The organism is Leclercia sp. 29361 (assembly GCF_011290365.1).
GTDB classification, from domain to species: Bacteria; Pseudomonadota; Gammaproteobacteria; order Enterobacterales; family Enterobacteriaceae; genus Enterobacter; species Enterobacter tamurae.
The window spans coordinates 2,122,282-2,178,867 of sequence record NZ_CP049786.1 but is presented as its reverse complement, the minus strand read 5'-3'; the positions used below and the strand labels follow the sequence as shown (position 1 = coordinate 2,178,867).

At 57.7% G+C, this 56,586-nt stretch carries 54 protein-coding genes (2 of these 54 cut by a window edge); 35 read left to right on the top strand and 19 right to left on the bottom strand.

Annotated elements, in window-relative coordinates; genetic code table 11:
* Window positions 1–133, top strand: the final stretch of a protein-coding gene (gene osmV / locus G7090_RS10405) for an osmoprotectant ABC transporter ATP-binding protein OsmV (protein ID WP_166182337.1). Its footprint begins 1,016 nt before the window's first position; 133 of the gene's 1,149 nt are visible here — the last part of the coding sequence; its start codon lies beyond the left edge, outside the window; the stop codon is at window positions 131–133.
* A gap of 91 nt (window positions 134–224) precedes the next feature.
* A complete protein-coding gene (gene clcB / locus G7090_RS10400; RefSeq protein WP_166182336.1) occupies window positions 225–1,535 on the top strand; it encodes a voltage-gated ClC-type chloride channel ClcB in 1,311 nt (436 codons plus the stop codon).
* Here the strand turns inward: clcB and bioD are convergent.
* The 3 genes from bioD to G7090_RS10385 all read right to left on the bottom strand — a co-directional run bounded on the left by bioD (window position 1,470) and on the right by G7090_RS10385 (window position 4,538).
* Window positions 1,470–2,165, bottom strand: a complete 696-nt coding sequence (bioD, locus tag G7090_RS10395; RefSeq protein ID WP_166182335.1) for a dethiobiotin synthase — start codon at window positions 2,163–2,165, stop codon at window positions 1,470–1,472. The genes clcB and bioD overlap by 66 nt on opposite strands.
* Window positions 2,166–2,290: 125 nt before the next feature.
* Window positions 2,291–3,511 carry a sugar metabolism global transcriptional regulator Mlc gene (gene mlc, locus G7090_RS10390; protein WP_166182334.1) on the bottom strand — a complete coding sequence of 407 codons (1,221 nt, stop codon included), beginning with the start codon at window positions 3,509–3,511 and terminating at the stop codon, window positions 2,291–2,293.
* 127 nt (window positions 3,512–3,638) lie between these two features.
* Window positions 3,639–4,538: a LysR family transcriptional regulator gene (locus G7090_RS10385; protein ID WP_106993777.1), complete on the bottom strand. Its 900-nt coding sequence runs from the start codon at window positions 4,536–4,538 to the stop codon at window positions 3,639–3,641.
* 122 nt (window positions 4,539–4,660) lie between these two features.
* Between G7090_RS10385 and G7090_RS10380 the strand changes: the two genes are divergently transcribed.
* From G7090_RS10380 to G7090_RS10345, 8 genes are all read left to right on the top strand, one after another.
* The gene (locus tag G7090_RS10380) at window positions 4,661–5,911 is read left to right on the top strand and encodes an MFS transporter (RefSeq protein WP_166182333.1); all 1,251 of its coding nucleotides are present in this window, start codon (window positions 4,661–4,663) and stop codon (window positions 5,909–5,911) included.
* A 217-nt stretch (window positions 5,912–6,128) separates the two neighbouring features.
* The gene (locus G7090_RS10375; protein ID WP_166182332.1) at window positions 6,129–6,614 is read left to right on the top strand and encodes an Hcp family type VI secretion system effector; all 486 of its coding nucleotides are present in this window, start codon (window positions 6,129–6,131) and stop codon (window positions 6,612–6,614) included.
* A gap of 6 nt (window positions 6,615–6,620) precedes the next feature.
* Window positions 6,621–7,064 (top strand): STM2901 family protein, encoded by a 444-nt coding sequence (locus G7090_RS10370; protein ID WP_166182331.1) that lies wholly within the window; start codon window positions 6,621–6,623, stop codon window positions 7,062–7,064.
* The gene (locus G7090_RS10365) at window positions 7,058–7,390 is read left to right on the top strand and encodes a DUF1493 family protein (protein ID WP_166182330.1); all 333 of its coding nucleotides are present in this window, start codon (window positions 7,058–7,060) and stop codon (window positions 7,388–7,390) included. Before G7090_RS10370 ends, G7090_RS10365 begins: the two co-directional genes overlap by 7 nt.
* A 160-nt stretch (window positions 7,391–7,550) precedes the next feature.
* Window positions 7,551–9,038, top strand: coding sequence for a carboxypeptidase M32 (locus G7090_RS10360; protein WP_166182329.1), 1,488 nt, complete (start codon window positions 7,551–7,553; stop codon window positions 9,036–9,038).
* Window positions 9,039–9,198: 160 nt separating this feature from the next.
* Entirely contained in the window at window positions 9,199–9,753 is a 555-nt protein-coding gene (locus tag G7090_RS10355; protein ID WP_166182328.1) for a thioredoxin fold domain-containing protein, read from the top strand.
* Between the two features lie 167 nt (window positions 9,754–9,920).
* On the top strand, window positions 9,921–10,229 hold the full coding sequence (gene asr / locus G7090_RS10350) for an acid resistance repetitive basic protein Asr (protein ID WP_166182327.1): 309 nt from the start codon (window positions 9,921–9,923) through the stop codon (window positions 10,227–10,229).
* A 279-nt stretch (window positions 10,230–10,508) separates the two neighbouring features.
* Entirely contained in the window at window positions 10,509–11,333 is an 825-nt protein-coding gene (locus tag G7090_RS10345) for a serine protease (RefSeq protein ID WP_166182326.1), read from the top strand.
* 1 nt (window position 11,334) lies between these two features.
* Here the strand turns inward: G7090_RS10345 and G7090_RS10340 are convergent, their stop codons facing one another.
* The 3 genes from G7090_RS10340 to mdtJ form a co-directional block, all read right to left on the bottom strand.
* Window positions 11,335–13,497 carry a bifunctional diguanylate cyclase/phosphodiesterase gene (locus G7090_RS10340; protein WP_166182325.1) on the bottom strand — a complete coding sequence of 721 codons (2,163 nt, stop codon included), beginning with the start codon at window positions 13,495–13,497 and terminating at the stop codon, window positions 11,335–11,337.
* Window positions 13,498–13,582: 85 nt separating this feature from the next.
* Window positions 13,583–13,912, bottom strand: a complete 330-nt coding sequence (gene mdtI, locus G7090_RS10335; RefSeq protein WP_166182324.1) for a multidrug/spermidine efflux SMR transporter subunit MdtI — start codon at window positions 13,910–13,912, stop codon at window positions 13,583–13,585.
* Window positions 13,899–14,261 (bottom strand): multidrug/spermidine efflux SMR transporter subunit MdtJ, encoded by a 363-nt coding sequence (gene mdtJ / locus G7090_RS10330; protein ID WP_166182323.1) that lies wholly within the window; start codon window positions 14,259–14,261, stop codon window positions 13,899–13,901. Before mdtJ ends, mdtI begins: the two co-directional genes overlap by 14 nt.
* A gap of 417 nt (window positions 14,262–14,678) precedes the next feature.
* Between mdtJ and G7090_RS10325 the strand changes: the two genes are divergently transcribed.
* The gene (locus G7090_RS10325; protein WP_166182322.1) at window positions 14,679–15,716 is read left to right on the top strand and encodes an AI-2E family transporter; all 1,038 of its coding nucleotides are present in this window, start codon (window positions 14,679–14,681) and stop codon (window positions 15,714–15,716) included.
* Here G7090_RS10325 and G7090_RS10320 read toward each other — a convergent pair.
* The 3 genes from G7090_RS10320 to G7090_RS10310 form a co-directional block, all read right to left on the bottom strand.
* Complete coding sequence (locus G7090_RS10320) at window positions 15,713–16,669, bottom strand: zinc-dependent alcohol dehydrogenase family protein (protein ID WP_166182321.1); 957 nt, start codon at window positions 16,667–16,669, stop codon at window positions 15,713–15,715. The two genes, G7090_RS10325 and G7090_RS10320, sit on opposite strands and share 4 nt — an antisense overlap.
* Window positions 16,670–16,672: 3 nt before the next feature.
* Window positions 16,673–17,236 carry a DNA endonuclease SmrA gene (gene smrA, locus G7090_RS10315; protein ID WP_106993766.1) on the bottom strand — a complete coding sequence of 188 codons (564 nt, stop codon included), beginning with the start codon at window positions 17,234–17,236 and terminating at the stop codon, window positions 16,673–16,675.
* A 338-nt stretch (window positions 17,237–17,574) separates the two neighbouring features.
* Window positions 17,575–18,483, bottom strand: coding sequence for a LysR family transcriptional regulator (locus G7090_RS10310; protein ID WP_106993765.1), 909 nt, complete (start codon window positions 18,481–18,483; stop codon window positions 17,575–17,577).
* Between the two features lie 175 nt (window positions 18,484–18,658).
* Here G7090_RS10310 and G7090_RS10305 point away from each other — a divergent pair, with 175 nt between their 5' ends.
* The 6 genes from G7090_RS10305 to uspE all read left to right on the top strand — a co-directional run bounded on the left by G7090_RS10305 (window position 18,659) and on the right by uspE (window position 25,523).
* On the top strand, window positions 18,659–19,969 hold the full coding sequence (locus G7090_RS10305) for a M20 family metallo-hydrolase (protein ID WP_166182320.1): 1,311 nt from the start codon (window positions 18,659–18,661) through the stop codon (window positions 19,967–19,969).
* A complete protein-coding gene (locus G7090_RS10300) occupies window positions 19,969–21,414 on the top strand; it encodes a M20 family metallopeptidase (RefSeq protein WP_166182319.1) in 1,446 nt (481 codons plus the stop codon). The genes G7090_RS10305 and G7090_RS10300 overlap by 1 nt, the downstream gene beginning before the upstream one ends.
* 36 nt (window positions 21,415–21,450) lie before the next feature.
* The gene (gene abgT / locus G7090_RS10295; RefSeq protein ID WP_166182318.1) at window positions 21,451–22,977 is read left to right on the top strand and encodes a p-aminobenzoyl-glutamate transporter; all 1,527 of its coding nucleotides are present in this window, start codon (window positions 21,451–21,453) and stop codon (window positions 22,975–22,977) included.
* 10 nt (window positions 22,978–22,987) lie between these two features.
* A complete protein-coding gene (gene ogt / locus G7090_RS10290) occupies window positions 22,988–23,503 on the top strand; it encodes a methylated-DNA--[protein]-cysteine S-methyltransferase (protein ID WP_106993761.1) in 516 nt (171 codons plus the stop codon).
* A 182-nt stretch (window positions 23,504–23,685) separates the two neighbouring features.
* On the top strand, window positions 23,686–24,438 hold the full coding sequence (gene fnr / locus G7090_RS10285; RefSeq protein WP_032617879.1) for a fumarate/nitrate reduction transcriptional regulator Fnr: 753 nt from the start codon (window positions 23,686–23,688) through the stop codon (window positions 24,436–24,438).
* A 134-nt stretch (window positions 24,439–24,572) separates the two neighbouring features.
* A complete protein-coding gene (gene uspE / locus G7090_RS10280) occupies window positions 24,573–25,523 on the top strand; it encodes a universal stress protein UspE (RefSeq protein ID WP_166182317.1) in 951 nt (316 codons plus the stop codon).
* Window positions 25,524–25,561: 38 nt separating this feature from the next.
* Here uspE and G7090_RS10275 read toward each other — a convergent pair whose 3' ends face one another.
* The 3 genes from G7090_RS10275 to pntA all read right to left on the bottom strand — a co-directional run bounded on the left by G7090_RS10275 (window position 25,562) and on the right by pntA (window position 29,718).
* Entirely contained in the window at window positions 25,562–26,677 is a 1,116-nt protein-coding gene (locus G7090_RS10275; protein WP_166182316.1) for a mechanosensitive ion channel family protein, read from the bottom strand.
* A 112-nt stretch (window positions 26,678–26,789) separates the two neighbouring features.
* On the bottom strand, window positions 26,790–28,178 hold the full coding sequence (pntB, locus tag G7090_RS10270; protein ID WP_166182315.1) for a Re/Si-specific NAD(P)(+) transhydrogenase subunit beta: 1,389 nt from the start codon (window positions 28,176–28,178) through the stop codon (window positions 26,790–26,792).
* A 10-nt stretch (window positions 28,179–28,188) separates the two neighbouring features.
* The gene (gene pntA / locus G7090_RS10265; protein WP_166182314.1) at window positions 28,189–29,718 is read right to left on the bottom strand and encodes a Re/Si-specific NAD(P)(+) transhydrogenase subunit alpha; all 1,530 of its coding nucleotides are present in this window, start codon (window positions 29,716–29,718) and stop codon (window positions 28,189–28,191) included.
* A gap of 536 nt (window positions 29,719–30,254) precedes the next feature.
* Here pntA and ydgH point away from each other — a divergent pair.
* From ydgH to folM, 3 genes are all read left to right on the top strand, one after another.
* Window positions 30,255–31,208 (top strand): DUF1471 family protein YdgH, encoded by a 954-nt coding sequence (gene ydgH / locus G7090_RS10260; RefSeq protein ID WP_166182313.1) that lies wholly within the window; start codon window positions 30,255–30,257, stop codon window positions 31,206–31,208.
* A 186-nt stretch (window positions 31,209–31,394) separates the two neighbouring features.
* Complete coding sequence (locus G7090_RS10255; protein WP_166182312.1) at window positions 31,395–32,777, top strand: amino acid permease; 1,383 nt, start codon at window positions 31,395–31,397, stop codon at window positions 32,775–32,777.
* Between the two features lie 38 nt (window positions 32,778–32,815).
* On the top strand, window positions 32,816–33,538 hold the full coding sequence (gene folM / locus G7090_RS10250) for a dihydromonapterin reductase (RefSeq protein ID WP_106993754.1): 723 nt from the start codon (window positions 32,816–32,818) through the stop codon (window positions 33,536–33,538).
* On the opposite strand, the gene G7090_RS10245 is transcribed toward folM, so the two are convergent.
* Window positions 33,535–33,870, bottom strand: a complete 336-nt coding sequence (locus G7090_RS10245; protein ID WP_106993753.1) for a GlpM family protein — start codon at window positions 33,868–33,870, stop codon at window positions 33,535–33,537. The genes folM and G7090_RS10245 overlap by 4 nt on opposite strands.
* Before the next feature lie 128 nt (window positions 33,871–33,998).
* On the opposite strand from G7090_RS10245, the gene rstA reads away from it, so the two are divergent.
* The 6 genes from rstA (at window position 33,999) to tus (ending at window position 39,996) form a co-directional block, all read left to right on the top strand.
* Window positions 33,999–34,715 (top strand): two-component system response regulator RstA, encoded by a 717-nt coding sequence (rstA, locus tag G7090_RS10240; RefSeq protein ID WP_166182311.1) that lies wholly within the window; start codon window positions 33,999–34,001, stop codon window positions 34,713–34,715.
* Between the two features lie 96 nt (window positions 34,716–34,811).
* Entirely contained in the window at window positions 34,812–35,813 is a 1,002-nt protein-coding gene (locus tag G7090_RS10235) for an ABC transporter substrate-binding protein (RefSeq protein ID WP_166185199.1), read from the top strand.
* Window positions 35,810–36,862 (top strand): iron ABC transporter permease, encoded by a 1,053-nt coding sequence (locus tag G7090_RS10230; protein WP_242685367.1) that lies wholly within the window; start codon window positions 35,810–35,812, stop codon window positions 36,860–36,862. The genes G7090_RS10235 and G7090_RS10230 overlap by 4 nt, the downstream gene beginning before the upstream one ends.
* Window positions 36,859–37,629, top strand: coding sequence for an ABC transporter ATP-binding protein (locus tag G7090_RS10225; protein WP_166182310.1), 771 nt, complete (start codon window positions 36,859–36,861; stop codon window positions 37,627–37,629). The genes G7090_RS10230 and G7090_RS10225 overlap by 4 nt, the downstream gene beginning before the upstream one ends.
* A 65-nt stretch (window positions 37,630–37,694) precedes the next feature.
* Window positions 37,695–38,993, top strand: coding sequence for a two-component system sensor histidine kinase RstB (rstB, locus tag G7090_RS10220; RefSeq protein ID WP_106993749.1), 1,299 nt, complete (start codon window positions 37,695–37,697; stop codon window positions 38,991–38,993).
* 73 nt (window positions 38,994–39,066) lie between these two features.
* Window positions 39,067–39,996 (top strand): DNA replication terminus site-binding protein, encoded by a 930-nt coding sequence (gene tus, locus G7090_RS10215; RefSeq protein ID WP_166182309.1) that lies wholly within the window; start codon window positions 39,067–39,069, stop codon window positions 39,994–39,996.
* On the opposite strand, the gene fumC is transcribed toward tus, so the two are convergent.
* Complete coding sequence (fumC, locus tag G7090_RS10210) at window positions 39,997–41,391, bottom strand: class II fumarate hydratase (protein WP_106993747.1); 1,395 nt, start codon at window positions 41,389–41,391, stop codon at window positions 39,997–39,999. It lies immediately after the preceding gene.
* A 139-nt stretch (window positions 41,392–41,530) separates the two neighbouring features.
* Window positions 41,531–43,177, bottom strand: coding sequence for a class I fumarate hydratase FumA (gene fumA, locus G7090_RS10205; RefSeq protein ID WP_106993746.1), 1,647 nt, complete (start codon window positions 43,175–43,177; stop codon window positions 41,531–41,533).
* Window positions 43,178–43,377: 200 nt separating this feature from the next.
* Between fumA and manA the strand changes: the two genes are divergently transcribed.
* Both manA and G7090_RS10195 read left to right on the top strand, forming a co-directional pair.
* Window positions 43,378–44,550, top strand: coding sequence for a mannose-6-phosphate isomerase (gene manA / locus G7090_RS10200; RefSeq protein ID WP_166182308.1), 1,173 nt, complete (start codon window positions 43,378–43,380; stop codon window positions 44,548–44,550).
* Between the two features lie 101 nt (window positions 44,551–44,651).
* Entirely contained in the window at window positions 44,652–46,202 is a 1,551-nt protein-coding gene (locus tag G7090_RS10195) for a YdgA family protein (protein WP_106993744.1), read from the top strand.
* 39 nt (window positions 46,203–46,241) lie between these two features.
* Here the strand turns inward: G7090_RS10195 and G7090_RS10190 are convergent, their stop codons facing one another.
* Together G7090_RS10190 and G7090_RS10185 are read right to left on the bottom strand one after the other, a co-directional pair.
* Window positions 46,242–47,096, bottom strand: a complete 855-nt coding sequence (locus G7090_RS10190; protein ID WP_166182307.1) for an alpha/beta fold hydrolase — start codon at window positions 47,094–47,096, stop codon at window positions 46,242–46,244.
* 15 nt (window positions 47,097–47,111) lie between these two features.
* Window positions 47,112–48,092, bottom strand: coding sequence for an MBL fold metallo-hydrolase (locus G7090_RS10185; protein WP_166182306.1), 981 nt, complete (start codon window positions 48,090–48,092; stop codon window positions 47,112–47,114).
* A gap of 108 nt (window positions 48,093–48,200) precedes the next feature.
* Here G7090_RS10185 and G7090_RS10180 point away from each other — a divergent pair, with 108 nt between their 5' ends.
* Window positions 48,201–49,091: a LysR family transcriptional regulator gene (locus G7090_RS10180; protein ID WP_166182305.1), complete on the top strand. Its 891-nt coding sequence runs from the start codon at window positions 48,201–48,203 to the stop codon at window positions 49,089–49,091.
* Between the two features lie 8 nt (window positions 49,092–49,099).
* Here G7090_RS10180 and G7090_RS10175 read toward each other — a convergent pair whose 3' ends face one another.
* Window positions 49,100–50,128, bottom strand: coding sequence for a Mal regulon transcriptional regulator MalI (locus G7090_RS10175; protein ID WP_166182304.1), 1,029 nt, complete (start codon window positions 50,126–50,128; stop codon window positions 49,100–49,102).
* Between the two features lie 178 nt (window positions 50,129–50,306).
* On the opposite strand from G7090_RS10175, the gene malX reads away from it, so the two are divergent.
* The 3 genes from malX to add all read left to right on the top strand — a co-directional run bounded on the left by malX (window position 50,307) and on the right by add (window position 54,219).
* Window positions 50,307–51,899 carry a maltose/glucose-specific PTS transporter subunit IIBC gene (gene malX, locus G7090_RS10170; protein WP_106993739.1) on the top strand — a complete coding sequence of 531 codons (1,593 nt, stop codon included), beginning with the start codon at window positions 50,307–50,309 and terminating at the stop codon, window positions 51,897–51,899.
* A gap of 49 nt (window positions 51,900–51,948) precedes the next feature.
* Window positions 51,949–53,121, top strand: a complete 1,173-nt coding sequence (locus tag G7090_RS10165; protein ID WP_166182303.1) for a MalY/PatB family protein — start codon at window positions 51,949–51,951, stop codon at window positions 53,119–53,121.
* A 96-nt stretch (window positions 53,122–53,217) separates the two neighbouring features.
* Window positions 53,218–54,219: an adenosine deaminase gene (gene add / locus G7090_RS10160; protein WP_106993724.1), complete on the top strand. Its 1,002-nt coding sequence runs from the start codon at window positions 53,218–53,220 to the stop codon at window positions 54,217–54,219.
* Between the two features lie 33 nt (window positions 54,220–54,252).
* Here the strand turns inward: add and G7090_RS10155 are convergent, their stop codons facing one another.
* On the bottom strand, window positions 54,253–55,293 hold the full coding sequence (locus G7090_RS10155; protein WP_166182302.1) for an oxidoreductase: 1,041 nt from the start codon (window positions 55,291–55,293) through the stop codon (window positions 54,253–54,255).
* A gap of 245 nt (window positions 55,294–55,538) precedes the next feature.
* Here G7090_RS10155 and blr point away from each other — a divergent pair, with 245 nt between their 5' ends.
* From blr to G7090_RS10140, 3 genes are all read left to right on the top strand, one after another.
* Window positions 55,539–55,697 (top strand): division septum protein Blr, encoded by a 159-nt coding sequence (gene blr / locus G7090_RS10150; protein ID WP_181247264.1) that lies wholly within the window; start codon window positions 55,539–55,541, stop codon window positions 55,695–55,697.
* 200 nt (window positions 55,698–55,897) lie between these two features.
* Window positions 55,898–56,113: a transcription modulator YdgT gene (gene ydgT, locus G7090_RS10145; RefSeq protein ID WP_032617854.1), complete on the top strand. Its 216-nt coding sequence runs from the start codon at window positions 55,898–55,900 to the stop codon at window positions 56,111–56,113.
* An 83-nt stretch (window positions 56,114–56,196) separates the two neighbouring features.
* A protein-coding gene (locus G7090_RS10140; RefSeq protein WP_106993721.1) for a DUF2569 domain-containing protein crosses the window boundary here: on the top strand, window positions 56,197–56,586 show its 5' portion. It continues 51 nt past the right edge of the window; only the first 390 of its 441 coding nucleotides appear in the window; the start codon lies at window positions 56,197–56,199; the stop codon falls past the right edge of the window.

Genomic DNA, 56,586 nt, shown 5'->3' with positions numbered 1-56,586 from the left:
GAGCAACACCAGCTGGATGCCGATTGTCGATGAGGACGGGCGCTATAACGGCGAGATTTCCCAGGACTATATTGCGGAATACCTCAGCTCTGGCCGCACGCGCCGGGCGCTGAATATTTATAGCGAAAGCTAATCCTGTCAGCCGGGCTCTGCCCGGCTCTTTACGTTGCTAACCCCCCGATTTCCCCTCACAATATTGTATCTTCCCTGTTTACGCGTAACCCATGCATCGACTCCATGCTTACCCTGATATCCGCGCGATGTTTCGCAGGCTGCTGATTGCCACCGTCACCGGCGTGCTGGCAGCGCTGGCCGTGGCGCTGTTTCGTCACGCCATGTATTTGCTGGAGTGGCTGTTTCTCAGTAATGAGAGCGGCAGCCTGGTGAATGCGGCCAGCGCCCTTTCGCCCTGGCGCCGCGCACTCACCCCCGCGCTGGGCGGGCTGGCGGCCGGGCTGTTGCTATGGGGATGGCAGCGCATGACGGCGCAGCGTCCGCATGCGCCTACCGACTATATGGAAGCCCTGGAGACGGGCGACGGGCAGTTTGACTATGGTGCCAGCCTGGTGAAATCTCTGGCATCATTACTGGTGGTCGCCAGCGGTAGCGCCATTGGGCGCGAAGGGGCGATGATCCTGCTGGCCGCCCTCGCCGCCTCCTTTTTTGCCCGGCGCTTTACGCCGAAATCAGAATGGAAACTGTGGATCGCCTGCGGGGCCGCCGCCGGGATGGCCAGCGCCTACCACGCCCCCTTAGCCGGGAGCCTGTTTATTGCCGAGATCTTATTCGGCACCCTGATGCTGGCCTCGCTCGGCCCGGTGGTGATTGCCGCCGTGGTCGCCCTGCTCACCACTCGCCTGCTCAGCCCCGACGCCAGCACGCTGTATGAAGTACATTTCAGCCAAACGCTCACCGGGGTGGATTACGCCCTGATGGTCGGCATGGGCCTGCTGGCCGGCATCTGCGGCCCGGCGTTGATGTGGTTAATGGATTTCAGTCACTCCCTGTTTCTGCGCCTGCGGCTCTCGCCGCCGTGGCAGCTGGCGCTGGGTGGGCTGATCGTCGGTCTGCTGTCGCTGCTGACGCCAAAGGTGTGGGGCAATGGCTACAGCGTGGTGCAGGGGTTTCTGCTCGCGCCGCCGCTGCTGTCGGTGATTGCCGGGGTATTCATTTGCAAGCTGCTGGCCGTACTCGCCAGCAGCGGCTCGGGGGCACCGGGCGGGGTATTTACGCCCACGCTGTTTGTCGGCATGGCGACCGGAATGCTGTTTGCGCAACTCTTAATGCTGTGGATACCCGGGTCTGAAACCGCGATTTTGCTCGGGCTGGCGGGGATGGCGACGCTGCTCGCTGCGACGACGCACGCGCCAATCATGTCGGCGCTGATGGTCTGTGAAATGACCGGGCAGTATCTGCTTCTGCCCGGCTTGCTGATTGCCTGCGTGGTGGCGTCAGTCCTGTCGCGGACGTTACGCCACGACTCGATCTACGGGCGACACACTGCTGAAAGTCGAGAGGTCGATGTAGTGCGCTAGCTCGCGCTGCTCAGCGCGGGGCAGATACGGCAGCTCGCCCACCAGCGGACCCGGCAGCTTTTTACTCAGCACCTCAATGATTTCAGCATAGTGGGCCAGGCCCGGATTAATGCGGTTTGCCACCCAGCCCACCAGCGGCAGGCCGTCATTGGCAATCGCCTGTGCCGTCAGCAGGGCGTGGTTAATACAGCCTTCCTGAATGCCCACCACCATCAGGACCGGGAGTTGCTCCTGCACTACCCACTCTGATAACGGACGCAAATCATTCATCAGGCTGCGCCAGCCGCCGGTCCCTTCCACCACCACGTGATCGACCTGCTCGCTCAGGCTGGCAAGCCCGTTTGATAACAGGGTGTAATTAACCAGCCCGCTGTGCGCCACGCTGCTCTCATCTTCGCTGAGCGCAATGGGGTTCACTGCGTGATAAGGCAGTTCAAGCGAGGAGACGCTTTGTAACACCAGCGCATCTTTATTGCGCAATCCCTCTGGCGTCTCTTTACTCCCTTTTGCTACCGGTTTGTACCCTGCTACGCGCTTCCCGCTGGCCATCAGGGCTTGCAGTAAGGCGCGGGACACCACCGTCTTACCGACAGAAGTATCAGTACCCGTTACAAAGAAACGCTTAAGCATCACTCACTCCACCGTTATGCTTTGGAAATATAAATCAAGGAAATAATTCAGTGGGGGAAGTCTAAGGCATGCGCTATCCGCTCAGTTTGAGATAGCGCAATTTTTGGTAAGACTACAGGAATCTGTTAACCCTGCAGGAGACGGATCAGCAGGGACCCGTTGTACATCGCATCTTTCACCAGCGCCGCACCGGCCATCGTCCCCTGATTGGTAAACTGGGTGCTCTCCACCACGATATGTTTACTGTAGGCCGGAAGGGACTGCTGGCGGATGGAGTCGGCGATCGCCGGGAAGAGGACACCTGCCGCCTGGCTCAGGGGCGAACCGATCAGGATCTTTTGCGGGTTAAAGAGGTTAACCATGATGGCAATGATGCGCCCGACGTTGGTGCCCACGCCGGTAATGATATCTTTGGCCAGCAGATCTCCCTGCTGGGCGGCCGCACACAGCGACGCCACGGTCAGGGGTTGGCCGTGCAGCGTCGAGCTCATCGACTGGCCGAGCCGGAGCTGGGCCAGTTCCATCACGCTATCGACGCTGGCAATGGTCTCCAGGCAGCCGTGGTTACCGCAGTAACAGCGTTTGCCGTAAGGATCAACCTGGGTGTGGCCAATCTCCACCAGGCTGCTGCTCCCGGCGTGTAACAGACGGCCATCGGTGATCACCCCGGCGCCCACGTTGTGGTCAATCACCACCTGGATCACATCCCGCGCCCCACGCGAAGCGCCGAACAGCGCCTCGGCCATGGTCCAGGCGCTGATGTCATGCTGAATATAGACCGGCACGCCGGTGTGGTTTTTCAGCACCTCTCCCAGCGGCATCTCTTTGACGTCGTCGTAGAACGGCATCCGGTGGACAATACCATTTTCGGTATCAATGATGCCCGGCATGGTGATGGCGATGGCGGTCAGACGCTCCAGCTTCTGCTGGTGATGAATAAAGAATTGATCGATAAGCGCGGTGATCCGTACCTCAAGCGGCAGCTCAGCTTGCAGCGCCAGCGGGAGTTGCTCTTCCACCACCAGCTTGCTACTGAGATCGCGCAGCGCCAGGTAGATCTCGCCCCGGCTGATACGCAACGAGAGGTAGTGCCAGGCTTCGGTTTCCACCACCAGCCCTACCGCCGGACGGCCACGGCTGCCCGGCTCCTGAATTTCGGTCTCCTGCACCAGATGCGCCTCGAGCATTTCTCGTACAATCTTGGTGATACTGGCAGGTGCCAGTTGCGCAAGGCGGGAAAGATCGATGCGCGAGACCGGCCCAAGCTGATCAATCAGGCGATATACTGCACCCGCATTGGTCTGCTTAATCTGATCGATATGCCCAGGCTGACTATCAGCAACCACCACGTACTCCCTTATTTTCGAGCTTCGAAATAAACTGTGGGCTATGGTGAAGCACTTCTACAGTGATCGTCAAATTTTTACTTAGCCTTGTGATTTACAGCACATTTTTACCCGCTTTTTTTGCCGCTTAACCGCCCGACGAGGCCTGAATCAACAGTTTTTTGAAACGTTGTGCCGCAGCGCTGAGCTCATGATGCTTCGACCATACCAGCCACATCTCTGACACCGCATCCGGTTCGGCTATCGCTACCCAGCGCATTTCATTCAGCTGCAGGCGTTTAAACGAGGCCGGCAGGATAGACACCCCCAGCCCGGCCGCCACCAGGCCGATAATGGTCATCGCCTCACCCACCTCCTGGGTGATGACCGGGGTAACACCGTAGCGGCGCAGCAGCCCCAGGATGTCGTCATACAGGCCGGTGCCAACACGCGGATCAAAAAAGACAAACGGCTCGTTGGCCAGCTCGGCAAGAGAAATGGCCGGTTTGGCCGCCAGAGGGTGATCCCGGTGGATCATCACCAGCAGCGGCTCGCGCAGCACCCGCTGCCACGCCAGGGTATCCGGCAGCTGGGTATTGCGCATCAGGCCGAGATCCAGCGAACCTTCGCTCAGCGGGACGATCTGCTCCCGGGTGTTAATCTCCCGGGTCTGGATATGCACGTCCGGTGAGAGGCGGCGAAAGGTCGACAGGGTGTGCGAAATGGCGCGGATAAAGGGCGCAGACGAGGTGAACCCGAGGCGTAACTCCCCGGTTTCGCCATGATGCAGGCGTTCTGCCCGGGCGGCCGCCTCGTCCACCTGAATCAGGATCTGGCGGCTGTCCGCCAGAAACTGGCGCCCTGCCGCCGTCAGCCCTACGCTGCGGTTGGTGCGGGCCAGCAGACGAGCTCCCACCTGCTGCTCCAGGGCCTGGATCTGCTGGCTCAGCGGCGGTTGAGAGATATTCAGCCGCGCCGCGGCGCGACCAAAATGCAGCTCCTCAGCGACGGCGACAAAGTAGCGCAGATGACGCAGTTCGATATTCATATCTTTAACGTATCATTTGAGATTATTAATATATTAGACAGAATATTTACATTTTCCTACCCTGATCCCTGTGGTCATACCCGTCACCAGAAATCACGGGGATGTTGAAGCAAGGAACTTACGTGAGTCGTACAACAACGGCTGATATCGCCCCGACAGATGATATCGATATACCAACCAGGCCCCGTCCGGTTCAGTTAATCAAACGCGGCACCCCGCAGTTTATGCGCGTCACCCTGGCGCTGTTCTCCGCCGGACTGGCGACCTTCGCCCTCCTCTACTGCGTGCAACCGATCCTGCCGGTGCTGTCGCACGAGTTTGGCGTGACGCCTGCCACCAGCAGTATCTCGCTCTCAATCGCCACCGGGATGCTGGCGGTCGGTTTACTCTTTACCGGGCCGCTGTCGGACGCCATCGGTCGCAAACCGGTGATGGTCACCGCCCTGCTGCTGGCCTCGGTCTGTACTTTGCTGTCGACGATGATGACCAGCTGGCACGGGATTTTGATCATGCGCGCGCTGATCGGCCTCTCCCTCAGCGGCGTGGCGGCGGTGGGCATGACTTACCTTAGCGAGGAGATCCACCCCAGCTTTGTCGCCTTCTCGATGGGGCTCTATATCAGCGGTAACTCTATTGGCGGGATGAGCGGACGGCTGCTGAGCGGGGTCTTTACCGACTTCTTCAACTGGCGAATTGCGCTGGCGGCGATCGGCTGCTTTGCGCTGGCATCGGCGCTGATGTTCTGGAAAATCCTGCCGGAATCGCGCCACTTTCGCCCTACCGCCTTGCGACCTAAAACACTGCTGATTAACTTCCGCCTGCACTGGCGCGATCGGGGCCCGCCCCTGCTGTTCCTGACCGGATTCCTGCTGATGGGCTCGTTTGTCACCCTGTTTAACTACATTGGTTACCGACTGATGCTCGCCCCCTGGCACCTGAACCAGGCCCTGGTCGGCCTGCTGTCGGTGGCCTACCTGACCGGGACCTGGAGTTCACCGAAAGCCGGGGCGATGACTACCCGCTTCGGCCGCGGCCCGGTGATGCTGGCCTCGACGGGCATTATGCTGGCCGGGGTCTTGCTGACCCTGGTCAGTAACCTGTGGGTGATTTTTGCCGGGATGCTGCTCTTCTCCGCCGGCTTTTTTGCTGCCCACTCGGTCGCCAGCAGCTGGATCGGCCCGCGCGCCCGTCGCGCCAAAGGTCAGGCGTCTTCGCTGTATCTGTTTAGCTACTATCTGGGCTCCAGTATCGCCGGGACGCTCGGCGGCGTGTTCTGGCATCAGTACGGCTGGAACGGCGTGGGCGGGTTTATTGCATTGATGCTGTGTGGGGCGTTGCTGGTGGGCAGGAGCCTTCATTGTCGTTTGAAATAAACTCATCAGGTGATCACCAGTAGCAAATCTATCTTTGGCTTTATTTACGACCCCGTACTGGTGCAAAACGAGTGCGGGTTTTTCGTTTTTAATCATTCTAAATCCCATATCAAGCATTACTAAACAATAGCTTACCGCATATTGTTCATTTACTCATCATTGCATACAGGTTAGGCTTTCAACGGATTATCCATACATATCATAAGGAAAATGAAATATGGCAATACCGGCTTATCTTTGGCTAAAAGACGATGGCGGCGCTCTCATCAAGGGTTCTGTAGATGTAAGGCACCGTGATCAATCCATAGAAATCACATCATTCAGCCATAACCTCTATATCCCGACCGATGGCAATACCGGAAAACTTACAGGGACACGCGTTCACGGTGCCCTGATGTTCGAAAAGGAGTTCGACAGTTCATCCCCTTATCTCATGAAAGCTGTAGCTACAGGGCAAACTCTTCAAAGTGCGGAGTTTAAATGGTATCGCATCAATGATGCAGGCCAGGAAGTTGAGTATTACAACATGTTCCTGGAAGGGGTGAAGATTGTTTCAGTCACACCAATGATGCACGACACAAAAACTGTGATAAATGCAGGTCACCTTGAGCAGGTACAATTACGCTACGCTAAAATCACGTGGACATTCAAGGACGGAAATATTCAGTATTCCGACGCATGGGCAGAACGTGTAACCAGGTAACTATGCATGGATAGTGTGGAAGAACTTAACGGAACGTATTTCTATAAGGGATACTCCAACCTTTCCGCCGGAGAGTTGCTCTTTTGGATTTTTCTTGATGAAGCGGCTGAACAGTTCGGAACAAGCGATCTTTTAACCGTTGGGCTAATTCTGCTAGGTCAACCTGAAATAGCGACAAGAGGCAAACCTGGAGGGACAACCCCCGGAACATCACCACTCAGCTCACAGTTACGTCACTGGCTGAACATCGAAACCAGACGCTTACCCACCTTGACTAACTCAAGTATCAGAAGGATGAAGTTTGCCTATGTTACCAATCTCGGTGCATTTGTGGGTCGATGGATTCCTGTCCTTGGGATTTTTGTTATTGCTGCTGATGTCTCAGCCATCGCTTATAAGGCGACAATGAAATACAACACCATAGCCAGAGGAAACGACAAGTTATGGTGACAAATGAAGATGTGATTAGCTGGTACTGTGAACGGTTCAACAAACCTGCCCTGTTTACCAGGAAGTCATGGCCCGTAACCCTTGATACCAGCCTCTCCACAGGTGATTACGTTTGGGCAAGTGAAACAGGGGCAGACATCATGAGGGAATATTTTCAACGCTTTGATGTGGACCCTGCCAACTTCGACTTTTACCGATACTGGCCTGAGGAGACATTTATCCTTTACTCCTTATTCACTAGCGGAAAGGACGACGGTGAACCAGAACCGCTAACACTTCGTATGCTTGCTGAGTCTGCAAAAGCAGGTAAATGGTTATATGACTAACAATCAAAGGGGCGATTAGGCCCCTTTTTCATATCAGCACTCTGCGGTGGCCAGCCCATTCCTTTTCCTCGCCTCAAACGAATACATGAAAAGTGCATGAATCGCTCATAAATCACGGTAAACTCACCTGAACACATCCATCTGAACGAGAACAAGAACTATGCAGAAAAACGTTTCTTATCAGCAACTCACCCGTACCTTCCAGCGTCTCTCCCGCTTCTCCCACCTCTCCTCCATCGCCAGTTGGGACATGTTTACGATGATGCCAGCAGGGGGGAGTACTGCCCGCGGCGAAGCGCTGGCTGAGTTGAGCGTCCTGCAACACCAAATCCTGACCGATGCAAAAGTGGCTGACTGGCTGCGTAATGCCGAAAGCGAAGATCTGAACGACGTCGAACAGGCCAACCTGCGGGAGATGACCCGCCACTATCAACAGGCTGCGCTACTGCCGGAGTCGCTGGTGGAAGCCAAATCGCTGGCGGGCAGTAAATGCGAGCATGCCTGGCGCACCCAGCGTCCGGCCAATGACTGGCCGGGCTTTGCCGCCAACCTGAAAGAGGTGGTGAAACTGAGCCGGGAAGAAGCCCGCCTGCGCGCCGACGCCAAAGGCTGCACCCCTTACGATGCGCTGCTGGATATTTTCGAACCGGACATGACCAGTGCCCGCCTCGACGTGCTGTTTGGCGATCTCAAATCCTGGCTGCCGGACCTGCTGAGCCAGGTGGTCGAGAAGCAGGCGCAGCAATCCTTCGTGCCGCCGCCGGGCCCGTTCCCGACGGCGATCCAGCGTGAGCTGGGGCTGGAGGCGATGAAGACCCTCGGGTTCGATTTTAACGCCGGTCGGCTGGACGTCAGCGCCCACCCGTTCTGCGGCGGCGTGCCGGAAGATGTGCGCATCACCACCCGTTACGACGAAGAGGAGCTGCTCAGTGCCCTGTTTGGTGTGATCCACGAAACCGGTCACGCCCGCTACGAGCAGAACCTGCCGCGCAACTGGCTCGGCCAGCCCATCGCCCTGGCGCGCTCTACCGCCATCCACGAATCCCAGAGCCTGTTCTTTGAGATGCAGCTTGGGCGCAGCAAGGCGTTCCTGAACCACCTGCTCCCGGCAGTGCGCGAGCGGTTCGGCAGCCAGGCGGCCTTTACGCCGGAGAACTTTGTCGCCTGGAACCAGCGCGTCAAGCCCGGCTATATCCGCGTGGATGCTGACGAGGTCAGCTATCCGGCGCACGTGGTGCTGCGCTACGAGATCGAGCGAGCGCTGATTAACGGCGACATCGAGGTGGAGGACATCCCGGCGCTGTGGGATGAGAAGATGCAGGCGTGGCTGGGCTTATCGACCAAAGATAACTACCGCAACGGCTGTATGCAGGACATCCACTGGACAGACGGCGGCTTTGGTTACTTCCCGTCGTACACCCTCGGGGCAATGTACGCCGCCCAGCTGTTCGCTGCGGCCAAAAAAGCCCTGCCGGATCTGGACGCCGCCATCGCCGTCGGGGATTTCAGCGCCCTGTTCGACTGGCTGCGCCAGAACATCTGGCAGCATGGCAGCCGCTTCACCACCGCCCAGTTGATCGAGCAGGCCACCGGGGAAGATCTCAACAGCCGCTACTTCCGCGACCATCTCACCTCGCGCTATCTGTAATACCTCCCGCCGGAGCCTGCTCCGGCGTTTTTTTCCCTTTATGCAATAAGAAGATGATTTTGCACATATCTACGTGCCGTCACTTTCTGTATGAGGTATTGACCTGTTCGCATAATCAAGCTGTTAACAGACCAGGCATAAATCATAAATAAAGGGATAAATGATGAAAGACATTACCAAAAATATAGCTATTGCCCTGTTGTGTGCGGTGAGTTCCGGCACTTTCGCCGCGACGACCCCGGCCACGGACAACACGCCGCAAGAAGCTTACGACGATATCACCCGCTCACTGGACGACCTCCACCCCATCACCTTCCAGGCGCCCGCCGAAAAGTACAAATTGCTGGTGTTTATTGATAACCAGTGTAGCTACTGCAGCACGGTGGTGAAAAACGTTAAAAAGTATACGGACGCCGGGTTAACCATGTCATTTTTGACCGTTGCCCCGAAATCGATTCGCGACTCGGTGATAGAAGATATGGGGCGCGTATGGTGCTCCACCGATAAGACGAAAAGCCTTCAGCAGGCAATGGCAGGATTTTTACCTGATAACGACACTACCCCGGCCTGTTCCGATCTGGTCACGCGTCAGTCCGCGCTGGCAGACAGGCTGGGCATCACCGTCACGCCGGTGATGGTGGTAGTCGAGCCCGAAACGCGCTCAATAGTGGGAAGCCAACCCCCGGCAGCCATTCTCGCGGCATTGAAGAAATAACGATAACGCGTACGAGCGGGCTCGTTCGTACGCGTTCCACCCGCCTTTGTACATTGCGTTACACGCCGTCACCAATCACTCACGGAAGCCCTCAGTTTTCAGGGATATAGTTCTTTCAACGGCCCCGCAGTGGGGTTAAATGAAAAACCAAATTCGAGGGTAGGATGATGAAAAAAGTATTAGCTCTGGTTGTTGCCGCTGCAATGGGTCTCTCTTCTGCTGCATTCGCTGCTGACACCGTCGCCAACACTGCTGCACCAGCGGCAACCGCAGCACCGGCTGCGAAAACCGTGCATCACAAAAAACACCACAAAGCTGCGGTACAGAAAGCGCAGGCTGCTAAAAAGCAGCATAAAAAAGCGGTGAAGAAAGAAGACGCGGCGCCGGTTGCTCAGAAAGCGCAGGCTGCCAAAAAACACCATAAAAAAGCCGTTAAACATGACGCTGCAGCCCCGGCAGCAAAACCGGCTGCATAAGCCGCCTTACCTTAACGTGCCCTGAGGGGTGCGTTGGTCCCCGGCGCTGAACCACCCTGGTTGCAGCGCCGTTTTTCTATCCGGAGGGCGTTATGTTTCAGCGCTATCGGTTTGAGTTCATTCTTATCACGCTTATTTTATGCGCACTTGTCGCCAGTGTGTTTTATATTTCATGAATGTAGCACGCTGATTTTACTCCCACTTTCGCGCTGTCCCGTCTATAGTTAATAACCAGGGTTCATATTTAATAATCATAATTATCCCCCTTCAGAGTGTGATATGCGTAAATCTGTTGTGGTTGTACTGGGAACGTTTTTTCTCTTTTCTGGGCTGAGTCATGCGGACGATGGCAGCGACGACGCTGCGAACGTCAAAAAAGAGGTACAGACGCTGTTTTTTGGTCATGACGACCGTACGCGTGTCGCCGATCCGTCCAGCTCGCCGTGGGATGCCATTGGCCAACTGGAAACCGCCAGCGGAAATCTGTGTACCGCGACCCTCATCACTCCCCGGCTGGCGCTGACCGCCGGTCACTGTCTGCTGGTGCCGCCGAACGGTAAACCGGATACCGCCGTTGCCCTGCGCTTTGTGTCGCTAAAAGGCAGCTGGCGCTATGAGATCCACGGCATTGAAGGACGCGTTCCGTCATCACTGGGACGGCGGCTGAAAGCCGACGGCGATGGCTGGATCGTGCCGCCGTCTGCCGCCTCGTGGGATTTTGGTCTGGTGGTGCTGCGTAATCCGCCGTCGGGGATCACCCCGCTGCCGCTGTTTACCGGTGACAAAGACGCCCTGACCGCCGCCCTGAAAGCGGCCGACCGCAAGGTAAATCAGGCGGGCTACCCGGAAGATCATCTCGACGTGCTTTATACCCATCAGGACTGCATCGTCACCGGCTGGGCGCAAACCGGCGTGCTGTCGCATCAGTGCGATACTCTGCCCGGCGACAGCGGCTCGCCGCTGATGCTGCAAACCGCCGAAGGCTGGCAGGTTATCGGGGTACAAAGTTCCGCCCCTGCGGCCAAAGATCGCTGGCGGGCCGATAACCGCGCCCTGTCGATTACCGGTTTTCGAGACAAGCTGGAAGAGCTGGCCCAGCAGTGATTTAACACTGTCGCTGCTGGCGTAGCGCCCTAATCGCCTCTATTGGCATCGGCTGGCTGTACCAGAAGCCCTGCAACTGATCGCAGCCCGCCAGCCGCAGCAGTTTCATCTGCTTCTCGTTCTCCACCCCTTCGGCCACCACGGACATCCCCAGAGCGCTGGCGATGCGTACCGTGCCGCTGACCAGCGCCGCGGCCTGCTCGTCACGATCCACCAGCCCCGCCAGCGATTTGTCGATCTTAATGGTGTCGAAGTTAAAGCGCCTGAGATAGCCGATGCTGGAGTAGCCGGTGCCAAAATCGTCCAGCGCCACGGCGATGCCCTGGGCTTTAAGGTTGCTGATGGCTGAGCGGGCCCGCTCGGGATTTTCCAGCACGTAGGTTTCGGTGACTTCCAGCTGCAGGCGCGTGGCCGGGAAGCGGCTGAACTCCAGCGCGCCGGCCACTTTGGCCTCAAAATCCGGGTCGCGGAACTGGGCGGGTGAGATATTGACCGACAGTTTTAAATCCGCGAAGGGCTCCAGATCCTGACAGGCCCGGCGCAGGACAAACTGCCCCAGGGCGTAAATCAGTCCGCTGGTCTCGGCGATGGTGATAAACACGTCCGGCGGCAGCGGCCCTTCCGGGCGCCGCGGCCAGCGCACCAGCGCCTCCACGCTCACCATTTTCTGGCTGCGCGCATCGATGATCGGCTGATACCAGACATCAAACTCTTCACGTTCAAGGCCGCTGCGGATCTGGCCTTCAATCGCCACCTGGCGCTCGCGGACGCTGTTCAGCTCCGTATCATAGTGCGTCACCCGCCCCTTGCCGGTGATTTTGGAGTGGTACATGGCGATATCGGCGCGACGGAACAGCTCCGAGCTGGTGCACTCCACCAGGGTGCCGCTGGCGATGCCGATACTGGCGCCAATATGGATGGTGCGCTCCCCGACGCGGATCGCGTTGTGAAGATAATCGAGGACAAAGCCCGCAAAGGCCGAGGCCAGCGCTTCGGCGTTCTCTCCGCCGATGGTCATGGCAAACTCGTCCCCGCCCATGCGGGCCAGCATACCGTCCTTCGGCACGTTGTCGCGTAACGCCCCGGCGATGATCACGATCAGCTCATCCCCGACCTCATGACCGTAGATATCATTCACATCTTTAAAGCCGTCGAGGTCGATAAAGACCACGCTTTTGCGATCGGTATCGCCGCGCAGGCTCACCCGCTCCAGCTCTTCAATCAGCGCCCGGCGGTTAGGTAAATGGCTGAGCCAGTCGGTACGCGCCACTTTTCGCGCCAGGTTCTCACCGCGCGCCAGTTTATACAGCCCCACGCAGCTAAAGAGGATGAACAGCAAAATCAGCGCCGCGGTGAACAGCACGATCCGGGTGATGTCCAGCGAAGCGGCCTTCGCCGCGGCGGCCCCCGGCAGGCGCGGCGTCCACGACAGATAGCCCAGCACCTCGCCCGAGGCGCTTTTCAGCGGCACGCTCACGTCGGTGATCTGCTCCGGGGTAAAGGTCAGATCGTCGATCTGAAAGGTGTTCCCCAGATCGCGCAAAATTTGCGGATTGATGTGGCGGGTGATGACCAGAAAGCGGCGGGTATTATCCCCTGCCTGCAGGCTACCCATCGTGGGGCGGATCAGTCCGACGCCGACAAAGGCGATCCCCGCGCGGGTGCGGGTGATCCCGGCGTAGATATTTTTATCCGATTTCAGGGCGTTGGTATGCATTTGGATCAGCGATATCAGGCCATCGCCAAAGAAGTCGAGGTTTTTTTCCGTGAAAGGCTGGCTTCTGAATGAGCCCCACAGCACCCGGAAACGTTCGTCGAGCACAAAGGTGCCGTCATACAGGTTATTCACCTTGTAGCCCGCGCCCCAGGTGTTATAGAGCCAGTCCACGTCTAGCGCCGGGCGGTAGGCTTCGCGCACCGCGTCATCCCAGACGGCATTATCAATCACCAGCGACCAGACCCGGTTGACAGAGGTCTGAACGGCACCCTGTACGGAGAGGGCCGTGCGCTGTTCGTCGATTTCATTGGCTTTACTGCTGATAAGGTTGAGCGAGAGGTAGAGCAGGATCACAACCGAGACGATTAAGCCGAGCCCTGCCATAAAAATCATGACAAACAAGGTTTTTGCAGAAGGGATTTTACGCCAGCTTAAAGGGGTATGCATTCATTCCTCATTATGTTAATGCCCTCAGACTAAGCGTAATACAGGTCATGAATTTCGCTGCCTGTAATGGCAGGCAGCGAGAGTATCAGGCCAGTTTTATCATGATCATCCCGGCGAGCAGCAGAAGCAGGCCAATCCAGCCCTTCTTATTCAGCCGTTGCCCAAACAGGATCCAGCCCGCCGCCAGCGTCGCCGCAATCCCGAAACCGCCCCACAGGGCATAGGCCACCGACAGCTCAATACCTTTGACCGCCTGCGACAGGGCGCTGAAGGCGGCGAGTACCGCCGCAATCGACAGCAGGCCGAACACTTTGCGGCGAAAACCGTCGGAAAACTTCAGCAACACGTTGGCGGCAATCTCCAGGACGATGGCCAGCGCCAGCCAGGCGCCATGAACCCACTCAAACTGTGGCATGGGTCGCCTCCTTGCGCTGTTTTGCCGGTTTGCGGGTGCCGGATTTAATGAATATTATTCCAGCGACCAGCGTCGTCAGACCCGCCATTTTCATTAGCGACAGCGACTCATCAAACAGTAAAACGCTAAAAAGGGTGATTAAGAAAATACCTACCCCTTCCCATAATGCGTACGCCACGCCCAGCGCGATTTTTTTAACCGCAAAAGACAAGAAAATATAGGACAGCGCAATCATCGACAGCATTAAAATATAGCCGCTGTGACCACCGCTGATGGTGGCCCATTTCATTGAAAGTGTGCCGGTTATTTCAGCAACGATAGCCAGGGCTAAGAGGATCCAGTAAAACATATTTTTTCTCCTGCTTGAGAATATAATCCTTCGCGGCTCGCCAAAGGTGGCAGCCGGGTAAAAACGAATGAAGATTCAGCCGGGCGCAAAGCGCCAGCACAGGCAGAGAGAGGATCTACAGCGCGTTGCGCCAGTGTTGCTCGCCAGACAGCAGGCAAAAAGAGGAGGATAAAGCAGAGATGTTTGAAAAATGCGTCCTGAACAGATTGTCCATAAAATTACAATTATCTGCGGTGTTGCTTCTCGTCAGTGCAGATGAAAATTGTCTCCGGTAGTTAAACACAGCTGATTTTTACCACAAGCCAGGATTTTACTCAAAGCCTTTTCATTTCTTTACCCTTACTGTTTGTGTTTGGTTAATTTTTTAAACGCCCCGCGCCGTTAGAATATATAAAAAGAACGGTACCAGGAGCCAGCATGGCCAAACACATTATTACTCTCAACGGATTAAAAATAGTCATCATGCTCGGCATGCTGGTGATTGTGCTGACGGGGATCCGCGTTGCGGCGGATATTATTGTGCCCTTTATTCTGGCGCTGTTTATCGCCGTGGTGCTGCATCCGCTGGTGCGGTGGCTGGTGCGCCTGCGTCTTCCCCGGGTGCTGGCAATCACCCTGCCGATCCTGCTTATCGTGATCTTCATGGCGTTGCTGGTGGCCTATCTGGGCACCTCGCTGAATGAGCTGGCGCGCACCCTGCCGCACTACCGCTCCTCGCTGGCCGTGCCGCTGCTGCATCTGGAACCCTGGCTGCAGCGGGCCGGGATTGAGGTATCGATGGAAGAGCTGCTGAAGTACATCGATCCCAATGCCGCCATGACCCTGGTGACCGCCCTGCTGTCGCAGCTTTCCAGCGCCATGACCGCTATCTTTTTACTGCTGCTGACGGTGGTATTTATGCTGCTGGAGGTGCCGCAGCTGCCGGCGAAGCTCCAGCCTCTGATGACCCGCCCGGTGGAAGGCATGGCTGCGATCCAGCGCGCCCTCGACAGCGTCTCGCACTATCTGGTGTTAAAGACCGCCATCAGCCTGGTGACCGGGCTGGTGGTCTGGGGAATGTTGGCGGTGCTGGAGGTCCGGTTCGCCTTCGTCTGGGCGCTGCTGGCCTTTGCCCTGAACTATATTCCGAACATCGGATCGGTGCTGGCGGCTATCCCACCGATTGCGCAGGTGCTGGTGTTCAGCGGCTTTTACCCGGCGCTGGTGCTGCTGGCGGGGTATCTGTTTATCAACCTGATCTTCGGCAACATTCTCGAGCCCCGGTTAATGGGGCGCGGACTGGGCCTCTCGACGCTGGTGGTATTTTTGTCGCTGATCTTCTGGGGCTGGCTGCTGGGGCCGGTGGGCATGCTGCTCTCGGTGCCCCTGACCATTATCGTCAAGATTGCGCTGGAGCAGACCTCCGGCGGCAAAAGCATTGCGCTGCTGCTGAGTGATATGAGCCATGCGAGCTAAGGGGTATCGCAGGTAAAATCCAGCAGCGGCTTGTGGTCTCGCCCCGTCTGCCGGTAGTCGGCCAGGGCCGTCTGCCAGGCACTGAACGGCAGCAGCCGGGCGCCACTGTAGTGGCTGCTGGTCAGCAGCGGCCAGATTTCGATAAACGCTGCCTGCCATGCCTGCGGGCTAAGCGCGTCGAAGTGGTTGCGAATATGAAACCAGTGCATCGGCGGGAAGTGACGCTGTAACGTAAAGGGTTGTCCGGAGAGCAACCCGTAGCAGATAAATGCCGCGCTGTTACGCATTGCACTTAAGATGGTCTGCGCCAGCTCGCCCCCCGTGGCGTCATAGACAATATCGCTGGCGGCGGCGATGGCGCGCACGCTGTCGCTCTCCTGCTGCGTTATCGGGACGATCCCCATCCCCCGCAGCCTGTCGGCATGAATTGCCGAGCGGTGAATGCCGTACACTTCCGTCGCCCCACGCCGGAGCGCCCACTGTCCCAGCAGAATGGCGCAGTCCGATCCGGCGGCGGTCAGCAGCACCCGTTTACCCTGCACAGGCCAGAGGTTGAGCATCAGCCAGGCCGCCAGAGGGTTGATAAACGCCCGCGCCGCCAGAAGAGTATCAATAGTATCCGGAACCGGGATCGCCAGCGCCGCCGGGCAGTCGACATAGTGCTGCCAGGTGCCTTCTCCCCGTAGCGGAAGCACCCGCTGGCCCAACAGGTGGGTGAAACCGACGGGGGCGGCAATCACCCGCCCTACGCCTTCATATCCGGCGATGGCGGGCAAGCTAATGCGATGCCGGTAAGCACCGGTGATGGGGATCAGATCCGAGGCGTTGACCGGAGAGAGCAGCATCTGCACCCGGAGCATGTCCGGCTGCAGCGGCGCTTTTACCGCGGTTTCCCGCTGCAAAACTGACTCAGGCTCACCAAACTGGCGGTAGCATAATGCGGTGTTGTCCATGATCTAGCGGCTGCGTTTAGCCAGTCGCTCGCGGGTTTCGAGTTTTGCCTCGCTGGACTTGCGCAGCGCGACATAACAGGCCCCGCTGCCGCCGTGGTGAGGCTGGGCCACACAATAGGCCTGCACCGCCTCGAACTCCGTCAGCCAGCGCGCCAGATAGCTGCGCACAATGTTGGCGTGAGACTTATCGTCGCGTCCTTTACCGTGAATGATGATCAGATTGCGTAAGCCGTCGCGCTCCGCCTGGCGGATAAAGGTAAACAGCTGCTGGCGGCACTGCTCAACGGGCTGACGCAATAAGGTGAGGCTCGCCTGACGGGGGTATTTGCCCGAGCGCAGCTTATCGATGACCCCCAGCTGCACCCCTTCCCGCTGAAACGAAAGCGGCTCTGCCAGAGGAATAACATCCAGAAAGCCGGTGGTGAGAAAGTTATCCAGCTGGCTGGTGTCCACGGGCTGACGGATGCGCGTTGTCGGGGCGGGTTGCCAGTGAACGTCGGCACAACGCCTGAGAGGCTGGACATCCTCCATCGCGTTGAGAAAAAGCGATTTATCGTCTGGGTTCATGGCATCCTCCTGCTTAGCTGACAGGGTACTATACCTGCCCCTTTCTCGGGGCTCAATGCGGCGTCGATTGACTATTAAAAAAATAATAATCAGTTCAGTTAATTTAATAATTAATGTAACTGGACTAAAACGAAATTTTATTAATGATTAACTTTATGACTTACATTAAATTTTTATGATCGCGTGGACTTAATTTCTTTATTTATCACCAAAAGATGTTATACATGAAGGTATCTGCACAATGGAAATAATAAGCAGAGATGCATGTGGAGCAATGCTGTGTGTACTGTGGAGTCTATTGGATGTCGATGGGCTCCATTTTTTTATCCTCATACTGTCTAATAAATAACCTGCCGGGCATGCCGTCTGAATTGTGTGATTAATGCGGTAGTCAACGGCGTCTGTCGGGAATCCCTTCTTTGAATAAGGTAATAGGTCGCTTTCGGTAACGGTTCTTTCACCGGCAACATCACCAGCCTGTTGGCCAGCAGCGGGTCGCAGCCCAGCTCCTGCGGCAGAATGCTGAGAAAATCGCTCTGCGCGACCAGACTAATACAGGACGAAAACGTTTCGCAGACCACGCCTATATGGGGGATCTGATCCCGGTGGGAAAACATCTCTTCCAGCTGCTTATAATAACTGCCTCGCGGCGTTGGCATCGTCCAGCTATATTTAAGTAATTCGCTAATAGATTCAGCTTCTATTGCCGGATGGCCTGCCCGACAAAATATCGCAAAAGGCTTCTCAAACAATTTTTCGAACGTGAATTCATGATCATACGGCCCCTGGTAATAGGTATTGATGGTAAAATCAAGTTCCCCCTGGCGTAATTCATTAATCATCGAAACTAATTGTCCTTCCATAATACGCACCTTGACCTGCGGATGCTGCTGATGGAAGCGGGAAATGACCCCGGGCATTAACAGGCGGGCAATGCTGGCCCCCATCCCGATATTAATCTGTCCGGCCTGCTGGCCCTGCCGCTGGCGAATATCGTCCTGGGCGCTGCGTAACTCCTCGAGGATCAGTCTGGCGTGCTGGTAAAAACTCTCTCCGCACTCGGTTAAGGTCACCCCTTTGCTGCGGCGAATAAACAGCTGCGCCGCGATGCCCTCTTCCAGCTCTTTAATGGATTTGGTTAACGCCGGTTGCGACAGATTCAACGCCCGCCCCGCCCCACGGATGCTCCCTTGCTGCGCCACTTCCACAAAGGCCCGCAGCTGATGAAATTTTACCTGGAATGTCATGTCGGCACCGATAACCGTTGTTTATCAGAGTAAAGAAACTGTCATCTACTGTAATGGAATTGATTGTGCCAGGGTAAGCCACGAACGGTTAAATCTGTGAATAAACGGTTAGTGATAAGTAAAAACTATCACAGTGTGAAGCAGTTCACATATTCTTATGATGACAGGAAACGATATGCATACACTGGCGCAGGACCTGCAAACCCTCTTCCCGCAACTCACCGCCTGGCGACGCGACTTCCATCACTTTGCCGAGTCCGGCTGGGTGGAGTTCCGCACCGCGGCAAAAGTGGCAGAAGTACTGGATCAACTGGGCTACGAACTGGCGATGGGCCGCGATGTGGTCGATGCTGACAGCCGGATGGGCCTGCCCGACGAGGCCACCCTGGCCCAGGCCTTTGCCCGCGCCCGTCAGCAGGGTGCGCCGGAAAAATGGCTCAGCGCCTTTGAGGGCGGATTTACCGGGATTGTGGCCACGCTCAATACCGGCCGACCGGGGCCGACGCTGGCGTTTCGGGTCGATATGGACGCGCTGGATCTGGATGAATCCACTCAGGATGAGCATCTTCCGGCCCGGGAAGGCTTTGCCTCCTGCAACAGCGGCATGATGCATGCCTGCGCCCACGACGGCCACACCACCATTGGACTCGGGCTGGCGCACCTGCTGATGCAGTACCGCGCGCAGCTGAACGGCACCATCAAACTGATCTTCCAGCCTGCCGAAGAGGGCACCCGCGGCGCACGCGCCATGGTTGCAGCGGGCGCACTCGACGGCGTGGACTACTTCACCGCCATCCACATTGGCACCGGCGTACCGGCGGGCACCGTGATCTGCGGCAGCGATAACTTTATGGCCACCACCAAGTTTGACGTGCGCTTCACCGGTGTAGCGGCGCACGCCGGGGGCAAACCCGAAGAGGGACGCAATGCCCTGCTGGCCGCCGCCCAGGCCGCCATTGGCCTGCACAGCATCGCCCCGCACAGCGAAGGCGCGTCCCGCGTCAACGTCGGCGTGATGCAGGCGGGGAGCGGGCGTAACGTCGTCCCCGCCACTGCGTTGCTAAAGGTAGAGACCCGCGGCGAGAGCGAAGCCATTAATAACTATGTGTTCGAGCGCGCGAAAGCGGTCATTGACGGCGCGGCGGCGATGCACGGCGTCAGCACCGAGCTGCGTCTGATGGGTGCAGCGACCTCCAGCGCCCCCTCCCCGGCGTGGGTGAACTATCTGCGCGAGCAGGCATCCCAGGTGGCCGGTGTGGAGCAGGCCATCGACAGAGTAAAAGCCCCTGCCGGATCGGAAGATGCCACCCTGATGATGGCCCGGGTTCAGCAGAACGGCGGCCTCGCCTCCTATATGGTGTTTGGCACCACCCTGAGCGCCGGACACCACAACGAAAAATTCGATTTCGACGAGACGGTGATGCTCATCGCCATCGAAACCCTGGCGCGAACCGCGCTTAACTTCCCGTGGACGCGAGGTGTGTAATGCAGAGCATGTACCGTTTTATTGAGGATGCTATCGACACCCGATCTCAGCACTTTACCAGGATTGCCGATGAGATCTGGGATCATCCTGAGACCCGCTTCGAAGAGTTCTGGTCCGCTGAACGGCTGGCCAGCGCCCTGGAAGCGGAAGGTTTTAGCCTGACCCGCGAGGCGGGCGGCGTGCCGAACGCCTTTATCGCCAGTTACGGCGAGGGGCAACCGGTGATTGCCATTCTGGGGGAGTACGATGCCCTGGCAGGGTTAAGCCAGCAGGCGCACTGCGCCACCCCGCAAACCGAGACCCCGGGGGCCAACGGCCACGGCTGCGGGCATAACCTGCTCGGCACCGCCGGGCTGGCGGCTGCGGTGGCGGCAAAGTCCTGGCTGGAGCAGCACGGCGGCAGCGGGACGGTGCGTTTTTACGGCTGCCCTGGCGAAGAAGGCGGATCGGGTAAAACCTTTATGGTGCGCGAAGGGCTGTTCGACGACGTGGACGCCGCGGTCACCTGGCATCCGGAAGCCTTTGCCGGGATGTTTAACGTCAGCACTTTAGCCAACATCCAGGCGGCGTGGCGTTTCCACGGTACCGCAGCCCATGCCGCCAACTCCCCGCATCTGGGGCGCAGCGCGCTGGACGCCGTCACCCTGATGACCACCGGGACCAACTTCCTCAACGAGCACATCATTGAAAAAGCCCGCGTCCACTACGCCATCACCGATACCGGCGGGATCTCTCCAAACGTGGTGCAGGCCCAGGCGGAAGTGCTGTATCTGATCCGCGCCCCGGAGATGGCCGATGCGCAGCAGATCTACGAGCGGATCGAAAAGATTGCCCAGGGCGCAGCGCTGATGACCGAAACCAGCGTTGAACGCCGCTTCGATAAAGCCTGCTCCAGCTATCTGCCGAACCGCACGCTGGAGGCCGCCATGTACAGCGCTCTTCAGCATTTCGGCACCCCGGCATGGAGCGTGGAAGAACGCGCCTTTGCGGCGGAGATCCGCGCCACGCTGACCGACAACGATCTGCAAAACAGCCTGAAAAATATCGCCGCTACCGGCGGAGAAGACGGCAAGCAGTTTGCCCGTCGGCATCAGCAGACCCTGCTGGTGGATGAGGTTGCCCCGTATGCCATCACCGATAACGTGCTGGCGGGCTCCACCGACGTGGGCGACGTCAGCTGGAAAATGCCGGTCGCCCAGTGCTTCAGCCCCTGCTTTACCGTCGGCACACCGCTGCACACCTGGCAGCTGGTGGCCCAGGGCCGCACCTCTATCGCCCATAAGGGGATGCTGCTGGCCGGAAAAGTGATGGGCGCTACTGCCCTGGCACTGCTGCAGGATCCGGCGCTGCTGGCCGCCTGCCGCGAGGAGTTTGCTCAACAGTTAAATGAAAAACCGTACGTCTGCCCGATCCCAGAAAACGTGACGCCGTCACCTTTAAAATAATAAAACATAACAACACAACACTCCCGAGGAACGCCCATGAGTATGTCTTCCATACCTTCGCATTCCCCTACCGGTAAGCTCTATGGTTGGGTTGAAAGAGTCGGCAACAAAGTGCCGCACCCTTTCCTGCTGTTCGTTTATTTGATTGTGATCCTGGCCGTGGCCACCGCCGTGCTGTCGGCCTTTAACGTCAGCGCCCGCAACCCGGCCGATGGCAGCATGGTGGCAGTTAAAAACCTGCTGAGCGTCGAAGGGCTGCACTGGTTTTTACCGAATGTGATCAAAAACTTTAGCGGCTTTGCCCCGCTGGGGGCGATCCTCGCCCTGGTGCTGGGTGCCGGACTGGCCGAACGTTCCGGCCTGCTGCCGGCCCTGATGGTGAAAATGGCCTCTCAGGTCAACGCGCGTTACGCCAGCTATATGGTGCTGTTTATCGCCTTCTTCAGCCATATCTCCTCGGATGCGGCACTGGTGATTATGCCCCCGATGGGCGCGCTGATCTTCCTCGCCGTCGGGCGTCATCCGGTGGCAGGCCTGCTGGCGGCGATTGCCGGGGTCGGGTGTGGTTTTACCGCTAATCTGCTGATCGTCACCACCGACGTGCTGCTCTCCGGTATCAGCACCGAAGCGGCCAAAACCATCGATGCTGCGATGCACGTCAGCGTGATCGACAACTGGTACTTTATGGCCAGCTCGGTGATTGTGCTGACGATTGTCGGGGGGTTGATCACCGATAAGATCGTGGAGCCACGTCTGGGCAAGTGGCAGGGTAGCAGCGACGAGAAGCTGGATGCGCTGTCGCCGGAGCAGCGTCGCGGGCTGCGGGTTGCCGGAGTAGTGTCCCTACTGTTTATCGCCGCCATCGCCCTGATGGTGGTGCCGGAGAACGGCATCCTGCGCGATCCGGTCCAGCACACCGTGCTGCCCTCGCCGTTTATCAAAGGCATCGTGCCGCTGATCATCCTCTTCTTCTTTGTGGTGTCGCTGGCGTACGGCATCGCCACCGGGAAAGTGCGTCGTCAGGGCGATCTGCCTCAGCTGATGATCGAGCCGATGAAGGAGATGGCCGGGTTTATCGTAATGGTGTTCCCGCTGGCGCAGTTTGTGGCCATGTTTAACTGGAGCAACATGGGCAAGTTTATGGCGGTGGGCCTGACCGACCTGCTGGAAACTGCCGGCCTGAGCGGCGTGCCCGCGTTTGTCGGCCTGGCGCTACTCTCCTCCCTGCTGTGCATGTTTATCGCCAGCGGCTCGGCCATCTGGTCGATTCTGGCCCCGATCTTCGTGCCGATGTTTATGCTGCTGGGCTTCCACCCGGCCTTCGCGCAGATCCTGTTCCGCGTGGCGGATTCCTCGGTGATCCCGCTGGCCCCGGTGTCGCCGTTCGTGCCGCTGTTTTTAGGCTTTCTGCAGCGCTACAAGCCCGAGGCCAAACTGGGTACCTACTATTCGCTGGTGCTGCCCTATCCGCTTATCTTTTTAGGAGTATGGTTGCTCATGCTGGTGGCATGGTATCTTGTCGGCCTGCCCATCGGGCCGGGGGTCTACCCGCGACTGAATTAAGGAAGAGCATATGCTGAGATTACTCGAAGATAAAATTGCCACCCCGCTGGGTCCGCTGTGGGTGATTGCGGATGAGCAGTTCAACCTGCGCGCCGTCGAGTGGGAGGAGCACAGCAACCGGATGGTGGAGCTGCTCAATATCCACTACCGGGCGCAGGGCTACGAGCGTATCAGCGCCAGCAATCCAGGCGGGCTTAGCGATAAGCTGGCCGCCTGGTTCGAGGGCGATCTCAGCATTATTGACACTCTGCCGACCGCCACGGCCGGCACCCCTTTTCAGCGTGAAGTCTGGCAGGCGTTGCGATCCATTCCCTGCGGTCAGGTGATGCATTATGGTCAGCTGGCGGAACAGCTCGGACGCCCGGGCGCGGCGCGCGCGGTGGGTGCCGCAAACGGGTCAAACCCGGTCAGTATTGTAGTGCCCTGCCATCGCGTGATCGGCCGCAACGGTACCCTGACCGGCTATGCCGGCGGGGTGCAGCGCAAGGAGTGGTTGCTGCGTCACGAAGGGTATTTATTGCTGTAGTTCCAGGCTTTTAGTGCTTAATTTTCCTTATGTTAGCGATAAAGTCCGCAGCTAATTTGTGGAATTTCAAGAACATGCTACCGCATTCACGCTTCTTGTCCTGATTGATGGTTTACCAGGCTTACGCCGGGTCCAAAAAGATGTTAAAATTGACCAATATCAATTAAGGCTTGAGCAAACCTATGATCCCGGAAAAGCGAATTATTCGACGCATTCAGTCTGGCGGTTGTGCTATCCATTGTCAGGACTGCAGCATCAGCCAGCTCTGTATCCCGTTTACCCTGAATGAGCACGAGCTTGATCAGCTTGATAATATTATCGAGCGTAAAAAGCCGATTCAGAAAGGGCAGACGCTGTTTAAAGCGGGAGACGAACTGAAATCGCTGTACGCTATCCGTTCTGGCACCATCAAGAGCTATACCATCACCGAGCAGGGCGACGAGCAGATCACCGGCTTCCACCTGGCGGGCGATCTGGTGGGCTTTGATGCCATTGGCACCGGTAACCACCCGAGCTTTGCGCAGGCGCTGGAAACCTCAATGGTTTGCGAAATCCCGTTTGAAACCCTCGACGACCTGTCAGGCAAAATGCCGAACCTGCGCCAGCAGATGATGCGTCTGATGAGCGGTGAGATCAAAGGCGATCAGGACATGATCCTGCTGCTGTCCAAGAAGAACGCTGAAGAGCGTCTGGCGGCGTTTATCTACAACCTCTCCCGTCGTTTCGCCGAGCGCGGTTTTTCTCCGCGTGAGTTCCGTCTGACCATGACCCGTGGCGATATCGGTAACTATCTGGGCCTGACCGTGGAAACCATCAGCCGTCTGCTGGGTCGTTTCCAGAAAAGTGGGATGCTGGCGGTGAAAGGCAAATATATCACCATTGAAAACGGTGAAGCGCTGGCAGTGCTGGCGGGCCACTCGCGTAACGTGGCATAACGTCCTCTGATTCCCTGCCAGATCGATAATTTTACTGATTTATTGATCTGGCAAATCTTCCCCTCTGTTTCATTTCAGATATATAGGTTACTCTTTTAATTACAGACTGTGGTGACAGTAGTAAGGAGACCTGTATGGCAAAGTATCAAAACATGCTGGTGGCCATCGATCCTAATCAGGACGATCAACCGGCGTTACGACGAGCTGTCTATTTACATCAACGGATTGGTGGCAGAATTAAAGCGTTTCTGCCGATATATGACTTTTCTTACGAAATGACCACCCTTCTGTCGCCTGACGAACGCACCGCTATGCGTCAGGGAGTGATCAGCCAGCGTACCGCCTGGATCCGCGAGCAGGCAAAATTCTATCTTGAAGCCGGTGTCCCCATTGAGATCAAAGTGGTGTGGCACAACCGTCCGTTCGAAGCCATCATCCAGGAAGTGGTCAGCGGCCAACATGACCTGTTGCTGAAGATGGCCCACCAGCACGACAAGCTGGAAGCGGTGATCTTCACCCCGACCGACTGGCACCTGCTGCGTAAATGCCCGTGCCCGGTGTGGATGGTGAAAGACCAGCCGTGGCCGGAAGGCGGTAAAGCGGTGGTGGCGGTGAATCTCGCCAGCGAAGAGAACTATCACAACGCCCTGAACGAAAAGCTGGTGAAAGAGACCATCCAGCTCGCCGAGCAGGTCAACCATACCGAAGTCCACCTGGTGGGCGCCTACCCGATTACCCCGATCAACATTGCTATCGAACTGCCGGAATTTGATCCGAGCGTGTATAACGACGCCATTCGCGGTCAGCACCTGCTGGCGATGAAAGCGTTGCGACAGAAATTCGGTATTGATGAGAAGTTGACCCACGTCGAGAAAGGTCTGCCTGAAGAGGTGATCCCGGATCTGTCAGAGCATCTGCAGGCGGGGATCGTGGTGCTGGGCACCATCGGTCGCACCGGTATCTCTGCCGCCTTCTTGGGTAATACGGCGGAACAGGTGATCGATCATCTGCGCTGTGACCTGCTGGTCATTAAGCCGGACCAGTATCAAACCCCGGTTGAACTGGACGACGACGAAGACGATTAACTCACAGTGAAAAGCCCGCCATAACGGCGGGCTTTTTTTTAGCTCTGAGTGACGGGCTGCGGCGGCTGTTGCGAGCCCTCGCCCTCTTTCATCCAAGGCGCATGCAGCACCATGCTTGGCAAGGCCAGTTTTACTCCTTCATCATTCAGGCTCTCAAGAATACGGATATTGATCTCCTGCTGGATATCCATGTACTTGTTGTAATCCGCCGTGTTGACGATATGCACCACTTCAAAGGTGAGCCTGTCCTTATCAAAACCGAGCAGGTGGGCGCGGTCAAAACGCGTTTCGCCGATGTCAGTGATGATCTTCTTCACGTTATCGCCAATAACCCGCAGCTTTTCCGGCGGCGTATCGCTGGCCACGCCGAAGGTAAAGACGATACGACGGGTCTGCATCCGCTTGTAGTTATGCAGGGTTTGCTGAAGCAGGATCGCATTACCGCAGACAATCTGTTCCCCGCTCAGGCTGCGAATACGCGTCGTCTTAAGGCCAATATGCTCCACCGTCCCGGCCACGTCGTTGAACACCACAAAATCCCCGATCTCAAAGGGCTTGTCGAAACCAATGGAGAGCGAGGCAAAGACGTCGCTGAGAATGGTCTGTACCGCCAGCGCAATGGCAATACCCCCTACCCCCAGGCTGGCCACCAGCGCGGTGATGTTAACGCCTGCGTTGGCCAGAATAGACAGCAGCATCACTGACCAGACAATCGCCCGCAGGATCAGCCCGGTGATCACCAGGGTAACCGGGTTTTTGTGGCTGCCCGGGGCCAGCATCACGTGCCGTAGCCAGGAGACCACCCCCTGATCCATCCACAGCGCCACCTGAATTGCCAGCACCAGGAACCAGGCATGGCTCAGGGCGCCGTAGAGGCGATCCGGCAGTTCGACAAACCGTAGGCTAAACAGAAAGGCGACCACAAACAGCAGCACCCGGCTGGTTCTGTTGAGCATTTCCGTGAGGACAAAATGCATTTTGTGGGTGGCGGGATGTTTGTCACCCCAGTTGGTAATGCCCTTATGGACAAAGGTGATGAGGCGTTTCAGTAGCCAGTAGATCAGCAGTGTTACCACCGTCACCGTGGCAAAGCCAATCCAGAATCTGGGGGTCATCATTAACGTCAAAAAATCGAAACGTGACAAGAACTGCATGCTCCCTCCTCCCTTTACGCAAAAAAGGAAAGTATAGACAGTGAGCGTGCACAGCCTGCAGAAATGAGAAAACCGCCCAGATGGGCGGTTTTCTATCGACCGTAAATATGGGTTACAGCGCTTTCAGGATCGCATCCACGCTGGCTTTGGCATCGCCAAACAGCATGTGGGTGTTCTCTTTGAAGAACAGCGGGTTCTGTACCCCAGCGTAACCGGTGTTCATGGAGCGTTTAAAGACGATAACGTTCTGCGCCTTCCACACTTCCAGAACCGGCATACCGGCGATAGGACTGTTAGGATCGTCCTGCGCGGCCGGGTTAACGGTATCGTTCGCGCCAATCACCAGCACGGTATCGGTGTCGGAGAAGTCGTCGTTGATCTCGTCCATCTCCAGCACGATGTCGTACGGCACTTTCGCTTCCGCCAGCAGCACGTTCATGTGGCCCGGCAGACGCCCGGCAACCGGGTGAATACCAAAGCGCACCTTGATGCCGCGGGCACGCAGACGCTCGGTGATTTCCGCAACCGGATACTGAGCCTGCGCTACCGCCATGCCGTAGCCCGGGGTGATGATCACCGTGTGGGAGTTCTTCAGCATGTCAGCGGTATCTTCGGCGTTGATCTCACGATGCTCACCCACCTCTTCATCACCGCTGGAGGTCTGTCCGTCGGTGCCAAAGCCCCCGGCAATCACGCTGAAGAACGAGCGGTTCATCGCCTTACACATGATGTAGGAGAGGATTGCCCCGCTCGAACCGACCAGCGCACCGGTCACGATCAGCAGGTCGTTGCTCAGCATAAAGCCCGCCGCCGCTGCCGCCCAACCGGAGTAGGAGTTCAGCATTGAGACCACCACCGGCATATCTGCGCCACCGATGGAGGCTACCAGATGCCAGCCGAATGCCAGGGCGATAATGGTCATCACCAGCAGAGCCAGCACCTGCATGCCCACGCTGTCGGTGCGCACAAACACTACCATCAGCAGGAAGGAGACGACCAGCGCCGCCAGGTTCAGCTTGTGACGGTTTGGCAGCATCAGCGGTTTAGAAGAGATCTTGCCGCGCAGTTTGCCGAATGCCACGATAGAACCGGTAAAGGTCACCGCACCGATGAAGATCCCGAGGAACACTTCGGTCAGGTGGATGTTCACCAGAATCGGCTCCATCCCCGGCTCGTGATACAGGTAGCTGTTAAAGCCCACCAGCACCGCTGCCAGACCCACGAAGCTGTGCAGGATCGCCACCAGCTCCGGCATTTCAGTCATTTCAACGCGCTTCGCCAGACGGATACCAATCGCACCGCCGATGATCATCGCCACCAGGATCCACGCCACGTTGCCGGTGTCCGGCCCGAAGATGGTGGCAATCAGCGCAATCGCCATCCCGGCGATACCAAAGTTGTTACCCTGCTGCGACGTTTCATGTTTTGAAAGCCCCGCGAGGCTGAAAATAAACAGGACCGCGGCAACGATGTATGCAGCTGTAACTAATCCTCCAGACATAGGTTACCCCTTATCCCTTACGAAACATTTTCAGCATGCGCTGAGTCACGGTGAAACCACCGAAAATATTGATACTGGCGATCAGTACCGCGATAAAGCTGAGGAAACTGACCCAGCCGCCGTGACCAATCTGCAGTAACGCCCCGACCACGATGATCCCGGAGATGGCGTTGGTGACCGACATCAGCGGCGTATGCAGCGCATGGGAGACGTTCCAGACCACGTAGTAACCCACTACGCAGGAGAGCGCAAAGACGGTGAAGTGTCCGAGGAACTCTTTCGGTGCGACGTCTGCCAGCCAGCCGAACAGCACGATAGCCAGCGCCATAAAGGCAAACTTACGCCACGGGGACGCCGGTTTTTCCGGCTCTTTTGGTGCCGGCGCGGCTTTGGCTGCTGCCTGCGGCTGCGCAGAGACCTGAATCGGCGGTGCTGGCCAGGTGATTTCACCCTCGCGAACCACGGTTACGCCGCGCACCACTACGTCGTCAAAATCAACGGTGATATTGCCGTCTTTCTCTTTGCACAGCAGCTTCAGCAGGTTGACCAGGTTGGTACCGTACAGCTGAGAGGACTGGGTCGGCAGACGGCCCGGCAGATCGGTATAGCCGATCACCTTCACGCCGTTAGCGGTTGTAGTAACCTCGCCCGGAACGGTGTATTCGCAGTTGCCGCCATTTTGCGAAGCCAGATCGACGATCACGCTACCGGCCTTCATGGAGTCGACCATTTCACGGGTAATCAGCTTCGGCGCCGGTTTACCCGGGATCAGCGCGGTGGTGACAATAATGTCCACCTCTTTCGCCTGGGCGGCGAACAGCGCCATCTCGGCTTTGATAAAGGCTTCGGACATCACTTTGGCGTAACCGTCGCCGCTGCCAGCCTCTTCTTTAAAGTCCAGCTGAAGGAACTCGGCGCCCATACTCTGCACCTGCTCCTTCACTTCCGGACGGGTGTCAAAGGCACGGACAATCGCGCCCAGGCTGTTGGCTGCGCCAATGGCGGCCAGACCAGCAACACCTGCCCCGATAACCATCACCTTCGCTGGGGGAACCTTACCCGCCGCGGTGATCTGTCCGGTAAAGAAGCGACCAAATTCGTGTGCAGCTTCGACGATGGCGCGGTAGCCCGCAATATTCGCCATTGAGCTGAGGGCGTCCAGCGACTGCGCACGCGAGATGCGCGGCACAGAGTCCATCGCCATCGCGGTGACGCCACGCGCCGCCAGCTTCTCCATCAGCTCCGGGTTTTGCGCCGGCCAGACAAAGCTCACCAGCGTGGTGCCCGGATTGAGCAGCGCGATCTCATTCTCTTCCGGTGCATTGACCTTCAGAATAATGTCCGAATGCCAGACGTTATCGCCGTCGACAACCTCTGCGCCAGCCTGAATAAACGCCTCGTCATCGAAACTTGCCAGCTTGCCCGCGCCGCTTTCAACCGCGACGGTAAAACCCAGTTTGAGCAGCTGCTCCACCGTTTTTGGTGTCGCCGCTACGCGGGTTTCATTGGCAAACCGTTCTCTTGGTACCCCAATACGCATAGTAATCCCTTCCATCGGTTTTTGATGATGGTTTGTCGAACATTCATCACGGGTATACAACAGCAGTGACAGGACTTAACCTGCCACTCACCTCTACCCGCAGAAAATAAAACAGTAACAAACTTTCTATAACCTACTGAAAATACCGCCTGTGATCCACAGCAAGAAAACACTATTTATGACTTTATCTGTCAAAAATAAGCGATCGGGGTCTCAGACAGGCATATCTGCTCTTATTTCACCGCCAGGGCCGATGTTTAGCTCAGGCGAAGCGGCAAAAACACGATATAGCCCCAGCCAGAAACAACTTATTAACATTAAATCAACCAGTGGAAGTTATATGCTTTATGAGTTTTACTGGTCAAACGCGTGTTTTTTCAACATATCAGTAAAGGTTATATATTTTGGCAATTTACTCCGCACCGGTCGTGAAAAATCGCGCAGACAGCGACGGGTGTTAAATGCCATAATCGTCAACGTTTTCAAATTAACAATTAGACCAGTACCTGGTTTGCGTAAGGCGAAGGATTATTTTTATGAAGCTTAAGAACACTCTCCTGGCGTCCGCACTCCTTGCTGCGACCGCCCTGTCTGCCAATGCCGCAACAGAGTTAACGCCGGAGCAAGCGGCTGCTACGAAACCTTACGATAGCGTTACGATCGTAGGTCGTTTTAACTCCATTGGCGATGCGGTCAATGCCGCCTCCAAACGCGCCGATAAAGAGGGCGCCGCCGCATTTTACGTCGTGGATAACTCGGAATACGGCAGCAGCGGCAACCAGCGCGTAACCGTTGCACTGTATAAAGAGAATGCCCCAAAAGCGGAAGTGCAGAAAAATCGCGTTATCAACAATGTGATGGAGCTGCCTAAAGAACAGGCCGTGATGCTTGAACCGTTTGATACCGTCACCGTTCAGGGCTTCTACCGCAGCCAGCCGGATGTGAACGACGCCATCACCAAAGCCGCGAAGGCGAAAGGGGCTGACTCTTACTACATCGTTCGCCAGATCGATGCCAACGATGGCGGCAACCAGCGCATCACCGCCTACGTCTACAAAAAAGACGCCAAAAAACGCATCCTGCAGAGCCCGGATGCGATCCCGGCCAACTCTGAGGCAGGTCGCGCAGCGATCGCTAAAGGCGGCGAAGAAGCGAAGAAAGTGGAAATCCCTGGCGTGGCAACCAGCGCAGCGCCTGGTGCCTCCGTTGCCGGTGTGGGCCGTTTCTTTGAAACCCAGACCACCAAAGGCGGCCGTTACAGCGTTACCCTCAACGACGGCACCAAAATTGAAGAGCTGAACAACGCCACTGCTGCGCAGATGGTGCCGTTCGACAGCATCAAGTTCACCGGTAACTACGGCAACATGACCGAGATCTCCTACCAGGTGGCGAAGCGTGCGGCGAAGAAAGGGGCCAAGTATTACCACATCACCCGCCAGTGGCAGGAACGCGGTAATAACATCACCATCAGCGCCGATCTGTACAAATAAGTCATCAGATACCCGAAGGCGGCGTAATGCCGCCTTTTTTTTGGCTTTCTAAGCACAATTCAGCCCTTCCTCATTGCATGCCTTCGTGACACTCCGTAAAATCCCGCGCCTTAGTGTGATCCACCATTTTTATGCGCTTCGACGAAATAATTATTCTGGATCTGACCCTTTTTAAAAAGGAAGCCAATGGAAAAGAAACTTGGCCTGAGCGCTTTAACTGCGCTTGTTTTAAGCTCCATGCTCGGTGCAGGTGTATTCAGTCTGCCGCAGAATATGGCAGCCGTTGCCAGCCCGTCCGCGCTGCTTATCGGCTGGGGGATCACCGGTGTCGGGATCCTGCTGCTGGCCTTCGCCATGCTGCTGCTTACGCGCATCCGTCCCGATCTCGACGGCGGCATTTTCACCTACGCCCGTGAAGGCTTTGGTGAGCTGGTGGGCTTCTGTTCCGCATGGGGCTACTGGCTGTGCGCGGTGATCGCCAACGTCTCTTATCTGGTGATCGTCTTCTCTGCGCTGAGTTTCTTTACCGATACGCCTGAACTGCGCCTGTTTGGCGATGGCAATACCTGGCAGTCCATCGTCGGCTCCTCGGTACTACTGTGGTTCGTCCATTTCCTGGTGCTGCGCGGCGTGCAGACCGCTGCGAGCATCAACCTGGTCGCGACCCTGGCGAAGCTGGTGCCGCTGGGGCTGTTTGTGGTGCTGGCGTTTATCGCGTTTCGTCTCGATGTGTTCAGCATGGACTTTTCCGGCGTGGCGCTGGGCGTCCCGGTCTGGGAGCAGGTGAAAAACACCATGCTCATCACCCTGTGGGTGTTTATCGGGGTGGAAGGCGCGGTGGTGGTATCGGCCCGGGCGCGCAATAAGCAGGATGTTGGCCGCGCCACGCTGCTGGCGGTGCTGGCTGCGCTGACCGTTTATCTGCTGGTTACCCTGCTCTCCCTGGGCGTGGTCGCCCGCCCTGAGCTGGCGGAGATGCGTAACCCGTCGATGGCGGGCCTGATGGTCAAAATGATGGGGTCCTGGGGCGAGGTGGTGATTGCCGCCGGGCTGATCGTGTCGGTCTGCGGGGCCTATCTGAGCTGGACTATTATGGCGGCCGAAGTGCCGTTCCTGGCCGCGACGCATAAAGCGTTTCCCCGTCTATTTGCCCGTCAGAACAAAAACAGTGCCCCTTCCGCCTCGCTGTGGCTGACCAACATCAGCGTGCAGGTTTGTCTGGTGCTGATCTGGCTCACAGGTTCGGACTATAACACGCTGTTAACCATCGCCTCGGAAATGATTCTGGTACCCTATTTCCTGGTGGGCGCATATTTGTTAAAAATAGCGACCCGCCCAATGCACACCGTCGTGGGAATGGGAGCCTGTATTTATGGCTTATGGCTGCTGTATGCCTCTGGTCCGATGCATCTGCTGCTCTCCGTGGTACTTTATGCGCCTGGGCTGCTGGTGTTTATTTACGCCCGACGTACGCATCAGCTGCAACACGCGCTTAAACGCCGTGAAATGGTGTTGATTGGAATGTTACTGGTTGCCGCATTACCGGCAACGTGGATGCTGATGGGATAAGCGACTTTTCCCATCGTCGAACGGATAAGGAGAATACGATGGGACACGCAAAGCCGCTCCCGATCCTGATTACTGGCGGAGGCCGTCGCATCGGCCTCGCGCTTGCCCACCACTTTCTGAATCTTCATCAGCCGGTGATCGTCAGCTATCGGACGAAATATCCCGCGATTGCCACCCTGTGCGAGGCGGGCGCGACCTGCATTCAGGCCGATTTTTCCACTGACGAGGGAATTCTGGCCTTTGCCGAGCGCGTGAAAGCCGAAACCCCGGCGTTACGCGGTATCATTCATAACGCCAGCGCATGGATGTCGGAAACTCCGGGGACCTCGCTAAGCGAAACCCTCTCCTGCATGCTGCAGATCCACGTTCACGCCCCCTACCTGCTGAACCATGCCCTGCAGGATCTGCTTCGCGGTCATGGCCATGCTGCCAGCGACATCATCCACTTCACCGACTACGTGGTAGAACGGGGCAGCGATAAGCATATTGCCTATGCCGCCAGCAAAGCCGCGCTGGATAACATGACCCGCTCGTTTGCCCGCAAGCTGGCCCCGGAGGTGAAGGTCAACGCCATCGCCCCGTCGCTGATCCTATTTAACGAGCACGACGATGCCGACTATCGCCAGCAGGCGCTAAATAAATCGCTGATGAAGATCGCCCCCGGTGAAAAAGAGGTGATCGACTTAATCGACTACATTCTGACCAGCTGCTATGTGACCGGCCGGTCGTTCGGTGTCGATGGCGGGCGGCCGTTACGCTAGTGAAAACGGCTCCAGCAGAAGATTAACACCCAGGCGCTGAGGCACCAGCAGACCACTGCCCCGCCCAGCGCCAGGGGCAGACGCATCACGCCGATGAAGTACCACAGCGACAGCAGATAGAGGAAGTACGGAATAATTGCCCACATGCCAAAGATAATGGTGGTGCGCAGCGCCTCGATGCCGCGCTCGGAGGCGACAATATAGTGCGCAATCAGGGCAAAAGTCGGGAACAGCGGCAGCAACCCGGCGATGTAATAATTTTTTGTTTTTGCCAGTATGCCAATCAGTAAAACCACCAGCGCGCCGATGGCCGCTTTTATCACCAGTCCCATCCCTTTTCCCTTAACAACTGAATAACAATCCCCGGCAGCATAGCGGAACGGCAACTATTTGCGAATGATTAATGTAAGGTTAAGGTTATGCGGTGTATGTTGGTTTTTTTCGCAGACGCAGACTGGCTATGAACAAGATCGTATACGTTGAAGATGAACCCGAAGTCGGCCAGTTGATAGCCGCGTATCTGGCTAAACATGATATGGACGTTATCGTCGAACCGCGCGGGGATCGTGCCGAAGAGCTAGTGGCGAGCGAAAAACCCGATCTGGTGCTGCTGGATATTATGTTACCCGGTAAAGACGGTATGACCCTGTGCCGGGATCTGCGTGCCCGCTGGCAGGGCCCGATTGTGCTGCTGACCTCCCTCGACAGCGACATGAACCATATTTTGTCCCTCGAGATGGGGGCCAACGACTATATTCTGAAAACCACCCCACCGGCAGTGCTGCTCGCACGCCTGCGCCTGCATCTGCGCCAGCACGTTGCGGCCTCCAGTGATGCCCCCGCCCCGCTGTTAACCCCGCATAAAGCCCTGAGGTTTGGCACGCTGTCCATCGATCCGGTGAATCGTCAGGTTCTGCTGTCCGGTGAGCAGGTGGCGCTGTCGACGGCGGATTTCGATCTGCTGTGGGAGCTGGCGACCCATGCCGGACAGATCATGGACCGGGACGCGCTGCTGAAAAACCTGCGCGGTGTCAGCTACGATGGCATGGACCGCAGCGTGGACGTGGCGATCTCCCGCCTGCGCAAAAAACTGCTGGATAACGCCACCGAACCCTTCCGGATTAAAACCGTGCGCAATAAAGGCTATCTCTTCGCGCCGCACGCCTGGGATATCTGACTCTCTCCTGCTGATTAATCTTTTGCGCCCGCCCGCATAATATGTATTATGTTATAACATAACAATTATGAGGATGGGATTGTGGTAATCAAAAAGATGGTGCTGGCGTCGGTTCTGGCAACCTTCGCGCATTCGGTTTTTGCGGCACCGGTTTATCCGCTGACGATAGAAAACTGCGGGATCAAAGAGACCTTTACGCAGGCCCCGCAGCGGGTGGTGACTGTCGGGCAGCACGAGACGGAGCTCCTGTTGGCGCTGGGGCTTGAAAAGAAGATCAGCGCCACGTCAGTCTGGTTTGGTCCACTCCCCGATACGCTGGCGGAGCGCGGTAAGGGAATAAAAAAACTGGCAGATAACGCCCCATCCTTTGAAGCGGTGACTGCACAAAATCCCGATCTGGTGCTGGCGCAATATCACTGGCATATCGGGCCGCAGGGGGAAACAGGCACCCGCGAGCAGTTTGCCACGCTGGGTATTCCGACATGGATTTCCCCCGCCGACTGCATCGGCAAAAGCGTCACCGACAGCTCGAATTCCGACGGCGCCCGCAGCACACCGTTCTCCATCGCGGAAATCGAACGTGAAATCGATGAGCTGGCTACCCTTTTCGATGTCCAGCCGCAGGGAAAAAAACTCAACGAGGCGCTGAACCTGCGTATTCAGAAGGCACAGACGCGCGTTGCTTCTCAGCACGTCAAACCGTTGAAAGTGGTGTTCTGGTTCTCCAGCAGCCGTCTGAAAGGCGACCCCTGGGTGGCGGGCGATTATGGCGCGCCGGGCTGGATCAGCCACACCCTGGGACTCAAGAACATTATTGATTCCCGGGATGAATGGCCCGCCGTAACCTGGGAACACATTGTCCAGGCGCAGCCTGACGTGATTGTGATTGCAGAGATGTCCCGGCGGCTTTACCCGGCTGATGATGTGGCTGTTAAAAAAGCCTTTTTGTACGATGACCCGGTAACCAGAAACTTACCCGCCGTGAAAAAAGGCCACATTATTGTCGTGCCTGCGATGTCCCTGAATCCATCATTGCGCAATGTCGATGCCGTCGAGGCGATGAGTGAAAAACTGGCGGCGTTTCAGGCTGAACGATGAACATAGTGACTCTCAGTGTTCCCTTTATCGCGCCGCGCTGGCGACAGCCTGGCCTGATGGCTGTTGGGTTACTGACGCTGCCGTTAATGCTGGTTTTCGCCGCGACCGTGGGTGATATGCCGGTTTCGTATACCACTGCGGGCAAAGCCATCCTCAACGGTCTGGGGCTGGGCACCTGGCCTCTGCCGCAGGTTGAGGAAGGCATTGTCTGGCAGTACCGCATGAGCCGGGCCCTGATGGCGGCCTGCAGCGGAGGGGGGCTGGCACTGTGCGGTCTGGTGATGCAGGCTATTCTGCGTAACCCGCTGGCCGAGCCCTATCTGCTGGGGATCTCCTCGGGGGCGTCGCTGGGCGCGGTCTGCGTCATGTTGCTGGGGTTGGGTGGCAGTACGCTGGGTATCAGCGGGGGTGCCTTTCTGGGCGCCTGCTGCGCGTTTGGGCTTATCATGCTGATCACCCACGGCATGACCGACAGCCCACCACGCATCTTGCTGGCGGGCATCGCCGGCACGCAGCTGTTCAACGCCATGACCGCGTACATTGTCAGCACCTCCGCAAATGCGGAGCAGTCGCGCAGCGTGATGTTCTGGCTGCTGGGGAGTCTGAGCGGCGTTCGCTGGCCAGATGCCCTGCTGGCTCTGGCGGTGGTGTTGGCCGGATTTACGGTGATATTCACCTTTTCGCGTTCGCTGGATACCTTTACCTTCGGGGACGATGTTTCGACCACGCTGGGCGTGCCGGTAGCCCTCGTGCGCATGATGCTGCTCCTCACCTGTGCGCTGGTGACCGCGGTGATGGTCAGTATCATTGGCGCGGTGGGGTTTGTCGGGCTGGTGATCCCGCATATTACCCGGATGCTGTGCGGTCCCGGGCATCGCCGCGCCATTCCCCTGACCTTCCTGATCGGGAGTCATTTTATGATCCTCGCCGATGTGGTTTCCCGGACGCTTATTACTCATCAGGTGCTCCCCATTGGCGTGGTGACCGCGCTGGTGGGCGCGCCCGCTTTTGTGGTTCTGCTGTATCGCAGCCGGGAGAAAAGAGTATGACTATTTCATTACGCGGACTACAGGTGACCCTGCAGTCGCGAAAAATCCTGCACGGTATCGACCTGGATCTGGCGACGGGTGAAGTCGTTGGCCTGCTGGGGCCGAATGGCTCGGGTAAATCCACGCTGCTGCGCTGTCTGGCCGGGTTATTGCCGCGTCATGCGCACCACATCCGGCTCGACGGTACCCCGCTCAACGAGATCCCCCTGCGGGAGCGGGCCAAACAGCTGGCGTTTGTGCCCCAGCACGCTGAGGTCGATGGCGATCTTTGCGTTGAGCAGATTGTTCGTCTGGGACGCACCCCGCACCGCAGGGGACTTTTTGGCTGGAACGAAACCGACGACATCGCGGTTGAGAACGCGATCCGGCTGATGAAACTGTCCGGCCTGCGTCACCGGCTGTGGCGGCAACTGTCCGGCGGGGAGCGGCAGCGGGCGCAAATCGCCCGCGCCCTGGCCCAGCAGCCGGGGCTACTGATCCTCGACGAGCCCACTAACCACCTGGATATTGAGTATCAGCTGGAGCTGATGACGTTGATAACGCAGCTGCCCGTCACGGTGGTGGTGGCGCTGCACGATCTTAATCTCGCCGCCAACTACTGCCAGCGGCTGGTCCTGCTGAAATCAGGTACAGTGATGGCCAGCGGGCCGCCTGATGCCGTGTTGACTCCGGATCTGATCGAGAATGCCTGGCATGTTAAAGCGAACGTCATTAAGCGAGGCGCTACGTTAAATATTCGCTATGCCATGAGGCAGCCGATTGCGTAAAGTGTGCCATGTCCCTTCCTCTGGCGGGGCAGCATCATTAACGCGTTGTAGTTGGGTGATATGTAATGAAAAAACTGTTCGTGCAGTTTTACCTCCTGCTGTTTGTCTGCTTCCTGGTGATGACCATGCTGGTCGGGCTGGTCTACAAGTTCACCGCCGAGCGCGCAGGCAGGCAGTCGCTGGATGATTTGATGAAAAGCTCGCTCTATCTGATGCGCAGCGAACTGCGTGAGATCCCCCCTCACGACTGGGCGCGCACCATCAAAGAGCTGGATCTGAATCTCTCCTTCAAGCTGCGCATCGAGCCGCTGAAGAAGTACAGCCTGGATGCCCCGACCATGCAGCGCCTGCGTAGCGGTGACATCGTGGCGCTGGACGATCAGTACACCTTCATCCAGCGTATCCCGCGCAGCCACTACGTGCTGGCGGTTGGTCCGGTGCCCTACCTCTACTTCCTGCACCAGATGCGCCTGCTGGATATCGCCCTGCTGGCCTTTATCGCCATTTCGCTGGCCTTCCCGGTGTTTATCTGGATGCGGCCTCACTGGCAGGACATGCTGCGCCTCGAGGCCGCCGCCCAGCGCTTTGGCGACGGACATCTGACCGAGCGGATCCATTTCGACAGCGGGTCCAGCTTTGAGCGCCTCGGGGTGGCCTTTAACCAGATGGCCGATAACATCAATGCTTTGATCGCCAGTAAAAAACAGCTGATTGACGGTATCGCCCACGAGCTGCGCACTCCCCTGGTGCGGCTGCGCTACCGGCTGGAGATGAGTGAAAACCTGACCGCGGCGGAGTCGCAGGCGCTGAACCGTGATATCGGCCAGCTTGAAGCGTTGATAGAGGAGCTGCTGACCTATGCCCGCCTCGACCGTCCGCAGAATGAACTAAAGCTCACCACCCCGGACCTGCCCGGCTGGCTGCGCAGCTACGTTGAGGACGTCCAGAGCGTCAACCCCCAGCGCAGGCTGCTGATCGACAGCATGAACGGGGACTATGGCGCGCTGGATATGCGTTTGATGGAGCGGGTGCTGGATAACCTGGTCAATAACGCCCTGCGCTACAGCGATAACACCCTGCGGATTTCGCTGCAGCTGAACGGCAGTCGCGCCACGCTGTCGGTGGAAGATGATGGCCCCGGTATCGCGCCAGAGGCTCGCCAGCAGGTGTTTGAGCCTTTTGTTCGTCTCGACCCGAGCCGGGACCGCGCCACCGGTGGCTGCGGCCTCGGGCTGGCGATCGTCCACTCTATTGCCCAGGCGCTGGGGGGCGACGTCAGCTGTGACGCGAGCGATCTCGGCGGAGCCCGGTTCTGCTTTACCTGGCCCGTCTGGCACCACATCGCCCTGCCAATCCCTGACTGACCCAAACCGCACGCTGGCCTGACCCGGCGTGCTGTGCTATAAATTGAGTATGTTGTAACTAATGTGGTGTGCTATGGCAACTTACGATCTGCTCGAACGCTTAAACTCAACCTTCCGCCAGATGGAGCATGAGCTGGCACAACTCACGGACGATCTGCAGTCATGCCGCTTACTGGCGGGCCGCGTCTTTTCCCTGCCTGACGTCGCCAAAGGCGCCGAGCACGATCCGCTCAACGCCATCGCGGTGAAGCAGCACATCGGCAAGGAGGCGCTGGCGATGGCGCTGCAACATTACCGCCACCTGTTTATTCAGCAGCAGTCGGAAACCCGCAGCAGCAAGGCCGCCGTGCGCCTGCCGGGAGTGATCTGCCTGCAGAGCGATGCCGCCCACAGGGCGCAGCTGACGGACCAGATCGCGAGCATTAACGCCCTGAAGGCGGAATTTGAAAAAATCGTCACCGAGGAGTCGGGACTGGCCCCTGCCGCCCGCTTTGAGTGGGTGCATCATCAGTTGCCGGGGTTGATTACTCTCAACGCCTACCGCACGTTAACGGTTATCAACCACCCCGCCACCCTGCGCTTCGGCTGGGCCAATAAGCACATCATCAAAAACTTCACCCGCGATGAAGTGCTGGCGATGCTGGAGAAAAGCCTCAAGTCCCCGCGCGCCGTGGCGCCCTGGTCCCGGGATCAGTGGGTAGAGCGGCTGGAGGCGGAGTACACCGCCATTCATTCCCTGCCGGCGGAGGCGCGGCTGAAGATCAAACGGCCGGTGAAGGTGCAACCCATCGCCCGGGTCTGGTATGCCGGGCAGCAGAAGCAGGTCCAGTACGCCTGCCCGACGCCGCTGATCGCCCTGTACGACGCTGACCAGGGGGCGGTGATCCCGGATATTGGTGAACTGCTGAATTACGATGCTGATAACGTTCAGCACCGCTATAAACCGCAGGCACAGCCGCTGCGCTTGATCATCCCGCGGCTGCACCTGTACGTTGCGGAGTAACTATTTCAGGCTGCCAACCATCTCTTCCGGGCGAACCCAGCTGTCGAACTCGGCCTCGGTGAGATACCCCAGCGCCAGGGCGGCGGCTTTCAGGGTCAGCCCCTCTTTGTGCGCTTTTTTAGCAATTTCTGCCGCCTTATCGTAGCCGATATGGGTATTGAGCGCGGTCACCAGCATTAACGACTCGTTAAGCAGCTGGCTGATGCGCTCGCGGTTCGGCTCAATGCCCACCGCGCAGTGCTCGTTGAAGCTCTCCATTCCGTCCGCCAGCAGTCGCACCGACTGCAGGAAGTTATGGATCACCATCGGGCGATAGACGTTCAGCTCAAAGTTGCCCGAGGCCCCGCCCATGTTCACCGCCACGTCGTTGCCCATCACCTGACAGCAGAGCATGGTCATGGCTTCGCACTGGGTCGGGTTGACCTTGCCCGGCATGATGGAGCTGCCCGGCTCGTTCTCAGGAATGCTGATCTCGCCGATGCCGCAGCGCGGCCCGGAGGCAAGCCAGCGCACGTCGTTGGCGATTTTCATCAGCGAGGCCGCCAGCCCTTTCAGCGCCCCGTGGGCATGGACCAGCGCATCGCAGGTGGCCAGCGCTTCGAACTTGTTCGGCGCGGTGACAAACGGCTGGCCGGTGATGGTCGCCAGCTCTTCCGCCACGCGCACAGCGTACTCAGGATGGGTATTGAGCCCGGTCCCCACCGCGGTACCGCCCAGCGCCAGCTCTGCCAGGTGCGGCAGGCTATGGTCGATATGGCGCAGGTTGTGGTCGAGCATCGCTACCCAGCCAGAGATCTCCTGGCCGAGGGTCAGGGGCGTGGCATCCTGCAGATGAGTACGGCCAATTTTGACGATATCGGCAAAGGCCCGGGCTTTGTCGTCGAGGGTCTGTTTAAGGACGTTCAACTGGGGGATCAGCTGCTCGCGCAGGGCAATTAGCGCCGCCACGTGCATCGCCGTCGGGAAGACGTCGTTGGAACTCTGGCTTTTGTTGACGTCATCGTTGGGGTGGATCTTGCGCTCCATACCGCGCACGCCGCCGAGCAGTTCGCTCCCGCGGTTGGCCAGCACCTCGTTCATGTTCATGTTGCTCTGGGTGCCAGAGCCGGTCTGCCAGATGGCGAGTGGGAATTCATCGGGATGCTTGCCGGCTAGCACTTCATCGGCAGCGTTGATAATAGCGGTGGCTTTTTCCGCCGCCAGCAGGCCTAGATCCTGGTTTACTTTGGCGGCAGCACGTTTGGTCAGCGCCAGAGCCTGGATCAGCGAAACCGGCATTTTTTCAGTGGAAATGCGGAAATGTTCCAGCGAACGCTGGGTTTGCGCGCCCCAGAGTTTGTCCTGCGGGACGTCGATGGCACCCATCGAATCTTTCTCACTGCGTGAGGTGGTCATTACTTTCTCCTTGATAACACTGAAGTGGATTGCTCACAGCTCAAAGAAACAAGTATTGATGAGAACGGGGAAAGGGTATGGCGCTTTGTGCGCTCTTTTTGTTGCCGGGTGGCGCAGCGCCACCCGGCGGGTTTTCAAACTACTTCACACAGGCCGCACACTGAGAGGACTGGATCTGTTTGAAGAAGTCGTTGCCTTTGTCATCCACGAGGATAAAGGCCGGGAAATCTTCTACTTCAATTTTCCAGATTGCTTCCATCCCCAGCTCCGGGTACTCCACGCACTCGAGGCTCTTGATGCTGCCCTGCGCCAGCACCGCGGCCGGGCCGCCGATGCTGCCGAGGTAGAAGCCGCCGTGTTTGTGGCAGGCGTCGGTCACCTGCTGGCTGCGGTTGCCCTTCGCCAGCATGATCATGCTCCCGCCGTTGGCCTGGAGCTGATCCACGTAGGAGTCCATGCGTCCGGCGGTGGTTGGGCCCAGGGAGCCAGAGGCATAGCCGTCCGGCGTTTTTGCCGGGCCTGCGTAGTAGATCGGGTGATCTTTAACGTACTGCGGCAGCCCTTCGCCGTTATCCAGACGCTCCTGCAGCTTCGCGTGCGCAATATCGCGACCGACGATAATGGTGCCGTTCAGCGACAAGCGGGTGGAGACCGGGTACTGGGACAACTGGGCGAGGATCTCGCTCATCGGACGGTTAAGGTCAACGTGGACCGCTTCCCCCTCGCCCGCTTTACGCAGTTCTTCCGGGATGTACTTGCCTGGGTTGTTTTCCAGTTTTTCGATCCAGATCCCGTCCCGGTTGATCTTGGCCTTGATGTTGCGGTCCGCCGAGCAAGAGACGCCCATCCCGACCGGGCAGGATGCGCCGTGACGCGGGAGGCGGATCACGCGGATATCGTGGGCAAAATATTTACCGCCAAACTGCGCGCCGAGGCCGAGGTTCTGCGCTTCCACCAGCAGCTCCTGCTCAAGCTGGATGTCGCGGAACGCCTGACCGTGCTCGTTACCTTCGGTTGGCAGGCCGTCGTAGTATTTGGTGGAGGCCAGCTTGACGGTTTTCAGGGTGCTTTCAGCCGAGGTGCCGCCGATGACAAACGCGATATGGTACGGCGGGCAGGCCGCGGTGCCGAGGGTGCGCATCTTCTCCACCAGGTAGTTTTTCAGCTTGCCCGGAGAGAGCAGCGCCTTGGTTTCCTGATAAAGATAGGTTTTGTTGGCTGAACCGCCGCCTTTGGCGATGCAGAGGAATTTGTATTCGTCGCCGTCGACGCTGTAGATGTCGATCTGCGCCGGCAGGTTGGTGCCGGTATTCACCTCTTTGTACATATCCAGCGCGGCGTTTTGCGAGTAGCGCAGGTTGTCTTCGATGTAGGTGTTATAGACGCCGTGCGCCAGAGCCGCTTCGTCGCCGCCGCCGGTCCAGACGCGCTGGCCTTTTTTACCGGTGATGATGGCGGTGCCGGTGTCCTGACAGGTCGGCAGAATGCCTTTCGCCGCGATATCGGAGTTACGCAGGAACTGCAGGGCGACGTATTTGTCGTTCTCACTGGCCTGCGGATCGCTGAGGATATCCGCCACCTGCTGCTGATGCGCCGGGCGCAGCATGAAGGAGGCATCGTGGAAGGCGTGTTGCGCCAGTAAGGTCAGCGCCTGCGGGTCAACCTTCAGGATCTCCTGTCCTTCAAACTCAGAGACAGAGACGTGGTCGCGGGTCAACAGGTAATACTCGGTCTGATCCTTTGCCAGCGGGAAAGGATCCTGATAATGGAAGGGTTTATTCGACATTGATCTCTCACTTACGACATTGCTGATTATGGTTCAGGCAGATGTTCCGTTTGCCCTGCTTAAAAGCGAGTTGGCTTATCCTACACAATTTTTTAACAAAAACTGAGACTAGTACGACTTTTTCCGTGTGCAGGTTACTTCCGGACGGTTTATTGCTTTAATACGGGCAGTTAATTCCACATTTGAAACAGGGCTTGATAATGCAAAAACTCATCAACTCAGTGCAGAACTACGCCTGGGGAAGTAAAACTGCGTTAACGGATCTCTACGGTATCGCCAACCCGGACAATCTGCCGATGGCAGAGTTGTGGATGGGCGCGCATCCGAAGAGCAGCTCAAAAATTTCCGATGCCCACGGGGTGCGTTCCCTGCGCGAGGTCATCGACGCGGATAAAACCACGCTGCTGGGCAGTAAAGTCGCCGATCGTTTTGGCGAACTGCCGTTCCTCTTTAAGGTGCTGTGCGCCGATCAGCCGCTCTCCATTCAGGTTCACCCGAACAAGCAGGCCTCCGAAGCGGGCTTTGCCAAAGAGAATGCGGCGGGTATTCCCCTGGATGCCGCCGAGCGTAACTATAAAGACCCGAACCACAAACCGGAGCTGGTGTTTGCCTTAACGCCGTTCCTGGCGATGAACGCCTTCCGCGAATTCTCTGAAATTGTCTCCCTGCTGCAGCCGGTGGCCGGGGCGCACAGCGCCATTGCCCACTTCCTCGAAAAGCCGGATGCCGATCGCCTGAGCCACCTCTTTGCCAGCCTGCTGAACATGCAGGGCGACGAAAAATCCCGCGCGCTGGGGGTGCTGAAAGCGGCGCTTAACAGCCAGCAGGGTGAGCCTTGGCAGACCATCCGCGTCATTTCTGAATTCTACCCGGACGACAGCGGCCTGTTCTCGCCGCTGCTGCTGAACGTGGTCAAACTGGAGCCGGGTGAAGCGATGTTCCTGTTCGCCGAAACGCCGCACGCCTATCTCAAGGGCGTGGCGCTGGAGGTGATGGCCAACTCCGATAACGTGCTGCGTGCGGGCCTGACGCCGAAATACATCGATATTCCTGAGCTGGTGGCTAACGTTAAATTCGTCGCCAAACCGGCGGCAGAGCTGCTGACCCAGCCGGTGAAAAATGGCCCGGAGCTGGACTTCCCGATCCCGGTGGAGGATTTTGCCTTCTCGCTGCACGACCTCAGCAGCGCCGAAGCTGAGATTGCCCAGCAGAGCGCGGCGATCCTCTTCTGCGTCGAGGGCGAAGCGGTGGTCAGCAAAGGCGACGAGCGTCTGGTGCTGAAGCCGGGCGAGTCGGCGTTTATTGCCGCCAGTGACTCGCCGGTCAGCGTCGGCGGCGTGGGCCGTCTGGCTCGGGTTTTCAACAAGCTCTAGTGGTCTACTGAATTTTTTAACAATTGTTGCTAAGCTATTGGTAATCTTATGACCTCACCGGGCGGTTTTTACCGCTCGGTTTCATTTTAGGGATAATCACGATGAAGAAATCGGTTATAGCTGCAGGCGTTATTGTTGCATTAGGGGTGGTCTGGACAGGTGCGGCCTGGTATACCGGGAAACAGCTGGAGAGCCATCTGGCAGAGATGGTGGCGCAGGCCAATAGCGAACTGAAGCGTACCGCACCGGAAGCCGGTCTGGAGCTGGGCTATCAGGATTACCAGCGCGGGCTGTTCAAAAGCCATCTGCAGCTGGTGCTGAAACCAGCCGCTGGCACGCAAAGTCCATGGCTGCAGCCAGGGCAGAGCCTGATCCTGAACGAAGTGGTTGATCACGGCCCCTTCCCGCTGGCCCAACTGAAGCATTTTAACCTTATCCCGTCCATGGCCTCGGTGAAATCGACGCTGGTGAACAACGAAGCCTCTAAGCCGCTGTTCGATCTGGCGAAGAATGAATCCCCGTTCGAGGCCAATACCCGCATCAGCTATTCCGGTGATACAAGCTCCGACATCGCGCTGAAAGCGCTGAATTACGAGAATGGCGATGAAAAAGTGGCCTTCAGCGGCGGCAATTTCCAGCTGGATGCCGATCGTGATGGCAAGGCCTTCTCCCTGAAAGGTGAAGCGGCAAGCGGCCTGGTGAATGCCGTCAATGAGTACGGCCAGAAAGTGCAGCTTACCTTCAACAACCTGAAAACCGAGGGCAACAGCCATCTGACCGACTTCAACGAGCGGATCGGCGATCAGAAAGTGACTCTCGATAAGCTGGCTATCGCCATTGAAGGCAAAGAGATGGCAGTGCTGGAAGGGACAGATCTGAACGGTAAAGCTGAGCTGTCGAAAGATGGTAAGAGCGTCAACAGCCAGCTGGATTACAGCCTGAAGAGCCTGAAAGTGCAGAACCAGGATCTGGGTACCGGCAAGCTGACGCTGAAAATCGGCAATATCGACGGCCAGGCGTGGCATCAGTTCAGCCAGCAGTATCGTACCCAGAGCCAGGCGTTGATGGCAGATAAAACGCTGATGGAAAACCCGGCCCTGTATCAGCAGAAAGCGACAGAAGTCTTCTTCAGCAGCCTGCCGATCCTGCTGAAAGGCGAGCCGGTGGTGACCCTGGCGCCGCTGAGCTGGAAAAACAGCAAAGGCGAGACCAACTTCAACCTGTCGCTGTTCCTGAAAGATCCGGCCACCGCCACGGGTGAAGCCCAGACCCTGACTCAGGAAGTGGATCGCAGCGTGAAATCGCTGGAGAGCAAGCTGACCATCCCGATGGACATGGCGACCGAGTTCATGACCCAGATTGCGAAGCTGGAAGGTTATAACGAAGATGACGCTGGCAAGCTGGCCAGCCAGCAGGTTAAAGGCCTGGCGGCGATGGGTCAGATGTTCCGCATCACCACCGTGGAAGATAACGTGATCAGCACCAGCCTGCAGTACAGCAACGGTCAGGTAACCCTGAACGGTCAGAAAATGCCGCTGGAAGAGTTTGTCGGCATGTTTGGCGTTCCGACGCTGAACCTGGGCGTACCGGGCGCACCTGCCGCGCCAGCGGTTCCGGCACCACCGGCCGCACCGGTTGTACCGCAGCAGTAAGCGTATAAAACCCCTCTTCGAGGGGTTTTTTATTGCCGGTCATCCTTTCCAGCCGGTGAGGAAGTCCATCAGCAGGGCGTTCACTTTCTCCGGCTGTTCCTCCTGCGGCAGATGGCCGCACTCTTCAATGGCATAAGCCCTGAGATCGTCCGCCATTTCTGCCCAGACGCTCGGCATATCGAACAGTTTCCCTACGGCGTGAAAATCATTGCCCCACAGCGACATCACCGGGCAGGCAATTTTCACCTCCGCATCGGCCAGATCCTGCGCCACATCCTCGGCGTTGGCACGATAGTCCGCCATCGCTCCGCGCACGGCACCGGGCGCCTGATACGCCCGGACGTAGGTATCGAAGGCCTCACCGCTGATGGTGGCGGGATCGTAGGTCCAGTCCGAGAAGAAATGGCGCAACCAGATATGCTCCCGACCGGCAATCAGGGCTTCCGGCAGATCGGGCACCAGATGGAACAGGAAGAACCAGTAGGCGCGGGCGATAGAGGCGTTGAGATCCCGCGCCACGATACGCGTCGGCACGTTATCCATCACCACCAGACGATCCACCAGCTCAGGGTAATCTTTCGCAAAGCGTGTCGCGACGCGCGCGCCGCGGTCGTGCCCCACCAGCACCACTTTCTCCAGACCCAGGGCACGCATCAGCTCCCGGATATCCCGCGCCATGTTGCGTTTATCGTAGCCGGAGGCCGGTTTATCGCTCTCCCCGTAGCCGCGCAAATCCGGGGCAATCACCCGGTAGTGCTTTGCCAGGACCGGAATTTGATAGCGCCAGGCGTAGTTGGTTTCCGGAAAACCGTGGAGCAGGATCACCGGGGCGCCTTCTCCCTCTTCTACCACGAACTGACGAATGCCATTAGCCGTTACGGTGTAACTTTTCATGATATTTTCCTCTTCTTATTTCAGCAGGGGCACGTCGGGCGCACGTTGATAAGGGCCATACATTGCCGGGTTCCAGCTGTAACCCTGGGCACTGGTGGTGATATGTCCGATGCCTGGGAAGGCCAGGTGTGCCGCCGCCATCCACTCGCCGTCTTTCGCCAGGGCGTTAAACTCCTGCCCCCGGGAGGCGGTGGCTTTTTTGCCATCCACATCAAAGCGAATCGACACTTCCGGGTGCGGGAACTGCACGGCCGGGGCGTGGATCAGATCCCCGATAAAGTTGATAGCCTTCCCTTCAGAGGCAAAGCGATACACCGTGCTGCCAGGGGTATGGCCAACTGCGTAGGCGGTCTGAACTTCAGGAATGGGTGAGGCTGGCGGAACGAAGGTTTTCAGATGTCCGGTCGCTTTATAGGCTGCCAGGGCGTGCTGTGCGATGGCGAAATACTCCTTCGCATTGGCGGGCGCGCTGGCCTCTTTCGCCGGATCCAGCCAGTAATCGGCTTCACCCTGCGGCACATAAACGGTGGCATTGGGGAACAGCGCCTTACCCGAGGCATCGCTCAGGCCGCAGACGTGGTCCAGATGGAGGTGGGTCAGGAAGATGGTGTCCACCTGCTCAGGGCGATATCCGGAGGCCTCCATATTGGGAATCAGTTGCCCGGCGGTTTGCGGCACGCAGTGGCCCGCCCCGCTGTCAATCATCACCAGATGTTTCCCGGTATTCACCAGAAAGGCGTTAAACGAGGTGGGCATGCGTTCGGCATCGATCTTATGCTGCGCCAGCAGATCGCGAATTTTGTCGGCCGCGAGCCCTTTCAACAGCGACGGCGAGAGATCGTTATAGCCATCGAACAGCGCCGTCACCTCATTTTGCCCCACCGCCAGGCGGTAATACCCCGGCACCTGCTGACGCACCTGAGCGGGGGCATCTGCCCATGTTGAGCCCATCAGAAACAGGCTGCTGAGGGCCAGAACCGCTGTCATCTTTTTCATTGTCACTCCGAATTCACTGTTTATCAGGATGTGGAGAGACTATGGCGCTATAACGATAATTAGTGTAGATGTGTAATTTGATAGGTCAGTATAACGGGATGCGAGATAATGAGACTGGACGATGTGGAAGTCTTCGTTGAAGCGATAAAAGCGGGCAGCCTGGCGGGTGCCGCGCGTCGACTGTCGATGAGCGCTATGGCTGCGTCGCGCTGCCTCAATAACCTGGAAGCCGAGCTGGGGGTCCGACTGGTGCATCGCACCACGCGATCCCTGTCGCCGACCAGCGATGGCGAGGTCTTTTTACCCCACGCCCAGGCGCTGCTGGAAGATAAAACCAATGCCCTGGCCGACCTGTTTCCCGATGGCGCCCACCTATCCGGGCGGCTGCGCATCACCGCCTCGGCGGCGTTTGGCCGCAAGATCATCGCCCCGATGCTGCCCGACTTTATGCGCCAGCATCCGGCCCTGCAGGTCGATCTGCTTGCCACCGACGAGCAGGTGGATATTGTCGGGAAAGGGATCGACGTGGCGTTGCGCATCGCCCCGCTGCGGGACAACCGGCTGGTTGCCCATCGGCTGTGTGACAATCCCCGCGACCTCTGCGCCAGTGCCGATTACCTGGCGGCGAACGGCTATCCGAAAACGATCAGCGATCTGGCGGCGCACAGCTGCTTAACCACCTCTGACACCACCCACTGGTCGTTCGACCAGGCCGGGCAGCGGAGCAGGCAAAAAGTGTCGGGGCGGTTTTCGGCGAACTCCATTGAGGCGATCTTTGAAGCCTGCGTAGGGGGAATGGGGATCGCTAACTTATCCCGCTGGTACGTTGCCCCCGCGCTGGCACAAGGCCAGTTGGAGCGGATCGTTCTGCAGGATGCCGAGCCGGAAGCGCTGGCGGTGTGGGCCGTTTACCCCACGTCGCGGCTGATCCCTGCGAAAGTGCGAAAATTTGTCGAGGCACTGGAGGCGCGGCTGGTGCTGAACCCGCTCACGCCATAACCCTGAGGCTACTTCACCGTCACCAGCCGGGCCGACACAATCTGGTGCCCGGCCGGCACGTCGGATTTCTCAATTCGCTGCATCATGCGGTCCGCCAGGGTATAGCCCATCTCCCGCGCCGGAGTCGTCGCCCAGACGATAGGCAGATCGTCCAGCGCATTTTCTGATACATCCGCAAAGGCACCCAGCGCCACCTGATGGCCAAAGAAAGTTTCCACTCCGCCGTCCCCGCTCTGGCGTCCGGCGCGGATCAGGCCAAACCAGGCCCCCATGGCGATGACGTCGTTGTAGCAAATCACGGCGCTAATGGTGGGGCTGGCGCGCAGTAATGTGCCGATCGCCTCGGCCGCCTGCTTCTGGCTGGAACCACACTCCACCACCCACTCGCTGTGAAACGGCAGGCCGTATTTGATCAGCGTCGAGCAGTAGCCGCCCACCCGTTCGGCGCGGGTCAGGGACGAGCTTTGCCCACCCAGCCAGGCAATCCGCTGATGGCCGCGACGAATAAGATGTTCGGTCAGCATTTGTGCTGCCTGCATGTTGTCCGGACGCAGGGTGTCGGCTTCGTCCAGATAGCTGGCGCGGGAGGCAAACACCAGCGGCACGCCCTTCTCCGCCGCCCGCTCGCACAGTTCATTGCTCGCCCCGGAAGCACCGGCAACGATCACGCCGTCCACTCCCTGGGTCAGGAGCATATCGAGGCGCTGAAGCAGCTGATCGGCCTCACGCCCGCCGTGGAGCAAAAAGACCATCCGCCCCTGGGCTTCCAGCGCTTCGGTCAGGCCCACCGTCAGTTCAGCATAGAACGGCGAGGTGAGGTCGCGAACGATCAGGCCAATCACCCCGCTCTGCCCACCGCGCAGCGCCGAGGCCTGGCGATTGCGCACAAATCCCAGCTGTTCAACCGCATCGTTGACGCGCTGTCCCGTCGCGGAGGAGATCCGCCCTTTCCCGCTCAGCACCAGCGAAACGGTGCTAACGGAAACGCCCGCCGCCAGGGCGACGTCATTGATGGTGATCTTTTTCGCTACAGCCATGTGGTGGCGTGACTCCCTGATAATGAGATCGGTAAAACGTTTTATCAATACGTTATCTTTATACTCTCTGCCAAAGCCTGAGAATGTGATTAAGCGCGCACTAAACTTTGATAAAACGTTTTATCTTCTCGCAGCACTGAGGCAGGTAAATCTATTTTAACAATAAAGGAGTCGTTTTATGACGGCGAAAGCAGCACAAAAAATCTCGCTATGGGAGTTTTTCCAGCAACTGGGTAAAACCTTTATGCTGCCCGTGGCACTGCTCTCCTTCTGCGGGATCATGCTGGGGATCGGCAGCTCCCTCAGCAGCCATGATGTGATTACGCTGATCCCGTTCCTGGGTAATCCTGTGCTGCAGGCGATCTTTATCTGGATGAGCAAGGTCGGCTCCTTTGCCTTTAGCTTCCTGCCGGTGATGTTCTGTATCGCTATCCCGCTGGGGCTGGCCCGCGAAAACAAAGGCGTGGCGGCGTTTGCCGGTTTCGTTGGCTACGCGGTGATGAACCTGGCGGTTAACTTTTGGCTGACCGCGAAAGGCATCCTGCCGACCACCGACGCGGCGGTGCTGAAGGCCAACAACATCCAGAGCGTGATCGGGATTCAGTCTATTGATACCGGGATCCTCGGGGCGGTGATCGCCGGGGTGATCATCTGGATGCTGCACGAGCGTTTCCACAATATCCGCCTGCCGGACGCGCTGGCCTTCTTCGGGGGTACCCGCTTTGTGCCGATCATCACCCTGGTGGTGATGGGACTGTTTGGTCTGATCATTCCGCTGGTCTGGCCGGTGTTTGCTATGGGCATTACCGGCATTGGCCGTATCATTAACAGTGCCGGTGACTTTGGCCCGATGATCTTCGGCACCGGCGAACGCCTGCTGCTGCCGTTTGGACTCCAGCATATCCTCGTGGCGCTGATCCGCTTCACGGAAGCAGGCGGCACCATGGACGTCTGCGGGCACGATGTCAGCGGCGCGCTGACCATCTTCCAGGCGCAGCTGAGCTGCCCGACCACCCACGGCTTCTCTGAGAGCGCCACTCGCTTCCTGTCTCAGGGTAAAATGCCGGCCTTCCTCGGCGGCCTGCCGGGTGCCGCGCTGGCGATGTACCACTGCGCCCGTCCGGAAAACCGTCATAAGATTAAAGGTCTGCTGATCTCCGGCGTGATTGCCTGCGTGGTGGGCGGCACCACTGAACCGATCGAGTTCCTGTTCCTGTTCGTCGCGCCGGTGCTGTACCTCATCCACGCCGTGCTGACCGGTCTGGGCTTTACCACCATGGCGGTACTGGGCGTGACCATCGGTAACACCGACGGCAACGTGATCGACTTTGTGGTGTTCGGGATCCTGCACGGCCTGTCGACCAAGTGGTATCTGGTCCCGGTGGTGGCGGCGATCTGGTTCGCGGTGTACTACGGCATCTTCCGCTTCGCCATCACCCGCTTTAACCTGAAAACGCCGGGTCGCGATACCGATACGGCCACCAGCGTTGAACAGGCCGTGGCGGGTACGGTGGGTAAATCTGGCTATAACACCCCTGCCATTCTGGCGGCGCTGGGTGGTACGGATAACATTACCTCGCTGGATAACTGCATCACCCGTCTGCGCCTGTCGGTGGCGGATATGTCCAAAGTGGATACCAACGCCCTGAAGGCCAACCGCGCTATCGGCGTGGTACAGTTGAATCAGCATAATTTGCAGGTGGTCATCGGCCCACAGGTGCAGTCAGTGAAAGACGAGCTGGCGACCCTGATGCGAACAGTAGAAGCCTGATGCCGCAGCCCCCTCGCCATGAGGGGGTTTTATTTTAAGGACCAACGTCATGTTTGATTTTTCTGCCGTCGTGGATCGTCACGGCACCTGGTGTACCCAGTGGGACTATATTGCCGACCGCTTCGGCGCCGCCGATCTGCTGCCTTTTACCATCTCGGATATGGATTTTGCCACCGCCCCCTGCATCATCGACGCCCTGCAGACCCGCATCGGCCACGGGGTGTTTGGTTACAGCCGCTGGAAGAACGACGAATTCCTCGCCGCGGTGGCCCACTGGTTCCGCCAGCGCTTTAACAGCGAGATTGATACCAGCGCCCTGGTGTATGGCCCCTCGGTGATCTACATGGTCTCTGAGCTTATTCGTCAGTGGTCCGACGCTGGCGATGGGGTGGTGATCCACACTCCCGCCTACGACGCGTTTTACCATGCCATTGCGGGCAATAACCGTCAGGTTGTCTCCGTCGGCCTGCACAAAACAGCGGAAGGCTGGCAGTGCGATATGGCCGAACTGGAAGCGGTGCTGGCCCAACCGCAGAACAACATTTTATTACTCTGTAGCCCGCACAACCCGACCGGCAAGGTCTGGACCCGGGACGAGTTAACGACCATGGCTGAACTCTGCGCCCGCCACAACGTGGCGGTGATCAGCGATGAAATTCATATGGACATGGTGTGGGGTAATCATAAACATACGCCATGGTGCGACGTGGCGCAGGGCAAATGGGCGCTGCTGACCTCCGGCTCCAAGAGCTTTAACATTCCGGCCCTCACCGGGGCATATGGCCTGATCGGGGATGAGGCCAGCCGCACGGCGTATCTGCAGGCGCTGAAAGGACGCGACGGGCTCTCTTCACCCTCGGTGCTGGCATTGGTGGCACATATCGCCGCCTACCAGCAGGGTGAAGCCTGGCTGGATGAACTGCGCGCGTATCTGGAGGCCAATTTACGCTATGTGGCCGACAGGCTGAATGCCGCTTTCCCGACGTTAAACTGGCAGCCGCCGGAGGCGACCTATCTGGCGTGGATCGATCTTCGTCCGCTCAACATTGACGATAAGGCGCTGCAAAAGGTGCTGATTGAGCAGGAGAAGGTAGCGATCATGCCAGGATATACCTATGGCGACGAAGGTAACGGCTTTATCCGCCTCAACGCCGGTTGTCCGCGCAGCAAGCTTGAGGAAGGGGTTAAACGCCTGATTGCTGGCATCAACGCCCTGGTGTGATTTATTTGCGCAACGGAATTATCCATTGCGCAAATAGCTTTTTACTCCGTTTTGTTTTTATAATGGCCCGCACTTCTACTAATAAAGAGTGCGACCATGATTGATACCACCCTCCCGCTAACTGACGTTCATCGCCACCTTGATGGCAACATCCGCGCCCAGACCATCCTTGACCTCGGTCGTCAGTATAATTTAACCCTGCCCGCACAAAGCCTTGAGACACTGATCCCGCACGTGCAGGTCACGGAGAACGAGCCGGATCTGGTCAGCTTCCTGAGCAAACTCGACTGGGGGGTAAAAGTGCTGGCCTCGCTGGATGCCTGCCGTCGCGTCGCCTTCGAGAATATTGAAGATGCCGCGCGCAACGGTCTGCACTACGTCGAGCTGCGTTTCTCCCCGGGCTACATGGCGATGACCCATCAGCTGCCGGTCGCAGGTGTGGTAGAAGCCGTGATCGCCGGCGTGCGCGAAGGCTGCAAAACCTTCAATGTGGAAGCGCGCCTGATTGGCATCATGAGCCGCACCTTCGGGGAAGATGCCTGCCTGCAGGAGCTCGAAGCCCTGCTGGCCCACCGGGACCAGATCACCGCCGTGGATCTGGCGGGCGACGAACTGGGCTTCCCGGGCAGTCTGTTCCTCTCCCACTTCAACCGCGCCCGCGATGCTGGCTGGCACATTACCGTCCATGCCGGTGAAGCGGCAGGTCCGGAGAGCATCTGGCAGGCCATTCGTGAGCTGGGTGCCGAACGTATTGGTCATGGGGTGAAGGCGGTCGAAGACCCGGCCCTGATGGACTTCCTGGCGGAACAGCGCATCGGGATTGAATCCTGTCTGACCTCAAACATTCAGACCAGCACCGTGGCGACGCTGGCGCAGCATCCCCTGAAAACCTTCCTTGAGCACGGGGTGATGGCCTCGCTGAACACCGACGATCCGGCGGTTCAGGGTGTGGATATTATTCACGAGTATACGGTTGCCGCCTCGCTGGCTGGGCTCAGCCAGGCGCAGATCCGTCAGGCGCAGATCAACGGTCTGGAGATGGCCTTCCTGACCCCTGCCGAGAAGCAGGCGTTGCGCGATAAGGTCGCACGCGGATAAGAAAAAGCCCGGCAATGTTGCCGGGCTCTGTTTTTAAGCGAGGCACAAGGTCGCGCGATGCTTCGCGGACTCTATCCCCAGCTCGATCAGTTCCATAATCTGGATCGCCTGGCTTGCCGGGACCGGGTTTTCCCCGTTGCCGTTCAGCGCATCGCGGATCCCGGCATAATAGGCCGGATAGTTGCCCGGCAGCGTCAGCCAGGTCTCTTCCACACGCTCTTCCCCTTCGACGCGGGTCAGCACGCCGTCACGCATGTCATAGCCCCAGTCTTCCTGCGGCAGACGCTCGCCGTTCTTGAGACGATCTTCCTGCGGGTCGAGACCATATTTCACGTAGCTGCCGCGGCTGCCGTGCACGATATAGCGGGCCGATTCCGCTGCGGCCATCATGGTGCCATGCAGCACCACGCGACGCTGCGGGTAGCTCAGCACGGCGTGGAAGTAGTCGGTCGCCTGCGCGCCTGGGCGCAGCTGGGCCAGATCGACGTTGAGGCTCACCGGCAGACCGAACAGGTTAACGGCCTGGTCAAGCAGATGCGGGGCCAGATCGTACCAGATGCCGCTGCCCGGACCCGCCTGCTCACGCCAGCGGTTACGCACCTGGGGACGGAAGCGATCGAAGTGGGATTCAAAGAAAGCCACTTCCCCGAGGGAACCATCGGCAATCAACGCCTTCACGGTCAGGAAGTCGCTGTCCCAGCGGCGGTTATGGAAGACGGAAAGCAGTTTGCCAAGGCTTTTTGCCAGCGCGTCCAGCTCTCGGGCCTGTGACAGTGTCACGGTAAAAGGCTTATCCACCACCACATGTTTGCCCGCCTCCAGCGCCGCTTTCGCCAGCGGGAAGTGAGTGTCATTCGGGGTCGGGATAACAATCAAATCGATATCAGGATCGTTAAACAGATGCTTCGGCTCGGAAACCACCGGAACCGTCGGCCAGTCGGTATGCACTTTTGTTGCATCGCTGCTGGAAATTGCCGCCAGCTCCATCCCCGGGGTGCCGTCAATCAGCGGGGCATGAAACGTTTTACTCGCATAACCATAACCTATTAATCCAACACGGATTTTATCGCTCATGAAGTCGCCTCTCATCTTTTGACACCTATATTTCACACCATCTTTTATCTGGTCACAATAGATTAATCCGGGGTTTCGCGCCTTACGGCGACACATGCAATCAGTAATTTCTGATTAACAATTATAACTCGCTGAATACAATCGCAAAACATCGCTGCAAAGCGCTTGCCCGACCGCATTGCGCGCTGTAAAATTCTTAATCTGTATTTATGGATAAAACAAAATAACGAATCATGACGACAATTATTAATCGAATTATTGAGTTAGCCGGTTGGATTGTGTTGGGGGTGTCAGTGATATTGCTGGGAGTCGCCAGCCATATTGACAACTATCAGCCGCCGGAGCCGGTCAACAGCGTCACTCACGCTAAGCCGCATGCACTACTCAAAAATAGTGACATATGATGTCAGTTGCGTATTGCCAGCCGTCATGAACAGCGTTAACCTTCATCGCCAGGCGTCGACCGACGCCTGATTTCACCAGTAAAGAAAATTCTTATTTTTGCCGATGCGCTTTGGCAGCTGTTTACGTCTTTTTTGAACCGTTTATTATTCGCTCGAATTACTCCTTTGATATCACTCCTCTTATATGGAAAATTATTAATATGACTGTTCAGGACTATTTATTAAAATTTCGCAAAATTAATTCCCTCGAAAGTCTGGAAAAATTGTTTGATCATCTGAACTACAGCCTGAGCGATAACCAGGAGATTATCAGCATGTACCGTGCCGCGGATCATCGCCGCGCTGAGCTGGTCTCTGGCGGACGTTTGTTCAACATTGGCGAAGTGCCTAAGTCCGTGTGGCGTTACGTGCTCTAAGAGGGTAGTCATTCCCCGGAAATGTTATATACTCTCGCCCCTGCAAATTTGCAGTTTGCGCTGTTACTGAATTGGGAGAGAACATGACCACAATGGCTGGAGAAAGAATTAGCGGCTGGTTACTGGCTCCGCTTGCCTGGCTGCTGGTAGCATTATTAAGCGCCTCGCTGGCGTTGGTCCTTTACTCCACGGCATTAATTACGCCACATGCGTTAAAAACGCTGGGCGCGCAAAATACCGTTAATATTGTCATGTGGTTTATTTCTTTCGCCTTCGCGATTGCGATGTGGTACTACACGCTCTGGCTGACCATTGCGTTTTTCAAACGCCGTCGCAGCGTGCCTAAACACTATATTATCTGGCTGCTGGTTTCCGTATTACTGGCCGTGAAAGCCTTTGCGTTCTCGCCCGTCTCCGATGCGCTGGCGGTGCGTCAGTTACTCTTCCCTCTGCTGGTGACCGCGCTGTTTGTG

What these genes read in the sequence shown, in the direction of transcription:
- clcB (WP_166182336.1), top strand. Translation starts at nt 225, where the DNA reads ATGCATCGACTCCATGCTTACCCTGATATCCGCGCGATGTTTCGCAGG.
- bioD (WP_166182335.1), bottom strand. Translation starts at nt 2,165, where the DNA reads ATGCTTAAGCGTTTCTTTGTAACGGGTACTGATACTTCTGTCGGTAAG.
- G7090_RS10385 (WP_106993777.1), bottom strand. Translation starts at nt 4,538, where the DNA reads ATGAATATCGAACTGCGTCATCTGCGCTACTTTGTCGCCGTCGCTGAG.
- G7090_RS10375 (WP_166182332.1), top strand. Translation starts at nt 6,129, where the DNA reads ATGGCAATACCGGCTTATCTTTGGCTAAAAGACGATGGCGGCGCTCTC.
- G7090_RS10370 (WP_166182331.1), top strand. Translation starts at nt 6,621, where the DNA reads ATGGATAGTGTGGAAGAACTTAACGGAACGTATTTCTATAAGGGATAC.
- G7090_RS10365 (WP_166182330.1), top strand. Translation starts at nt 7,058, where the DNA reads ATGGTGACAAATGAAGATGTGATTAGCTGGTACTGTGAACGGTTCAAC.
- G7090_RS10360 (WP_166182329.1), top strand. Translation starts at nt 7,551, where the DNA reads ATGCAGAAAAACGTTTCTTATCAGCAACTCACCCGTACCTTCCAGCGT.
- G7090_RS10355 (WP_166182328.1), top strand. Translation starts at nt 9,199, where the DNA reads ATGATGAAAGACATTACCAAAAATATAGCTATTGCCCTGTTGTGTGCG.
- asr (WP_166182327.1), top strand. Translation starts at nt 9,921, where the DNA reads ATGAAAAAAGTATTAGCTCTGGTTGTTGCCGCTGCAATGGGTCTCTCT.
- G7090_RS10345 (WP_166182326.1), top strand. Translation starts at nt 10,509, where the DNA reads ATGCGTAAATCTGTTGTGGTTGTACTGGGAACGTTTTTTCTCTTTTCT.
- G7090_RS10340 (WP_166182325.1), bottom strand. Translation starts at nt 13,497, where the DNA reads ATGCATACCCCTTTAAGCTGGCGTAAAATCCCTTCTGCAAAAACCTTG.
- mdtI (WP_166182324.1), bottom strand. Translation starts at nt 13,912, where the DNA reads ATGCCACAGTTTGAGTGGGTTCATGGCGCCTGGCTGGCGCTGGCCATC.
- mdtJ (WP_166182323.1), bottom strand. Translation starts at nt 14,261, where the DNA reads ATGTTTTACTGGATCCTCTTAGCCCTGGCTATCGTTGCTGAAATAACC.
- G7090_RS10325 (WP_166182322.1), top strand. Translation starts at nt 14,679, where the DNA reads ATGGCCAAACACATTATTACTCTCAACGGATTAAAAATAGTCATCATG.
- G7090_RS10320 (WP_166182321.1), bottom strand. Translation starts at nt 16,669, where the DNA reads ATGGACAACACCGCATTATGCTACCGCCAGTTTGGTGAGCCTGAGTCA.
- smrA (WP_106993766.1), bottom strand. Translation starts at nt 17,236, where the DNA reads ATGAACCCAGACGATAAATCGCTTTTTCTCAACGCGATGGAGGATGTC.
- G7090_RS10310 (WP_106993765.1), bottom strand. Translation starts at nt 18,483, where the DNA reads ATGACATTCCAGGTAAAATTTCATCAGCTGCGGGCCTTTGTGGAAGTG.
- G7090_RS10305 (WP_166182320.1), top strand. Translation starts at nt 18,659, where the DNA reads ATGCATACACTGGCGCAGGACCTGCAAACCCTCTTCCCGCAACTCACC.
- G7090_RS10300 (WP_166182319.1), top strand. Translation starts at nt 19,969, where the DNA reads ATGCAGAGCATGTACCGTTTTATTGAGGATGCTATCGACACCCGATCT.
- abgT (WP_166182318.1), top strand. Translation starts at nt 21,451, where the DNA reads ATGAGTATGTCTTCCATACCTTCGCATTCCCCTACCGGTAAGCTCTAT.
- ogt (WP_106993761.1), top strand. Translation starts at nt 22,988, where the DNA reads ATGCTGAGATTACTCGAAGATAAAATTGCCACCCCGCTGGGTCCGCTG.
- fnr (WP_032617879.1), top strand. Translation starts at nt 23,686, where the DNA reads ATGATCCCGGAAAAGCGAATTATTCGACGCATTCAGTCTGGCGGTTGT.
- uspE (WP_166182317.1), top strand. Translation starts at nt 24,573, where the DNA reads ATGGCAAAGTATCAAAACATGCTGGTGGCCATCGATCCTAATCAGGAC.
- G7090_RS10275 (WP_166182316.1), bottom strand. Translation starts at nt 26,677, where the DNA reads ATGCAGTTCTTGTCACGTTTCGATTTTTTGACGTTAATGATGACCCCC.
- pntB (WP_166182315.1), bottom strand. Translation starts at nt 28,178, where the DNA reads ATGTCTGGAGGATTAGTTACAGCTGCATACATCGTTGCCGCGGTCCTG.
- pntA (WP_166182314.1), bottom strand. Translation starts at nt 29,718, where the DNA reads ATGCGTATTGGGGTACCAAGAGAACGGTTTGCCAATGAAACCCGCGTA.
- ydgH (WP_166182313.1), top strand. Translation starts at nt 30,255, where the DNA reads ATGAAGCTTAAGAACACTCTCCTGGCGTCCGCACTCCTTGCTGCGACC.
- G7090_RS10255 (WP_166182312.1), top strand. Translation starts at nt 31,395, where the DNA reads ATGGAAAAGAAACTTGGCCTGAGCGCTTTAACTGCGCTTGTTTTAAGC.
- folM (WP_106993754.1), top strand. Translation starts at nt 32,816, where the DNA reads ATGGGACACGCAAAGCCGCTCCCGATCCTGATTACTGGCGGAGGCCGT.
- G7090_RS10245 (WP_106993753.1), bottom strand. Translation starts at nt 33,870, where the DNA reads ATGGGACTGGTGATAAAAGCGGCCATCGGCGCGCTGGTGGTTTTACTG.
- rstA (WP_166182311.1), top strand. Translation starts at nt 33,999, where the DNA reads ATGAACAAGATCGTATACGTTGAAGATGAACCCGAAGTCGGCCAGTTG.
- G7090_RS10235 (WP_166185199.1), top strand. Translation starts at nt 34,812, where the DNA reads ATGGTGCTGGCGTCGGTTCTGGCAACCTTCGCGCATTCGGTTTTTGCG.
- G7090_RS10230 (WP_242685367.1), top strand. Translation starts at nt 35,810, where the DNA reads ATGAACATAGTGACTCTCAGTGTTCCCTTTATCGCGCCGCGCTGGCGA.
- G7090_RS10225 (WP_166182310.1), top strand. Translation starts at nt 36,859, where the DNA reads ATGACTATTTCATTACGCGGACTACAGGTGACCCTGCAGTCGCGAAAA.
- rstB (WP_106993749.1), top strand. Translation starts at nt 37,695, where the DNA reads ATGAAAAAACTGTTCGTGCAGTTTTACCTCCTGCTGTTTGTCTGCTTC.
- tus (WP_166182309.1), top strand. Translation starts at nt 39,067, where the DNA reads ATGGCAACTTACGATCTGCTCGAACGCTTAAACTCAACCTTCCGCCAG.
- fumC (WP_106993747.1), bottom strand. Translation starts at nt 41,391, where the DNA reads ATGACCACCTCACGCAGTGAGAAAGATTCGATGGGTGCCATCGACGTC.
- fumA (WP_106993746.1), bottom strand. Translation starts at nt 43,177, where the DNA reads ATGTCGAATAAACCCTTCCATTATCAGGATCCTTTCCCGCTGGCAAAG.
- manA (WP_166182308.1), top strand. Translation starts at nt 43,378, where the DNA reads ATGCAAAAACTCATCAACTCAGTGCAGAACTACGCCTGGGGAAGTAAA.
- G7090_RS10195 (WP_106993744.1), top strand. Translation starts at nt 44,652, where the DNA reads ATGAAGAAATCGGTTATAGCTGCAGGCGTTATTGTTGCATTAGGGGTG.
- G7090_RS10190 (WP_166182307.1), bottom strand. Translation starts at nt 47,096, where the DNA reads ATGAAAAGTTACACCGTAACGGCTAATGGCATTCGTCAGTTCGTGGTA.
- G7090_RS10185 (WP_166182306.1), bottom strand. Translation starts at nt 48,092, where the DNA reads ATGAAAAAGATGACAGCGGTTCTGGCCCTCAGCAGCCTGTTTCTGATG.
- G7090_RS10180 (WP_166182305.1), top strand. Translation starts at nt 48,201, where the DNA reads ATGAGACTGGACGATGTGGAAGTCTTCGTTGAAGCGATAAAAGCGGGC.
- G7090_RS10175 (WP_166182304.1), bottom strand. Translation starts at nt 50,128, where the DNA reads ATGGCTGTAGCGAAAAAGATCACCATCAATGACGTCGCCCTGGCGGCG.
- malX (WP_106993739.1), top strand. Translation starts at nt 50,307, where the DNA reads ATGACGGCGAAAGCAGCACAAAAAATCTCGCTATGGGAGTTTTTCCAG.
- G7090_RS10165 (WP_166182303.1), top strand. Translation starts at nt 51,949, where the DNA reads ATGTTTGATTTTTCTGCCGTCGTGGATCGTCACGGCACCTGGTGTACC.
- add (WP_106993724.1), top strand. Translation starts at nt 53,218, where the DNA reads ATGATTGATACCACCCTCCCGCTAACTGACGTTCATCGCCACCTTGAT.
- G7090_RS10155 (WP_166182302.1), bottom strand. Translation starts at nt 55,293, where the DNA reads ATGAGCGATAAAATCCGTGTTGGATTAATAGGTTATGGTTATGCGAGT.
- ydgT (WP_032617854.1), top strand. Translation starts at nt 55,898, where the DNA reads ATGACTGTTCAGGACTATTTATTAAAATTTCGCAAAATTAATTCCCTC.